We start from the raw sequence: 57,671 nt of genomic DNA on the forward strand, positions 1-57,671 counted from the left end.
ACCAGTTTTCCTGGGGATAATAGCGCTATGGAACCACCTGATCCCATCCCGAACTCAGAAGTGAAACGTAGCAGCGCCGATGGTAGTGTGGGAGATCCCATGTGAGAGTAGGTCAACCCCAGGGCTTCATTAAGAGCTCCTAGCTAATTAGCTAGGAGCTTTTTCTTTGTCTGGATTTTTTTATTCTTAAGAAAGCTCCTGGAGCTGCGGGAGCCAACTACTTCATTCTTTTAGCCAGCGCATGCCCGCAGTTTGGGCATTTTCGATGTCTCTTGCCGGCACGCGATTATTGGAAGAATGCAGTAGTAAGATCCGGCAACTCATCCGCCTCTGTTTGTTTTAGTGTTTGAACTCATAAGAGGATTTATTGAGTAGTGGGAGTCGACTATCTCACTCTTATCATAACTACATGCCCGCCGGTCGGCATCTTTGATGTCCTCTGATGAGTGACTTGCTTTGTGTCGGTAGTAAAAAAACCTACATGGGAATGATCCGATGTAGGTTTTAAGTGGATGCGTTATAGTTGACGAATTTTATCTAGAGACTTTATCGTAAAACTTTGGCTTATTTTTCTAATGATCTTAACCATGCAATCTCTTCTTTCCAGATCGCTGGTTCTATGGTTTCTAAAATGAGTGGCATATTACGAAAGCGATCATCTTGCATAATGTAACGGAATGGTGTTTCACCAATTTCTCCTTGACCTAGGCTATGGTGCCGATCGACGCGGCTAGCAAAAGCCCCTTTTGAGTCATTGAGATGGAGCGCTTTTAGATAATCAAAGCCAATAATTTTATCAAATTGGGTGAAGGTCTCGTCACATCCCTCTTCTGTCCGCAATTCATAGCCTGCTGCAAAGGCATGACATGTATCGATGCAGACACCTACTCGGCTCTTATCTTCGATATCATCAATAATTTGTGCGATATGCTCAAAATCAAAACCTAAGTTTGTTCCTTGTCCTGCCGTATTCTCAATTACAGCTGTAACCCCCGTTGTTTGATCGAGGATGATATTGATCGACTCGGCGATAGTGGCTAAACACTCCTTCTCACTCATTTTATTAAGATGACTTCCAGGATGAAAGTTAATGAGCTCGATACCTAATTGTTCGCAACGTTGAAATTCATCAAGAAGTGCTCTGCGTGATTTCTCAAGTTGTTCCGGATCATGATGACCTGGATTGATAAGGTAACTTGCATGGGGAAGAATATGTTTAGGAGAGTACTTGTAGACCTCCAAAAAGCGCTTGTAGTTGTCGATATCCCCTTGTTTAAGTGGGGGACCTTCCCATCGGCGATTGTTTTTGGTAAAAAGGGCAAACGCATTTGCACCAATTTCATGAGCGTTTTTGACGCTATTTTGAACACCTCCGGCAGCACTGACATGTGCTCCAATATAATATGTCATATTCAATCCTCTTCTAAAAAATCCTCCCTATTGTACGAGAAAATGGGGAGAAAAGGGCTGCTTGTCCGATTTAATTCCTCAATCTTGAGGATAATCTGCAGCATGATAGCAAAGTATAAGCTCAACCTCTTGAGTAGCCTCTTCTACTATCTCGTTTTGAATGGTAAATCCATGATGAAGATAGAATTGAACAGCTCGCTGATTTTGGCTATAAACTTTCGTCTCTAAATGACCCCATTGTGATGCAAATCGTTCTTTAGCATCTTCTAGTAAGCGGGTTCCAATACCGTGATGTTGCATTTCTGGTTTTACAAAGAGTGCTGCTAACTGTTGTTGATAAATTGCATAAAACCCTACAATCTCTCGCTCAATAACTGCCATGTAGGTATCCGCTGCCGGAAGATAGATATTGCAGATATCTGCGGCTTTAGAGCGCCAGTAGGACTCTGAAATAAAGGGGTGTGCTTCAATAGAGCTCTCTAACCAAATTTGAATGAGAGAGTGAAAATCTTCTGGGCGACTGAGCGGGCGAATAAGTAACGCTTCATGATCGATATTAGCGCTTGTTGTAGTCTCTTTTGATGGAATCTGTTTAGGCATCTTTTTCTCTTACGATATTTTGTTGAAAAAAAAGCACCTCTTTCGAAGTGCTTATATAAGAGTCGAGTAAAGTCGAACGAATTCTATTTTACTCGGAAGATGACTCCTTTACTAGAGAGTTCTTATTGTTATGATTTTTTATTAAAATCAGGGTGGTTTACTTGACGATACTGTTGAATTGCTTCAGCAATACCTTCTCCGCCCACTTGTGAACGAACATATTGTGTACTGAAAACTGCTCTTTCTGCTTTTGCCTCTGCAGAATTATCATTAATCGATACGATCATTGTGACAATAAAGGCAATTGGAATAGAGAAGAGTGCAGGGTTGTTGTAAGGAATAATGCCATCGCCATTTCCTAAGACTTTACCCCAAACTTCAGGACCTAAGATAATGATGATCACCGCTGATGCTAAACCTGCAGCACCCCCGATAACAGCTCCACGCGTTGAAAGTTTCTTCCAATACATAGAGAGGAATAGGAGTGGGAAGTTAGCTGAAGCCCCGATAGAGAATGCAAGACCTACAACGAAGGCAACGTTTTGATTCTCAAAGAGGATCCCTAAGAGGATTGCAATGATTCCTAACGCGATCGTAGTATAGCGGGAAATTTTTAACTCAGTCTTCATTACAGGTTTACCCTTCATGATGACATTTGCATAGATATCATGGCTAATTGCTGATGCGCCCGATAAGGTCAATCCCGCGACAACTGCAACTAAGGTCGCAAAGGTAACAGCAGACATAAATCCTAAGAAGAGGTTACCACCTACCGCATGTGAAAGATGGATTGCCGCCATGTTGTTTCCACCAATTAAGGAGTCACCGCTCATATACTCAGGAACACCCATAACATAGACGATTGCACCAAAGCCGATGATAAACATTAAAAGATAGAAGTAACCAATAAAGGTTGTCGCATAGAGAACAGATTTACGAGCCTCTTTTGCATCTTTAACGGTGAAGAAGCGCATTAAGATATGAGGAAGCCCTGCGGTACCAAACATAAGACCGATCCCTAATGAGATAGCATCAATAGGATTAGGGAATTGAAGACCTGGTTTCATAATATCAATACCATTTGGACTCTTTTCAACCGCATGTTTAAAGAGTGTTCCAAGGTCAAATCCAGACCAGTAGAGAACAACAACAGACATAACAGTTGCACCAAAGAGAATCAATACCGCTTTGATCATCTGTACCCAAGTGGTTGCAAGCATTCCTCCAAAGAGAACATACATCACCATTAAGACACCAACGATCATTACCGCAAAACCGTAGCTTAAACCAAAGAGTAACTCAATTAACTTACCGGCACCCACCATCTGCGCAATGAGATAGAGGAGAACGATTGCCATTGTTGAGAAAGCTGCAAGAATACGGATAGGACGCTGTTTAAGGCGATATGCCGTAACGTCAGCAAAGGTAAAGCGACCTAGGTTACGGAATCTCTCTGCCATAAGGAAGAGAATCACCGGCCAGCCGATAAAGAATCCAAAGGAGTAGATCAAACCATCATATCCTGAGGTAAATACCATTGCCGAGATTCCAAGGAAAGATGCTGATGAGAGGTAATCCCCGGCGATTGCTAATCCATTTTGGAATCCCGAGAGTCCACCCCCTGCGGTGTAGAAGTCAGAGGCAGACTTTGTCTTGTTCGCAGCCCAGAAGGTGATCCAGAGCGTTGCAATAACAAAGACAAAGAACATAATGATAGCAGTCCAGTTCTTCTCACCTGCCTGCTGTGCAAATGCACTCGTTAGAAGCGGCGATAAGAGAATCGCGCTTGCGGTTAATGATCTATTTAAGCGTTTCATCTGCCGCCTCCTTAATTAAGTTTTCAGTCATCGGGTCATAGACTTTATTAGTACGGCTGATATAGAGCGCCGTTAAAATAGTTGTCCAGATAATAAGGAAGAAACCTGCTGGAATCCCCCAAGTTGTTACCGAATCTTTAGAGATCGGCATACCAACTAGGTTTGGCGCAAATGCTACCGCTAACATCAATAGGATATAGAGTCCTAAAGTGAGTGCGAGCAGCGTTAAGCTAAAGGTCTGCTTTCTTCTGACAACGTCATAGAATTTAGGATTTTTGCTAATCGCGATTGTCATTGCATCATAATCGCGCTGCGTATTCTCCTGATTTGAATTGGACATAATATCCTCCTCGTATTTTAGATAGTGATGGTATTAAAAAAGTTACTGCAAACTGAAATCGAAATAAAACTGAAATAAAACTGAAATAAAACCGAAATAAAAATGAAAAACTGAATTAAAAATAAAAGATTAAACAGGTAATAAAAATGGTGAGATCTTCGATCGATCTTCTTAAAGTTGTGCTCCACCTTTATCCATCTGTTTTTGCTATCTGATTTATCAATGGATTGATTTATCTAAGATAGCGATTCGTAATATTGAGTGTTTGTTCTAATAGCGTTCTAATGATGTTCTAAGTATTGATCAAACTTCAATTGCATATTGATCAACGTTGTTAATCCTTTATCTCTCTATTTTTTTAATATCTCAATCTTAATCTCTGCTTTTATCAGTACTCCATGATCCATTAAGGGTGAGTCTTAGATCACTGATCTAATCTCTGCCATTAATTATCTGAAATCTGTAAAGGAACAATTTGGGTTTACTACGTTTTAGAGGAGTGTCTCCTCTTTGTAATCGTTTCAAGCCATAACTCTTCTGCTTTACTCTTCAACAAGGACTATTAGTGACTATTGATAACTACTAGTACATTTTGAGTAAAGCGGTGGCTTTTTACATTCTTGCTAACGTCTCTTATTTTGCCTCAAGCGCCTATGTAGGGAGTGAGGGGGAGATGCCAATATCACTCTTACGCCATTCGATATGGTCTCCTTTCTAGATAGCAAGTTGATATGTAAGTATTTCGATTACTTGAAGAGAGTAATATTGAGAGTTAGCAGAGCGGTGGGAGAATCGTTTATCGACCCCCCTCACCCCTTGCTAATCACCTATATACTGCCTCCTACTTGTGCGACTCCGTCCTTTTTGGATCTCTATGCGCACATTTGTTCTCCTAGAGTGGATAGCTTAAAACTATCACAGCTCTTTTTTTATAGCAACTCAGAAATAAAAATCGGGCGTTAACTTCTCAACTAGAGAGAAACTAACGCCCGATTAAATATTATTTAAGTTATTGATTCTAAATTATTTCTATTTTTATTCCTCTATTGAGGAATGTTTTGTACTATTTTAGATAACTCTTGAGAATCGATTATCATTTTTACGTAGATAAGCATCAAAAACCATACCGATATTACGAATTAAGAGTCGACCAGCATCTTGAACATAGTAGCGATCATTCTCGATAATAATGAGCCCATCATCCTGCATGGCATTGAGTTCAGGAAGATCATCTTTGAAGTATTCTCGTGCATCAATACCTAAATCTTCACTCACTTTATCGAGATCCAATTTAAGGTTACACATAATCTCTGTAATTACATGGCGGCGAATCAGATCATCTTGCGTCAGTTTTACTCCACGCATAATGGGAAGCTCACCACGATCGATCATCGCTTCATATTGCGGCATAATTTTGGCATTTTGCGCATAGATATCGCCAATTTGAGAGATCGAAGAGATTCCCATTCCAACAAGATCACAATCTGAATGGGTACTGTAACCTTGGAAGTTACGGTAGAGTAATCCCTCTTTTTGGGCAATGGCTAATTGATCGGTCGGTTTGGCAAAGTGATCCATACCGATATAGACATATCCTGCATCCGTTAAGCGCTCAATCACCTGTTTTAAGATGAGTAATTTCTCTTGAGGGGAGGGCATATCTTCAGGATTCATCTGCTTTTGTGTTTTAAAGAGATGGGGCATATGTGCGTAGTTGAAGACAGAGAGTCGATCGGGTGAAAGTTCAATCACCTCTTCGAGTGTCCGATTGAAACTATCGACCGTTTGGAAAGGTAATCCATAGATGAGATCGAGAGAGATTGAATTAAAACCTGACTCGCGTGCGGCGGTTAATGTTTCGATTGTGATCTCTTTCGGTTGAATACGGTTGACGGCGACCTGAACCTTCTCATCAAAGTCTTGTACGCCCATACTTAAGCGATTAAAACCGATAGAGCGCAAGAAGCGAACGGTATCCGCATCGGCTTCACGTGGGTCGACCTCTATGGAGATCTCCGCTTCATCATCAGAGAGGAGATTAAACTCTTCTCTGGTCTTCTCCATCAGTGAACGCATCTCATCGTGAGAGAGGAATGTCGGTGTACCACCGCCCCAATGGAGTTGTTTTACCGGTGCTCGATTATTAAAGAGCTCTCCTTGCATCTCCATCTCCTTAAAGAGACGATCGAGATAGGGTTGTGATCGCTTACGATTATTGGTGATAATCTTATTACATCCACAGTAGAAACAGATGGTTGCACAAAAGGGGATATGGAAGTAGAGAGAGAGCGGATTTTTTCTAGCATTAGATTCAGCTGCCGCCTGTTGATACTCTTTGTTCCCAAATGCTTCGGTAAATTGAACCGCAGTAGGGTAAGAGGTGTAGCGAGGACCCGCTTTATCGTATTTCGCGATGAGGGCTTCATTAAATATTTTATTTGTCATAATGCTCTATATTCTCTAATGATAAGCTTCTGCTCGAAGATCTATGAAGGGTGAAGATCTCATTAAAATAGCCTGATGATCTTGCTCACCCAGTATTTAGTGATGTTTTTATGGTTTTTAACTCATAATTTCAATTTCATTATAACGTAAAGGAGCGGATGATGATGCTTTTCTCCTGTTTTCTTAAGCGAAATGATCTAATTAGCGGTATACTTTTATTAGGGAGTCTCTCCCAGTATCAATCTGTTTTTTATGGTCATAAGAGGAGTCATTAAGATGCGCCGTACCAAAATTGTAGCTACATTAGGTCCTGCAACGGATAAACCTGGAGTTCTTGAGGGAATTATTAAAGCAGGGGTTAACATTGTTCGTCTCAACTTCTCTCATGGCGAGCATGAAGAACATAAGGCACGTGCCGAAGCGGTACGAGAAATCGCTGATAAATTAGGTGTTCGTGTGGGGATCTTATCGGATCTTCAAGGGCCTAAAATTCGTATTGAGAATTTTGTTGAAGGGAAGGTTGAGCTCGAAGAGGGGCAGGTCTTTGTACTCGATACCCAATTAGATGAGGATGCCGGCAATCATGAGCGTGTTGGTATCGCTTATAAAGAGTTGGTTAATGATGTGAAGATTGGCGATACGCTTCTGTTAGATGATGGCAATATTATTGTAGATGTAACAGGCGTTACAGAGACAGAGATTCAGACTAAAGTAGTTGTTGCCGGACCGCTTTCAAATCGAAAAGGGGTTAATTTAAAAGGGGGCGGCCTCTCTGCGGCAGCATTAACTGAGAAAGATAAAGAAGATCTCATCTGTGCCGCAGGTTTTAATACAGATTTTATCGCTGTCTCTTTCCCTAAAACTGCCGCTGATATCATAGAGGCGCGTGAGCTATTAAAAGCAGCGAACTCTAAAGCCGGTATTGTTGCAAAGATTGAGCGAACAGAAGCATTAGAGAATATTGATGAGATCATTGAAGCCTCTGATGCCATTATGATTGCGCGTGGAGATCTTGGTGTTGAGATCGGAGATGCGAAACTCGTTGGGGTTCAGAAACGTTTTATTAAACGTGCGCGTCAGCTTGATAAGGCAGTGATTACAGCAACACAGATGATGGAATCGATGATTGAACATCAATCGCCGACGCGAGCAGAAGTCATGGACGTTGCCAACTCCGTGCTTGATGGAACAGATGCCGTTATGCTCTCTGCAGAAACAGCTGTTGGGAAATATCCCGTTAGAACCGTTCGGGCGATGTCAGAGATCTGTCGAGGCGCAGAGAGTGAAGTGGAGTATGCACAAGGTTTGCAAGGGGGGTACTCTTTAAGAGAGGAACCTTTCAAATTTGAGCGCACTGATGAGGCGATTGCCATGTCTTCCATCGTTTTAGCGAATCACTTTGATATTAAAGCAGTTGCTTGTTTAACAGAGACAGGAACAACAGCGCTCTTGATGAGTCGCATTACGACGGATCTACCGATCTATGGTATTACCCGTAATCAAGATACCTGTGGACGTTTGACAATTTGCCGTGGTGTAACCCCAATTTTCTATGATTTTAAACCTTCTCCCGATGATGAGATTCAACGTCAAGTGGTGAGCGTCTTAAAAGCAGAAAATGCGGTGGAATCAGGGGATCGTATCTTAGTCACCTTCGGTTCTTTCAATTTCCAACAAGGTGGTACAAACTGTCTTCGTATTGTGACGATTGATTAATTAGCGGTCAAAAAAGGAGTGAGAATGAAAAATAGGTTGCGAAGTCATAACTTTTCATTATAATATTCATTCTTACCTATGGAGGCGTGGCCGAGTGGTTGAAGGCACCGGTCTTGAAAACCGGCAACGGGTTAAACCGTTCGTGAGTTCGAATCCCACCGCCTCCGCCATATTAGAAACCCTTAGCATTTGCTAAGGGTTTTTTTCTATCTTTAAAATAGAAAGAGAGAAATGACGATTGAACCTCGGTTAAAGACAAATTAAACATCAATTAAACGTTTCAATTAAATAGTAACTAAAGATCGATAAAATAATCGAGCATAAATGGATGCTTGGTCACACTTATGCCCACCGAGAAGACTTAACCTCTTTTGTTAAAATCCAAAAGCTTTGAACATCTCATTGGCATTCTGTTCTTGGATATTGTTGATCTCTTCCATCTGCCGAATCATCCCCAATGCCGCACCGACAGGTCCACCGACATTAAAGCCGACACTGCTCGATGTAGAACGTATTTTGCTGGTGCTTTTGGTTTGAGAGCTACTGCTACAACTACTTTTGCGCGTTTTGCTGACGCCATTGGTATGAAAGTCATGAGATTCATTTTCAACACAGCTTCCTTGAGTGTCAGTATTGCTACTACCGGAAGTACTGCTCGATTTTGTGGTATGAACCTCTCCATAATTTCCTGTAGGCATCATAATTGCCGGCGTATCAAAGATTGCAACTGTCCGATCTTCTGTAGGGAATGAGACTTCCGTGGAAGGCATCGGTGCTCCAGAGATAACATAAGGATAAGGTTGTTGAGGATAGGTGCCACATGCACTTAAGATTAAAGAGAAGGTGGTCGTTAAGGTGAGATAAGTTAGAGCACTTTTTTTCATTATTTAATTACTGTATCGAAATGGCTGTATAAAATTACCGCGTTAAATTTTAAATCTAAATATTGCAAAAGATCCAACGAACGCGGAGCATTGAATGTTGAATATCTGTTGTGCCATCCATAATATCTTTGCATAGCGACAAATCACGAGATCAGATCATCGAGTGAAATTTACCAAATGATAATCACTATCGACTTATAACGTTTCACATCTATGGAATGAGGGGCTATTTTACTGCCAAATTTATCTATTTCGCATTAAAAAATTAATAAGTTACGAAAAAACAGATACTAATCAATAACTTACTGCTATTGATTTTTTTTATTAATAAAAATAGTGCTCAAGATGGAAGAAAAAGGATCGGTTTTTTATCACATTTTCTCCTTTTAAGTTAATTCCTATGCCAAAATCCGCAACTTTTACTGCTTTTTTTATCAAGCGTAAAAGGGCGAAATCTTAGACTCTAGATCGACATGTCTATTTGAAATATTGGGCATGAGGAGAGTAGAAATAACAAAAATAACAATAAATAAGGTAAGGAGTGAGGAATGGCAAAGAAGAAAGCATCAAAGGAGTTGAAGCTAGCTGTTGCGGCATCAACGGTAGGATCGGTAGCGGAGTGGTATGAGTTTTTTCTCTATGGTACGGCATCCGCATTAGTCTTTGGACAAGTATTTTTTAAACAGACAGGGAATGCGATTGATGGAATATTAGCTGCATTTGCCCTCTATGCAGTCGGCTTTTTAGCTCGACCACTTGGAGGCATTGTATTTGGACACTTTGGGGACAAGTATGGGCGGAAAAAGCTCCTGCAAATTAGTCTGATCATGGTGGGGATTACCACCTTTTTGATGGGGACAATCCCAGGGTTTGATAGCATTGGCTATTGGGCGCCGGTATTACTTGTTTCTCTTCGTTTAATTCAAGGTTTTGCTTTTGGTGGTGAGTGGGGCGGTGCCGTGATTTTAGTCTCTGAGCATAGTCCGCCGGATCGAAGAGGTTTCTGGGCAAGTTGGCCTCAAGCAGGCGTTCCTTTAGGAAATCTTGTGGCGACCATTATTCTTCTACTCTTATCTACATTATTAACCCAAGAGCAATTTTTAGATTGGGGTTGGCGCGTTGCCTTCTGGTTCTCCGCTGTTGTGGTCTTGATCGGTTTATGGATTCGTAAAAGTGTTGATGATGCCCCGGTATTTAAAGAGGCTCAGCGACAGCAAGCCTTAAAGGCAGAGAAGCAACTCGGTATTGTCGAGGTATTGAAATATCATAAAAAAGCGATTGCAGCCGGTATTGGAACTCGTTTTGTTGAGAATATTCTCTATTACATGGTGGTAACTTTCTCGATCAGTTATCTTAAGTTAGTCGTCCATAAAGATACAACAGAGATCTTGGTGATGATGTTTGGTGCGCATCTTATTCATGTCTTTTTTATCCCGCTGATGGGGCATTTAAGCGATGTTTATGGGCGAAAACCCATTTTTATGATCGGTGCCATTTTAACGGCAACTTGGGGATTCTTCGCATTCCCAATGATGGATACCGGGCATGATGGCATTATTATGTTAGCGATTATTATCGGACTCTTCTTCCAATCGATGACCTACTCTCCATACTCCGCTTTAATGACCGAGTTATTCCCAACCCATGTGCGTTATACAGCACTCTCGCTCTGCTATCAGATTGCACCAATATTAGCAGGCTCATGGGCGCCACTTATCTCATTAGCGTTACTAGATCACTTTAATAGTTCAGTTCCAATCTCAATCTATCTTGTCTGTGCGAGTTTGATCTCTATTGTTTCAATCTCGTTAATTAAGGAGACAAAAGGACGCTCGCTCAGTTTTGATGATAAGTAGAAAGGAGATGATCTAATAATATGGATACTTTTTAGAATATTGATAATAAATACTAATGGGGATTGTTTTATCCCCATTTTTTTTAGATGAAAATGATTACAAAATCGATCGCTGCTTTATCGGTTTTGATAATATCGGTTTCATTTTTAATCTTCTCGCCGGCATCTTGTTGTACGGTCTGCCGCAGACTTGAGAGCTGTGCTATGGTCTCTTTATAATTTTGGCACAATATTTCTCTTGTTCTTTTCTCTCAATTATTATTTATCTTGAAAACAATCCTATGATAATGACTCCTAAACAAAGAGATAGTCGGCTAAGTCACAATTTTATCGGGATGAGCCTTTCAGGAAACTTACTAAAAGTTTAAGATTTATTTTTTATGTACCATATTTTTGTATAGACTCGTGCTCTCGAACTTCTGATTGTATAATTAGCGGTGTTATGAGAGGGTACGGGTCTTTTTTACGTCTTAAATTCTTTAATCTAAAAAAGATAATGTTCACAATATTAGGTGGAGAAGATTGAGGGAATGATCTCTTTTAGCCATGGTATTTTGCGCTACTCTATTTATTTTATTTCAAATATATAACAGATCATTCAAAAGATACTTATCTAAGATACCTACCTAAATATAGGGTGCCTGTTTTATATTAAAAAGAGTGAAAGGGAAATTATGATTTTAGAAATGTTACAAGCAAAGATACATAGGGCAACGGTTACGCAAGCAGAGCTAAACTATGTAGGCAGTATTACAATCGATGAAGCGCTCTTAGAAGCTTCAGGAATCAGGGAGTACCAAAAGGTTCAGATTGTGGATATCGATAATGGTCAGCGATTTGAGACCTACACCATTGCCGGGCCGAGAGATAGCGGTGTGATCTGCTTAAATGGCGCCGCTGCTCGCTGTGTTGCGGTGGGGGATAAGGTCATTATTATGGCTTATTCCGGCTATAGTGAAGAAGAGCTAAAAGAGCATAAGCCGCAAGTGGTCTTTGTAGATGAAAATAATAGAGTCCATAAAATGTCCCAATATGAGAAGCATGGGCGCTTAGAGGAGATGGATATATAGGCTCTGATGCTATCGCTATAAGAAGATCGATCTTGGGAAAAAAGAGCTGCCCTTTGGCAACTCTTACCATCTTACGTTATCTTCACTCGCCATTTGCCGGTGAGGAGTTGTTGCATCAATGCTATTTTCTCAGCTTTGAGGTATTCGAGACTCTCTTGGAGTAACTCAATTTCCTGATCCGCAGTGGAGAGAAGTTCGGCGATTTTCTCTTGTTCGGCAAGAGGGGGGATCCTAAAGATTGTCAATTTTTATTTTGCATTAATAGCTTTACTGCAATTAAAGAGGCGAGTGCACAATACTTTTTATTTTTTTATGAGATTTCGTTCTTGATCTGTTCTTGATCTTATATAGGCAACTAAAAACCTCACTCAACCTTACTTACGTTATGGGGCTCTTTATAACCTAAGCCACTTTTTTGAAAAATAGTTGCAGAGTTTAAAGTTTTCATTATAATAGCACTCTTACATAAATGGAGGTGTGGCCGAGTGGTTGAAGGCACCGGTCTTGAAAACCGGCAACGGGTTAAACCGTTCGTGAGTTCGAATCCCACCACCTCCGCCAGATATGTCAAAAAACCCTTGTTTAACTCTTTGAGTTCCAAGGGTTTTTTGTTGTCTTGTGAAATTGAGTGAAGAGTCTATCTCTCTGATTAATGGTATGCTTTGAGCCATTTGTCTTTGATTCTGCTATGATCTAACAATTAAATTCCCAAATTATTGGATCGTATACTACGTCAGGACAAAGCGAAATCGACGCTTTCTTCTGAGAGATCAAGCCGCAAATCGAATAGCAAAGACGGAAATTCGTCACCTATCAACAGCTGAAAAAGTGATGCAACAGCTCTTTGAAACACATTTAACACTGCTTATCGGCTTCATATTGGTGAAATCAAAATTTTCCTTAAAGCAATTTCGTTTCGATACTCTAGCTTTTGACAATGAGAAGCGAGCTTTTGTTGTGATTGAGTATAAGCGGGATAAAAATCAGAGTGTTTCTTATCTAATGTAGTTTGGAGAGCATTAGATAAACCTAAGAATATTTTCCGTGATATTAGTTATATCGGACATTATGGAAATATGGAAATGGAGATTATGAGATGATCAATTTACATAGTGATCAATTAGAATACTTTTTAAGTGTGATTAAGCAAAAGCTTTAAGGAGGAAAAAGAGAAGATGTTCACAGCTATTAAAAAGATGATGACTAAAACAGCACCAAAGCAGGCACCAATACAGCTCTCTTTGCCGAGTTTATTAGAAATAACAGATTATGTGAATAATAGTGCTAAAGCCCATAAGTTGATGAAAATTATTCATACCATTGATGATTGCAATGCCAATGATTTCAATTATGTAATATCGGAATTGTTGCAAAAAATGGGTTATAGCACGCAAATTATCGATGGTAAAAATGATAAAGGTGTCGATATTATTGGTTTTGTTGGAAATCAAAGAGAAATAGCTGTTCAATGTAAGGCTTGGAATCCTAAAAGAAATACAGAACAGGTTAGCAAAGAGTGCGTTCAAAGTTTTAAAGGGGCAACAATGAACGAATACCAATATGCGCTCTTTTTTACAACACATTATTTTACAATGCCAGCTCTAGAAGTAGCGGATGATTTTTTAATTTTAATCGACCGCAAAAAACTATTTATACTTTTAGCAAAATATTTTCCAGAAGCCTTTGCAAATAGTTACTATCAATACTCTATCGCCGAGTTAAATTCCTGCAAGGCTTGTCATAATGGGAAATTATTAAAGCTCTATTCGAGGAATAGTAGGATCTATTATTGGTGTGAAAACTGTGGAAATGTTGATTTTAATTTTCAACCAAAATCATGAGATTGCATGAGATAACTATTACTAATGGTTAACCGCCTAAAAAAGGAGAGATGGCATTAATAGAGGAATATTTTTAACGCTATTGATCTTTAGAAAGTGAGGGGGCAAAGGATCTATTATTCCATCTCATTTCTTTATTATTAAATTTAAGGCATATTCATATTTATGACGGTATGTTCCCCAAATATTGTTGTATTAATCGATGCAGATAATACATCTCACACCTTGATGGGTGCTATTTTAGAAGAGGTTGCCAAATATGGGACATCTTACGTTAAGCAAGTCTATGGTGATTGGAGCTCTCCGGCACTTAAAAGTTGGAAAGAGAAATGTTTAAGTTATGGATTAGTGGCCGTTCAGCAGTTTGCTTATACCCGTAATAGAAATGCGACAGATATCGCGATGGTGATCGATGCTATGGATCTATTACATAGTCAGCAATTTGATATATTTTGTATTGTTTCGAGCGATAGTGATTTTACTGGCCTAGTTTCTCGTATTCGTAAAAATGGTATTCAAGTCTATGGGATTGGTAAACAGTCAGCGCCAGAAGCATTTCGTAGATCGTGTGATAAATATATATTTATTGATAATTTGCTGATTGGAGATGAAGCATCAACTAAGTGTGTTGTGAGCCCCGTAGATAGTGAAAATAATTCTGTTCAGACAGGTCAAAAAGAGGTCTGGGATCAAATCTCTCTTAGGTCAGATTTATCATTATTGAAGTTGATTCGCAATGCTATTAAAGAACATGATCAAGATACGGGATGGGTCTCCTTAGGCGTTGTAGGAGCTTATATTAATAAAATTGATCCTGAATTTGATGCCCGAAACTATGGTTATTCCAAATTATCAGAATTGATTGAAGCGATATTTCTATTTAGACTGGATCGACAAAAAAATATACTCCATATTGCTTGTAAATTACCTAAAAGTGAACTTAAAGAAGTGCGAGAAGTTATCAAAAAATATAGTCATGATGGAAAAGATGGGGAGTTGTTGGATAAAAACCTAATAGGTCAAGCATTTAAAGATAGAGGATTTCATTATAAAGAGGCATTTGGTTGTGGGTCTTTAACCTCTTTTTTGAAAAAAATAGCAAGTTGGTAATAATGTTATTTTTTGATAGGGTTGCTATGCCTTTTCGTTTTGGCTAAAAGGCACTTGTGCTATTTCATTGTTGAATTTTTAGATAGATAAAATAAGATATTTAATTTTGAAATTTTAGTTAATCAATTTTTAATTTATTTAAAGCATACTTGTAAAAATATAATGACGGTATTAATTGTTTTAGGTGTAATTTTAGGAATCTTGCTCTTTATGGGGGCGATCTATCTCTTTAATCAACATTGTGAAGATGAGTTTGGTTATCAATTTCTCACCTTAGGAGCGACGGGTTTCTTGGGAATAGGTGCTGCCATATTTTATGGCGGATTGAAGTGGTATCAATCCTCATTGACCGGGACGGGAAGTGAGTTTTTAGGATTAGAGGTTAATCGGGAGACCTTGAATGGTCTTGTGGTGATGGGGATCGGCCTGCTTATGTATCTCTTGACAGCTGCGGTTAACTATAAGGAGACCGATTGGCTCTATGGTACGATCGGCACGGCGTTGCAATTTACCTTATTGCCGTTATTCGCCTATTTAGGGATCTATCTGATGATCCTCTATTTTTTTATTATGATTAGTCTTGGGTTAATCACTAATATGTTTAGTAGTAGCTAGCTATTTTTAATCAGTTTGAAATAAGGATGTGCCTTCTCTCTATTTTTTAAGGTCTATTCGCTCTGTAGATCTTGCATAGTTTATCATTTCGTATCGTAATTTATTTTTTATGAACCTGATGATAGCTCAACGAAAGTAAATATGATTCCTGATAGTAAAGAAGAATTAAGTACTCTTTCAATGTTCGGAATTTCCCAACAGTTCAGATGGAAGGATCGAAGTAGATTACAAAGAGTATTATCTATTTTGATCTTTCAAAATCTCAAACAACTCGCGCTTAGCAATCTCCCTATTGAGTTGATCAGTGGGAAGATAATGTTTCAGCTCCCCTTTTTTCATAATGCCGATATGGGTGGCGAGTGCGAGGGCTTCGCTAATATCGTGGGTGACGTGGAGGATGATCGGCGCATATCGCTGATGGATCATCTTCAGTACATCGCGCATTTCGTGGCGCGTTACATAATCGAGTGCGCTAGTCGGTTCATCGAGCAGTAAAATATTGGGTTCGGCGATTAAGGCTCTTGCAAGGGCGACTCGCTGCTTTTCACCACCACTTAAGGTTTCTACGCCATGATTTTTAAGATAAGTGATCCCTAAGAGCGTTAAGATCTCATCGATCAATTTTGCACTCTCTTCTGGTGATTTGCCCCGCATTTTGAGAGGGAAGGCGATATTCTCCCACACTGAGAGATGGGCGAATAGTTCATAGTGTTGATAGACAAAGCCGATATTGCGCTTCTCCGGCGGCAATTGATCGATCCGTTGTTGCTTGAAGATGATCTCCCCGGTCGCTTGTGGATAACGGCCGGCGATCGATTCTAATAAGAGTGTCTTTCCTGAGCCTGAGCGCCCTAGGAGAATACAGTAATCCCCCTTTTTTAGCGTCAGGGAGATATCGTGAAGCGCAAATTGAAAGAGCGCGAGATGAAGATGATTAATGGTGAACATATTTCGATTTTAGAAGATACTCAAAGATAGTAGAGCAGAGGAGCGAGATAATCATCAATATCAGAGCAATCGCAAGCGCAAGATCGAGATCGCCGGTGGAGATATTGAGCATAATAGAGGTAGGGAGAATCTCTGTCTTAAGGCGTGTAGAACCGGCAACCATCATGACCGCTCCAAACTCCCCTAATGCCCGCGACCAGGTCAGCACAATGACTGAGAGAAGGGTCGGTTTTAAAAGAGGTAGCGTGACATAGCGAAAACATTGCCATCTTGATGCACCTAAGGTTCTTGCGACAAATAGCTGCTTCTCATTTAAATTTGCTAAACCTAAAACAATAAGACGAATGGCAAAGGGAAGATTAACAAAAACTTGCGCTAAAATAATCCCCTCTTTAGTGAAGATAAAGGAGAGATTAAACCACTCATCGAGCCAGGTTCCGATCCCCATAAAACCGAAGAAAAGCAAAAGCGCAACGCCAGAGACAATATGGGGCAGTGCTAAGGGGAGGTAGAGAATCGGCATTAAGAAGTGCCGCAGTGAGGAGCGGGAGAGAAAATAGGCCACAGGTCCGGCAAGTAGCAGGCAGATCAAAGTTGAGGTGATCGATGTCATCAGACTCATCTTGATAGCAAATTGCACTTCGCGCGATTTTAAGGCCGTAGGCAATTGAATAAAACCCTCTTTAACGAGCATAAAGAGTGGTGCTGCGATAAAGAGGGTGATCAGTGCGACGATGAGATAGAAAATTAGCTGCCGCACAATGGTGATCCTATCGATCTCATCATGATTTTTTCCATAATCTCAATCTTTCTAGTTTGATTGGTCGATTAGCGTAATGGGGATTAGTTTTGGGTCGATCCGGGTTGATCCGCTTCTGATGTAATCTCAACAGTGATCTCTTCCACTGGTGCGAAACCATATTTAGCAAAGATCGCTTTTCCTTCATTAGAAGCGGCAAGATCCATAAAAGCTTTTGCTAATTGTGGCTGTTTGCTCGATGTGACTACCGCGCCGGTCACGATCTGATCGATATTTTTGGCAGGATCGATTGCGATCACTTCAACATTATCATTCATAAAGACGGCATCAACGGTCGCAATTGTGGCATCAGCATTTCCAAGTGCCATCTGCATGACCATCTCATTGATTGTATTTGCAGTTGAGACGACATTTTCATTGATCTTCTCGAGCTGATTTTTCTGAAGGATATTTTGCGCGGTCTTTCCGATCGCATTGGCTTTTGCATCTCCTAAAATAATCTTCATCCCTGGCTTCGCGAGATCTTCTAAAACCTCAATCCCTTTCGGGTTTCCTTTAAGTACCACAATCGCCGGAGTGTGATGTGAAATCGCGTAAGCATCGCCCACTAAACCTTTTTTATGGGCCACAAGATAGGTTGCATCAGATCCCACAATAAATGCATCGCCTTTGCGCGTTGTCTCTAATTGTGCAAGAAGCTGCCCAGAGCCGGCAAAGTTAAATTCAACCGTGGCATCATGCTCCTTTTCAAAGAGTGTCGCAATCTCCTCCATCGGCTTTTTTAAACCCGCGCCAGAGTAGACAAAGATTGACTCAGCGGCAAAAGCGGTAACGCTTAGAAGCGAGAGGAGTGTAACGGTTAGTGCTCTCTTTAATAAATTCATCTTAGTTCCCTTTCTATAATAGGTCGTGTGCATAGATGATGGATCAATCCTTGATCTAAACCCTTGACCTAAAGCCTTGATCTAAAATATCTAGCACAGTTAAATGTTAAAAATTCCCCCGTTATTATAGAAAGAGGCTAATAGAAGCACTATTAGCCTAAAGAGGTAGAGCGCGAAAAATTCGCATCTTGAGAGGAACTTTGAGCGCTCTTCTTATCTTTGAACTATGGGATTAAGAGTCTATTTCTCAAAGCTGTTTGTGTTTCCGGCGTGATGGCTAAGCCTTCGAGAAGATAGTTATCGATGGAGCCATATTGGTTCTCTGCTTCAGAAAAAGCCATCAAGAGCCAATCATCCTGCACACCTAAAAAGGGAGAGAAAGCAATTGCCGCGGCAACACCCTTTTCAGTCGCCATTTTGTTGAAGCTCTGTGTGATTGAGTGGCGAGAATACTCATTAGAAGCAAGGAAATCTGCCACGATCTCCTCTTGAGAAACGCCGGCAATATATTGCAATAGGGCAGAGACCCAGCCCGTTCGATCTTTACCGCCGGAGCAGTGGAAGAGTTGATTCCCTTCATTTTGCGCAATTTCCGTGAGAAGCGTACCGATCTGTGCGCGTGTGATAGGATCATTAACAAAGTTAAGGTAGATCTCTTCTGCACCGGCAATTGTGATCTCTGGCTTTTGGGTAAAGCCTACACGGACAGGCTCAATATCGTCCCAACCTAAGAGATTGATATTGTGCCACTTCGCGCCGGGGATCTCACTATCGGGATGGAGCGCTATCTCGCCGGGAGTGCGAAGATCGTAGATATGGGTGATATTGAGAGCGGCTAATTTTTCTGCCTCTTCCGGGGAGAGAAGAAGGGCATTTGCGCGATAGAGTCGCCCCTGTTGTAACTTTTCGCCACGATCATTTTGGTAAGCTTGTTGATTGCCGGCAACATCACGAAAATTATCCACCTTTTGAAAATGGATAGCGCTTGAATGAACATTTGAATGGGAATCTTGTTTCTGCATTATCTCCTCCCTTGGGGTTGTGCTATTTTCTGCCGCTTGAAGAGAGAGTGGGATACTTAATGCTGTCTGAAGTAGCAGGAGTGTTAACCATTGATGGCGTCGGATTTGTCTCTCGCTGTGAGTTTTCATTTGTTTCTCCTTATTTGAAGTTTGGGATGCGCAAATTATAGGGAGAGTAGATGACAACTTCTTAACAGCAGCGGGAAAATTTGTGATAAAAACTATTTTCGCTAATAATTTAAGCATCTATTTAAGCATAACTTTTTCTTTTCTTCAGGAGCGAGATGGTATCCTTGAGGCAGATTAAAGAGCGTTAGATCAAATTTTCTGATCGATTTTTTTAAAGAGTATGAAGGAGTTATATGATTGAATTGATCAAAGTGGTCTCAATTGGGGTGATGATGCTACTGCCATTGGCCAATCCTTTAACGGCGATAGCGATGTATCTCGGCTTATCGAGCCGCATGTCCATTGAAGAGCGAAAAAAGACCGCCTCTCAGAGTGCTTTCTATACACTCGCGATACTCTTGACGACATGGTATCTCGGCCACTTTATTATGGGGGTTTTTGGAATCTCTATTCCTGGGCTACAGATTGCCGGCGGGATGATTGTAGCCTTTATCGGTTTTATGATGCTCTTTCCTCCATCGAAGCAGGCGCCTGAAGAGGTGGAATCGGCGGGTAAGAGTAGTAGTATCAGTTTTGTTCCCTTAGCGATGCCGGCAACGGCAGGCCCCGGAACCATTGCATTGGTGATTAGTACCGGCTCAACCTTTCATACCAGTAGCCATATCTCTGAATTTGTCTATCTTGCGGCGCCACCTATTGTTGCACTCTTGATTGCTGCACTTCTCTGGATAGGGCTTCGTAGCGCTGCCACTATTATGCGAGTGTTAGGCGCGAAGGGGATTGAAGCGATCTCAAGGTTGATGGGTTTTCTCCTTGTCTGTATGGGCGTTCAATTTATTATTAATGGCGTATTGGCGATTATCCATCAGTATCAAGGATAGAGCGGAAAAGCAGATCGTAGGATCAAATTGCAGGATTAGAATCAAGAAAACCTAAGAAGAGACGATTCGGACGTCTCTTTTTTTACGCTTCCTTTTCAGCCTCTCTTTCAGCTTTCCCTTCAGCTCTCTTTTAATGTTTTATTAAGCTTCGATTTTTATACTAAGCCTCTACTTCAGAGGAGGCTTATTCCATTATGATTATCAGAGATGTAACATCCGCTTTACGGGGAACTGATGGCGGGCAAGTGCCGGTACAAGAGGCACACCTACCGAAGCAGGGCGTTCCCCTCTTTGTCGGTATTCTATTTGCGGCCTTGATCTCAGTCTTAACCCAAAATATTGTCTTTTGGCGCGGCGTGAGTGAGAGCTTGATTCTCGATTCCGCTTGGAGCGGATTTTTTCTCTTCTCCCTCTTTCTGACCTTATGGTGCCTTACAACGATTCTCTACTCGCTCCTCTTATGGGGGCGCTTACGGTTGCCACTGCTCTTTCTGATCTTTCTCTTCTCAACGCTCTTTAATTACTACTCCTACTACTATCAGATCTATATGGATCGCGATATGTTGATCAATATTATTGAGACCAATAGTGGCGAGGTGGTAAATCTGATTAGCCTGAAACTCTTCATCTGGCTACTTGTTGGCGCAGGCCTCCCTTTTTTAGTGGTTTGGAAGTTACCGATACGTCGGACAAAGGTGGGAAGCTCTCTTCTTCAACGAATACTCTTAATTGGGCTCGCACTGCTACTGCTATTAGGTAGTGCAGCGCTCTTTTATAAGGATTATGCCTCCTATTTTCGCAATAATAGACCACTTTTAAAGCTAACAATGCCCTTTAGCTATATCTCAAGTGGACTCTCTTATACTCGGAAGGTCTATGCTGATAATCTCCCTTTTCAGAAGATTGGGGAAGATGCTTCTCTTGCGAGACATCCAGATTCAGAGCAGGGCAAGCGCCTCTTTATTTTGGTGGTCGGTGAGACAGCACGGAGTAAAAACTTCTCCCTCAATGGTTATCAGAAGGAGACCAATCCGCTTCTCTCTCAAGAGCCCAATTTGGTGAGCTTTAAAGATGTCTCCGCTTGTGGGACCGCTACCGCGATCTCTGTTCCTTGTATGTTCTCCCGTTTAACAAGGGAAAATTTTGATAAAGTGCGCGCGAGTAAGGAGGAGAATCTTCTCGATATCTTACAACGAGCGGGCTATCAATTACTCTGGCGAGAGAATGATAATGGCTGTAAAGGCGTTTGTGATCGCATTCCGACTCAATATGTTGAGGAGTATCTCGATCTGCCAAAATCGGTGACCGGTTTCTATTATGACCAATATCTTTTAACGGGATTGGAGGATTATATCGCCGCGCAAAGTGATCATGATGAGAATTTGGTGATTGTTCTGCATATGAATGGCAGTCACGGGCCAACTTACTATCAGCGTTATCCAGAGCAGTTTCGACAATTTACCCCGAGTTGCGATACCAATAAGATAGAGACCTGTGATCAAGTTGCCTTAGAGAATGTCTATGATAATACGATCCTCTATACAGATTATGTTTTAGCGGAGACTATTGCCCTTTTGAAGCGTTTTTCCGGCGAATATGAGACGGCGATGCTCTATCTTTCGGATCATGGTGAATCTTTAGGGGAGAATCGATTCTATCTCCATGGCGCGCCCTATGCGATTGCCCCGATGGAGCAGAAGCAGGTGCCAATGATCTTTTGGGCCGACTCCAACTTTTACCAAAAACAACAATTATCCCAAGCATGCTTGCAGCAGATGGCAGAAGAGGCGGCATTGTCACAAGATAATCTCTTCCACTCCCTTCTTGGCTTGCTCTCGGTAGAGACGGCAGTTTATGATGAATCGATGAATCTCTTTAAAGGATGCCAAATATTATGAAGCTATTAATTGTCGAGGATGATCCACTCTTAAAACAAGGGTTAGAGCGCGCCTTACTTAAGGAGGATTATGTGGTCGATAGTGCAGAAACGCTCAAGGAGGCAAGAGCCTTTTTAGCGGTTGAAGAGAGTCACTATAGCGCTATTTTGCTCGATTTGGGGCTTCCTGATGGAGATGGATTAACACTTCTTTCAGATCTTCGTCAGCGGGAGAATCAGCTTCCCATTCTCATTATCACAGCGCGAGATACGGTCGATGATCGGGTGATCGGTCTAGATGCTGGTGCGGATGATTATCTTCTAAAACCCTTTGCCTTAGCAGAGCTCTATGCGCGTCTCCGGGCGATTATTCGACGCCATTGTGGGGTTGCTAATAATCAGTTGGAGATTGCCGATTTTCAGCTCGATCTGACGCAGAAAGAGATCCGTTTAAAAGGGGATATTCTCGATCTGACGGTTCGCGAATATCTGATTCTCTCCCGTCTTCTTTTAAAGTATGGCCAGGTTGTTGCGCGAGAATTTCTGCAACAGGATCTCTACTCTTGGCAGGATCAATTAGGTTCAAACACATTAGAGGTCTATATCCATCGATTGCGACAGAAGGTGGGGAGGGAGCGCATAGAGACGGTGCGCGGTTTTGGTTATCAATTGATCGATGAGACTCGAGGATAGTATGGGGATCAAGCGCAGATTATTTTTGGCATTAACGGGGATCATCTTAATTTCAGGGTTAACAATTATCGCATTGGTGGCTTATGAAGTAGGGGAGCAGATTGAGATCTTAACCGATCATGGTTTAAGTGATGCGGAGAAGGTTGATGCGATGCGGCATGAAGCTAAAGAGATCTTAATCGCGCTGACGCTCTTTATTATTCTGATTTTGATCGGTGCGCTCTTATCGATTCGTTATGTAACGCAGCGGTTACTCATTCCATTTGAAAGGTTGAGTGAGGAGCTCTCGCAGCGAAGCTCTCTTAATTTAACACCGATTGAGTTACCAACGCCATCGACAGAGATGGCGATGATGGTATTGAAGGTGAATCAGCTTTTGCAAAATATCGGGCAGCGGATTGAGTATGAGAAGGCTTTTTCTGCCGATGTTGCTCATGAGTTACGAACGCCCCTTGCCGGCATGCGGCTAACATTAGAGTTGATGGAAGAGCAACCTGAGACGCAGCTTTTGATCAATCGTATCGATGATCTTCTAATTACGATCGAGCGTCTGCTCCAATTCTCTCGAGCAAGTTATCAGCTTCGTCTAGAAAATGTTGCAGAATTTGATCTGATTCAGACGGTGATCGAGCCTCTATTAGCGGAGTATCAACCTCACTTTCCTCATCCTCTAAAGGTGAGTGTGCCGGCGAGATTAATGATGCGAGGTGATGCGAGTCTGATCTATCTTCTTTTAAAGAATCTGCTCGATAATATTCGCTTCTATGCCGCCGATGGGGAGTATAGTGAGATCATCGCTCGCGCAGAGAATGGCGATATTCTTTTGGAGGTAAAAGATCGCGGACCGGGGATTCCTCGAGAGGAGAAAGAGCGGCTCAAGGCGCGTTTTCATCGAGCAGATCGATCACGGCAAGGTTTTGGCTTAGGACTTCATATTGTAGAGAAGATAGTTTTAGCTCATCATGGTGAGATCCGCTTTTTAGAGCGAGATGATCACTTATCAGGTTTACAGATTCGTATCCTCTTTCCACAATAGGCGGTGGGGATCGCTATGAATTTGTGGATCTGTTTATTCGTTGAGAAAAAAAGCTGAACTGTTGCCGGATCTTACGATCGCGCTCTTCCAGCGATTGTGTGCCGGCAAAGGGCGATCTTTACGATATCGTTTTGGAGTTGAGAGCACCCATCTGCGGGCATGCAGTGGTAAAAAGAGTGCAATAATCGGTTCCCGCAGCTCCATGAGTCATCTTATTTGTTGAGATTAACAGAGGCTGAACGATTGCCGGATCTTACGATCGCGCTCTTCCATCGATTGCATGCCGGCAAAGGGCGATCTTTACGACATCGTTTTGGAGTTGAGAGCACCCATCTGCGGGCAGGCAGTGGTAAAAAGAGTGCAATAGTGGGTTCCCGCGGCTCCATGAGTCATCTTATTTGTTGAGATTAACAGAGGCTGAACGATTGCCGGATCTTACGATCGCGCTCTTCCAGCGATTGTGTGCCGGCAAAGGGCGATCTTTACGACATCGTTTTGGAGTTGAGAGCACCCATCTGCGGGCATGCAGTGGTAAAAAGAGTGCAATAGTGGGTTCCCGCGGCTCTACTGACTCTCTTACTCTTTAAACTCCTCTTTTGAGATAAAAAAAGCCTAGTCATAAGACTAGGCCAAAGTAAGTAGGTATTTAAAGGAGGAATAAAATACCGTAACTCTAATATGGGGATGATTATTCCTTTTCAAAGAGCGGTGTTGAAAGATATTTTTCACCACTATCAGGAAGAATCACTACAATTTTTTTATCCTCATTTCCCGGACGAAGGGCAACTGAGAGCGCCGCTTTCATTGCAGCACTTGCAGAGATTCCAATTAATAGACCTTCTGTCGCTGCGACCTCTTTAGCAAGTTCAAATGCGCCACTATCGGAGATGGTAATAACTTCATCATAGATCGCTGTATCGAGCGTATCAGGGATAAATCCGGCACCAATTCCTTGGATTTTATGGGGACCTGCTTCTCCTTTTGAAAGAACAGGTGAAGACTCTGGCTCTACCGCAATGATTTGAATATTAGGATTTTGCTTTTTAAGATAGCGACCTAAACCGGTAATGGTGCCTCCGGTGCCGATGCCGGCGATTACAATATCAACCGTGCCATCAGTATCTTCCCAAATCTCAGGGCCGGTAGTCTCTTCATGAACTTTTGGGTTTGCCGGGTTAACAAATTGCCCTAAAATAACGCCCCCTTCAATCTCTTTTGTAAGCTCATCAGCCTTAGCAATCGCTCCTTTCATCCCTTTAACACCCTCGGTGAGCACTAACTCGGCACCATATGCCTTAAGCAGATTGCGGCGCTCGATACTCATTGTTTCCGGCATTGTTAAGATGATACGATACCCCTTTGCCGCAGCAACAGAAGCAAGCCCGATTCCGGTATTACCACTTGTCGGTTCAATAATGACCGCACCCGGTTTTAAGATGCCCGCTTTTTCAGCCGTGTCGATCATCGCATATGCGATACGATCCTTAACGCTTCCAGCAGGATTGAGATACTCTAATTTCCCAATGATCGGCGTTTTTAAACCTTTCGATTTTGAAAAACGGTTAAATGCTAAAAGTGGGGTATGGCCGATAAGATCAGTTAAACTTTCATAAATTTTTGTCATCTTCTCTTCTCCTTGAGACAATCAATGGTTGCTTATAAGGTGCTTGTAGATGCAGATCGCGCTTATAAAAGAAAACTGCTATTGACGAATGATAAGCATACCATTATTATATGTTTACTCTATATCCTGTAGAGTATCAGGATCTGGAAATAGTTGTCAATTAATATTGTATTGAGGAGTTTCTATGAAGTTATCTGCAAAATCGCGTTATGCTTTAGCATCGCTTGTGAAGATGGCACTCGTCCATGAGTCTCAGCCTGTCACAACAGTTTTAGAAATTGCTGAAGATTTAGAGATTTCCAAAATCTATCTTGAGCGAATCTTCTCAGAGCTCCGTCGCGGTGAGGTTGTCGGTTCGATTAAAGGTGCGCAGGGTGGATATTACCTAATGCGCCCACCGAAAGAGATCACACTTTACGATATTTTAAATAGTGTTGAGCCAGCGCTCTTTACAGAGAATGATTCAACGGTTGAAGCAACGGCGCACAATATTGAACGCGCCCTTATTGAACAGGTTTATCGCCCGATGAGTGATGGATTGATGAAGATTTTAACCAATATTAAGTTATCCGATATCGCCTTAGAAGCACAGGAGGAAGAGGGTAACTATATGTATTATCTCTAACCTCGGTATCGAAAATGCCAATCTGCGGGCATGCAGTGGTGACAAGAGTGCAATAGTAGACTCTCGCAGCTTACAAACCTTCTTAGAGGTTATTCATAAAAAATGCGCCCTGTAAGGCGCATTTCTCTTTTTATGATTTTTAAAATCGACTAACCAATAATCGCATGTGGATAGAAGCGAGAGAGATCCTGAGTGATACGAGAGTGATCTTCTCGAATGTTGAGTCCACAAGCACTATCGCCCACAACCCAACTGCCGACAACAACATGATTACCATCAAAAACAGGGAGTGGTTCATAGGCTTGAATAATTGAGCCTTCAATACCGTAAGGGCCATCAGCACTCTCTAATACTTGACCTTCTGTAATGATCTCCACATTTGCCCCTTCTCGAGAGAAGAGCGGTTTTTTAACGTAGCTACTTAAGGTTTTAGCCTTGGGGTCATCGGCAAAATAGGTCGGAAGCAGGTATTGATGATCGGGGAACATCTCCCACAATAGTGGTAGGAGAGCCTTGTTAGAGAGAATCGCTTTCCAACCTGGCTCAAGCCAGAGCGTTTTGTTCATATCGAGATAACTCGCAAAATCCTCGCCTAACATAAACTCCCAAGGATAGAGTTTGAAGATCGCTCTAATCGGATCATCCTCTAAATCGGTATATTCCAGTTCACTATTAATTCCGATCTCTTCAATATAGAGAAATTGGGTCGCTAATCCCGCTTCTTGCGCACAATCTTCAAGGTACTCCACAGTGCCTCGATCCTCTTCAGAATCTTGACAGCAACTAAAGTGAAGAAGTTCAACCTGATGATAAGCGCGAAGTTCAGAAAATCGCGAGATCAATTGCTCCTGAATACTATTGAATTGATCCGCTACCATAGGGAGGTTCTTCGCTTCGATCTGATCTTCTAACCAGAGCCATTGGAAGAAAGCGCTCTCATAGAGTGAGGTCGGCGTATCGGCATTATATTCTAAAAGCTTAAGACGCCCAGCGCCATCGTAAGCAAAATCGAAGCGGCCATAGAGTGACGGCGCATTCTGTTCCCAAGAGTCACGAATAAAGCGCCAACTTTGTGGTGGAATCTGAAATCTTTCTAGTAATTTCTCACTTTTAACGACTCGCTCCACCGCTTTGAGCGCCATCTGATGAAGCTCTTCTGTCGCCGATTCGATCAGCTCAATCTCTTTAAGCCCAAATTGGTAGTAGAAATCTTCACACCAATAGCGTTCGCCATACATGGTGTGGAAATTGAAACCAAACTCTTCAGCCTGCTGTTGCCAATGGGGGCGTTCAGTAATGGGAATGCGTTTCATCGCTTAGCCACCTACGCTACGGCGGGTATTTGTTCCCGATGCTGATTTTGCCGGCGCCATATTCTGTTTGGAGACCATCTGTCCAAAGCCACCTCGGCGTAGGGTCTGTCCTGCTTTTCCAGGTCTTAAATCGGTAGGATTGACTTTAAACTTTGTTCCGGGTTTTACGTTGCCAAAATTTTTACCGCTTGAATCGAAGAATTGCCCTTTATTAGGACCTGCTTGAGGGGAGTAGAGCGGCTTATGGGCATTAAATCCACCCATCATCTTACCAAAGAGGAAACCAGCCATTAATGGCATCCAGAAGCTACCGCTCGATTGAGCGCTATTTTGTTCCTGATTTAAAGGTGCAGCTTGGCAGCCGGCTTCGCCAAACTCAGCGATACAATCTTCTCTTGTTGCAAAGCGGGGAGCGGTATCGATCGCTTCCTGTTGCGCTTGGGCGAAAGTTGTTTCACAAAGTGCTTTCGCATCAGGATTGTAACGCACACACTCTTCGACGTTTCGATACATGGAGACCTCCTCCTGTTGCGCTGTATTATCATTACAAGCGGCGAGGAAGAGCGCAGAGGCGATAATTACTGCAAGGGGTTTGAGGCGAAGTGATCGCTTTTTACGAAATCGATCAAGATTAACAGTTGTAGTACGTTTACGCATTTTTGCTCCTAAAATCTGGTTATTGAGATCACTCAATCAATGGATACGAATTCAATTTCAGTATCTATTTCAATATCGACTATTTCAATCTCTATTTGAATATCGTTTCTATTTTACCCAATTTTATGGGGAATAACTCGATATATAGTGATTTTTAATAATATTGGGAGTTAAAGAAGGATATCTTCTATCACTCACTATTTCGTCAACTATTTCGCCAACTATTTTATTAGAAGAAAAAAGGGGCTGAACGCTGCCGGACTTTACCATCGCGTTCTTCCAGAGATTAGGCGCCGGCAGATAGTGATCTTCCCATCACCGGCAAATATCCTTACTTTAAGGATCGATATCGACCTGGTATCACCGATGCCTGCTGACAAGTATGGATCAGAGAAAAGAATGAAATAGTCGGTTCTTACCGTTCGATAAATCTTTTTAGGAACTGATTATTAAAACAAAAAAAAAGCTGATGAGTTGCTGGGAATTACCTCTGCATGCTTCCACAAATCTCATGCCGGCAAGAGGCAATCTCAACTATTTTCTTAAAAGAAAAAGGATGTTGAGGAGTGTTACACTAAGAACTTGAGCGAATCCCCAAATGAGCGTAAGGAGTTACAGCGATGCCTCAAGGTGAAAAATTTAATATCTATAGTCATTTAATCGGAACCCTATTAGCGCTAGGTGGCATGTCATTTATTATTGTCTATGCAAGTCTCTACAATGATGCATGGAAAATTGTGAGTGTCTCGATCTATGGCGCGGCATTAGTTTTACTCTATCTTACTTCAACGATCTACCATCTTCTTCAGCCGGGGCCAAGAAAGGAGCTCTTTCAGGTCTTAGATCATTGTGCGATCTATCTCTTAATTGCGGCAAGTTATACCCCTTATACATTGGTGACATTAGGGGGCGGTTGGGGCTGGTCTCTTTTTGGTGTTTCATGGGGATTAGCGGCGATAGGGATTATTCAGGAGATCTTGATTGGTCGCCGGACGCAGGTCTTTTCTTTGACGATCTATCTTGTGATGGGTTGGTTAATAGTGATTGCGGCAAAACCGCTTTCGCTCGCGCTCTCATCAGAAGGGCTTTTCTGGCTAATTGCCGGCGGGGTTGTTTATACCCTTGGGGTGATCTTCTTTCTGTTAGATGAAAAGGTGAAGCATGCTCATGGCATTTGGCACCTTTTTGTGATCGGCGGAAGTGCCTGTCAGTACTTTAGTATCCTCTTCTATGTTGAGTAGTCGAAGTCATCAATCTACGGGCATGCAGTGGTGAAAAGAGTGCAATCGTTGGCTCCCGCGACTCGAGGAGTTTTCTTATTCATTGAGATAATTGGAGCTGATGAGTTGCCGGATATCACCGTTGCGCTCTTCCACAAATTGCGCGCCGGCAAGTGGCAATCTTAACAATATCGTTTTGGAGTTGAGAGCCCCATCTGCGGGCATGCAGTGGTGAAAAGAGTGCAATCGTTGGCTCCCGCGGATCGAGGAGTTTTCTTGATTCATTGAGATAATGGAAGCTGAATGATTGCCGGATCTTACTGCCGCATACTTTCATAGATTGCGTGCTGGCAAGTGGTGATCTCAATTGCTAGTAATGATCGATACTTTTATGATCATCAGCAGGCGATGGGTCTCCACCGCTTCGCTGATTGATCTATTTTATATGCGCTTAAATCATGTTGTCCTATTGATTAGAATCTTCTTCCCACGCTAAGGGCAGGTTATAGCCGGGGAATCGCTCTTGACTATATGCTTTAAAACCATTGGAGTTGATAATCTCTACAATCTCTGTGGCCCAAGGCGCGTTGAGGTTCTTCTCGTGGACGACGACCCAGTTAACAAAGTATTTACTCGGCTCAATGGTGAGCGCTTCGGTAAAGTGAATGCCGGCATCGAGAGCAAAGTTACCATTGATAATGGCATAGTCGAGATCATCTCGCGCACGAGTCATCTGTGCTGCTTCAATCTCCTTAATCTCTAATTGATAGGGGTTTTTCGTGATATCACGCTTTTCAATACGGAAAGGATCGGCAATATCATCGCGCAATTCAATCCAGCCTAAATTTTCTAAGATCCAGAGCCCCCGAGAAAAGTTGGTCACATTAGAGGGAATCCCCACGGAAGATCCCACCTCAATTTCATCGAGCGAGCGCTTCTTCCCAGCGTAGAGACCATAAGGTGCGGTAGGAACCTGAACGAGAGGAGCAAGATGACCATTACGAACACGATTAAACTCCTCCATATAGGGTTGATGCTGGAAGATATTGAGGTGAAGCGCTCCCTCTTCGACACTCACATTAGGGATAATAATATCGGTAATCTCTGTTAGCTCTACTTGATAGCCCGATTTCTGTAATTCAGGAGCAAGATACTCACGAACGATATCGCCAAAGTCGCCGGGAGAGGTTCCGATTTTGATTCGATTCTCCCCCGCTTGTGCCGTTGAGGCATCATCAGAACAGGCGGTAAGAAGAAGTGGGGTTGCTAAAAGTAGTAGCTGCGCGCCACGCTTAAGAGTCTGCCAGAAAGAGGGTTTTAATCCTCTCTTCAGAGGGGAAGTGGTGAGAGTGAGGGTATCTATATTTAATTTCATCTTATTCTCCTAGTTCGGAGCCGAGAAGGTGTTCGCTTAGCTGTTGTGCCCGCAAGCTTCTCCAAATCGGCATTTTTTGTAATGAGTGAGTCTCTATTAGTGAGTTTCTCTTAGTTAATATCTATTTTTTATTAAGCGCTGATAGTGCTTATAAAGAGGGGTATTAATATCACTATCACTATCAGCGATCTCTTCTTTCTCTATTGCTCGCTATTCATCGATAGAGATATCGGCATAGAAGCGCGCGGCAACATCAGGGTGGGAGCGTAAGCGTCCCTTTAAGAAATTTTTCCCAATCTGAGTAAAGAGCGGATTTTTAGGATCTTGAGTAATCGCAAAACGTTTTCCTTGCAATGCTTCTGGCAATGTTAAAAGGGGAACAGTGGCATCGAGCTGTGAGGTTAAAAAGTAGGCGAGAGAGTAGCGATCTTGCCCAACAGGGGAGGGCAGTACGCGATGGAGGGTCGCTTTAAGATATCCCTGAGAGGCGATCTCGAGGAGCTCACCAATATTGACAACAAAGGTCCCTTCGATCGGCTCAGCTAAGACCCATTCATCATCTTTCAATACCTCTAATCCCGCTTGATCTTCCTGCTGAACAAAGGTGATATAGCCAGAATCTTTGTGGGGGCCGACACCTTGTTCACCTCCTATGCCAGGATAGTGGATCGCTTTGGAGAGAACAGAGGGTTTATGGGCATAAGTGGGCGCAAAGATCGCTTCGTCCTGACCTAACGCGAGGGCAAAAGCGGAGATCATCGATTTTGCTAATTCTGTCTGCCGCTCTTGAAGTTCAATAAAGGTAGGGCGTAACCCCGGAAGAGAAGCGGGCCATTGATTAGGCCCTTGGAGCCGTAACCAGGGTTGATCCTCAGGGATCTTATCGAGTGGAATTGCTTCATACTCCGGCATAAAGTCAAATTGCTCACGACTATCGGGCTTTTCGCGAGTAATCTCATCATGAATGTTGGTATAACCCCGAAAATGGGGGGAGTTTGACATATGAATCGCTAACTTCTCCTCTAAGGGGAGGGCGAAGAATTCTTTGGCGAGTCGCTGTGCTCTTTCAATCAATTCTTGTGGGATATTGTGATTTTTAAGATAGAAGAAGCCGATCTCATGAGCGGCATAGCGAAGCGATTCTAAAAAAGCTCCTCTCTCCTGCCCACCTGCAAGAAATTGGTGGTAATCGAGAATAGGAAGTTGAGGATTCTCTAATGACATAAATTTTCTCCTTGTGATTATCAGGTTTTTAGCATGACGCTATTGCGGTAAATAGCGCGAGCGATCTGTGATTCCATCGGTAGATGGTTCTGTTTTGATCTGATTTGCCTGCGTGCTACAAGGTTTCTTACAAGGTTTCTATTTAAGGATCTCTATTTTAGGAGAATCACTCTTAAGAGGAACGCTTTAGCTGGTTATGCCCGCAAGCTGTTATCAAATCGGCATTGCATATATGTATAGACTGTATTGAATCAAATTGCAAATAAAGTGCAAATAAATTGCAAATAATATTGTCATTAATTGTCACACTCGTTTGTGAGCAGTATAGTGTTTTGATCCTGTTTTATCGGTTTTACCCGCTTGCTTTCAATCGTTTTAGTTGCATTGTTCACTATATGATTGAGGATGGTTGTGTGTGGTTGTGGAATTCCTGTTAGATTATTTTTGAGGTTAAATTTTTAGTATGACAACGATTACCAATATCGAAGATCTTCGCGTGCTTGCAAAGAGACGTGTTCCCAAAATGTTTTATGACTATGTCGATTCAGGCTCGTGGACAGAATCGACCTATCGTGCAAATGAATCTGACTTTCAGAAGATTAAGTTAGTGCAGAAAGTTGCGCGTAATATGGAGAATCGCCGATTAGAGCGCAATCTTCTTGGGATTTCGATGTCGATGCCACTGTCGATTGCACCGACGGGGCTTGTGGGCATGGTTCATCCTGATGGTGAGATTCTTGCCGCAAGAGCTGCTGCTCGATTTGGTATTCGCTACACATTGTCGACAATGAGTATCGCCTCCTTAGAAGATATCAAAAATGAGGTGGGTGAACCTTTCTGGTTTCAACTCTATGTGATGCGTGATCGTGACTTTATGCAGCGCCTTATCGATCGTGCAAAACGAGCAGGGTGTGATGCCTTAGTGATTACCCTCGATCTGCAGATGATTGGGCAACGCCATAAGGATCTTAAAAATGGTCTCTCTGTTCCACCTAAACCGACTCTTCGAAACTGGTTAAACCTCCTAACTAAACAGCGCTGGTGCTGGAATATGTTGAAGACGAAACGACGTCAATTTGGCAATATTGTTGGCCATGTTGAAGGAATTGATGATCCCAGTTCGCTCGCCTCCTGGACCAATCAGCAATTTGATCCTACCCTCAATTGGGATGATATCGCCTGGATCAAAGAGATGTGGGGCGGCAAAATTATTCTCAAAGGTATCTTAGATGCAGAAGATGCCAAGCTCGCTCATCAAGTGGGCGCCGATGCGATTGTTGTGAGTAATCACGGTGGCCGCCAATTAGATGGTGCGCTCTCCTCCATTGCTGTTCTTCCGTCGATTGTTGAAGCGCTTGCCGGCACTTCTACCGAGATTATTCTCGATAGCGGTATTCGTTCAGGGCAAGACCTTCTTAAAGCGGTTGCATTAGGGGCGAATGCTGGCATGATCGGTCGTGCTTATCTCTATGGTTTAGGTGCTATGGGAGAAGAAGGGGTCACAAAAGCATTGGAGTTGATCCGTAATGAATTTGAGACCAGTATGGCCTTCTGCGGTGAAACCGATGTAGATCATGTCGGTCGCCATATTTTGGTTCCTTCCACGATTCCAGATCCTTTTCGTTAAATTTCTGTAGTCTCTCTTTTAATGTTTCACATGAAACCCAATCGGTCAGGAGTCGTAAATCGTCTCAATCTGGTAAAGCGCAACTAACAAGAGCGCTTAAGATTACGCTACCCCGATTGCCGGATCGGGGCGTAATCCCAAGGTGTGGCAGATGGCATAGGTCAGCTCTGAGCGATTGAGGGTATAGAAGTGGAAGTCTTGAATCCCCTCTTTACGGAGAAATCTCACCATATCGATGGCGATACTCGCACCCACAAGGCTTCGTGTTGTGGGGTCACTCTCTAAGCCTTCATAACGTTTATGGAGCCAAGAGGGGATTTTGACATTTAAAGGACCGGCAAACTTGATCAATGATTCATAGTTAGAGACAGGGAGAATACCGGGAACGATCTCAGCTTCAATTCCTACGGCAACGCAACGATCTCTAAAGCGGAGAAAGGCATCGATATCGAAGAAGAATTGGGTAATCGCTAAATTCGCTCCGGCATCGATTTTACGCTTAAGATGGAGAAGATCAGCCTGTGCATTTTTTGCTTCGGGTGAATTTCAGGATAGGCGGCTACCGAGATATCAAAGTCGTGACGTTTTTTGAGTAGTTTGACTAGACTATCAGCATAGATACCTGGGTTTTCTGTACCCTTAGGGAGATCTCCGCGCAGTGCCAAAATATGGCGAATGCCAAGATCCCAATAGTTATCGGCGATCTGATTGAGCTCCTCTTCCGATGTATCGACGCAGGTGAGATGGGGAACGGCGGTGAGATCCGTTTTATGGACAATATCTTCAATCACTCGGTGGGTACGATCCCGTGTTGACGCATTCGCACCATAGGTGACGGAGACAAATTGGGGTTTTAAGACCTTAAGCCGTTCGATGGAGTTCCAAAGAGTGGTGACCATCTGTTCGCTATTGGGGGGAAAGAACTCAAAGGAGACATTGACATCATTCTGAAGTTCAAAAAGGCTCTGGTTTAATAGCTCAACATATTGCGCACTCATTTTTTTATCCTCTGTCGATTAGTGGTTATTGGGGGGTGATTCGGTGACTGAATGGTCTTTCCATTTTCGAACTGGCATAAAAAAAGCCAGCACTCTTTCTCATCAAGTGTTGGCATTACGCAAACTTATCTTTCGATCCTATCCATAGATAGGTCGAAGGAATTGGCACCTTAATTTTCATCAGGTTGCCGGGCATCACAGGGCCTTTCCCTCCGCCACTCTTGATAAGATCTTGGTATTGAAGATGGTTTCTTCTATTACCGTGTTCTCATCACTATAGAGGAATTGATCGATAAAAAGCAAATTTAAAAGTAAGTTTCCAATAAGTTTCTAATAAATTTTTAACAAGATCTTAATATTTTCTTAATTTTATGGTGGAAACCTGGCGTTTTATATCCCTCTTTATCTCTCTTTATCCCTCTTTTTTCACTATTTTAAGTTTTTGTTTTGCTATTTGTAAATTTTGAGTGATATAGTAAAAGTGTAGTTCTTATTAAGAGAGATGGAGGGAATTGGCCCAATGAAGTCTCAGCACCAATCTTTTTGTGCTAAGTCCAACAGATCGATGAGTCTGGCAGATAAGAAGCATTAATCAGTTAATGATGCTCTTCTTGTACCCAGGAAGAGCTTTTTTTATACCAGAAGTCTCAGGACAACAAAGGGAGTCACTATGATGAAAAAAGGTCTATTAACCGTAGCACTTTCCGCTCTTTTTTTAGCAGGATGTCAGACAGCAGGGAGCTCTATTGAGTTAGAAGAGGTTGTGGCAACACCGCAGTTAGAGGCAGCCATCAAAAAATTCACGAATGAGGCTGCGCCGAGCTATGCTGTCGCTTATGCTGATCTTAACCAAGATGGCATCGATGATGGTTTAGTCCTTCTTGAGGGGGAAGAGTGGTGTGGAACAGGAGGCTGTACACTGCTTGTCTTTGAAGGTTTAGCGGATGGACGTTACAAATTAGCATCAAAATCGACCGTTGCGAATGCCCCGATTTATGTCTTAGAAGCACGTTCAAATGGTTGGTCTGATCTCTCCGTTTATAGTAAAGGAAAAGGGCAGGTCGTGATGAAGTGGGGCGGATCAAATTATCCTGCTAACCCATCATTACAGCCCACATTAATTATCGATAGTAAGGCTGTGAAGCCCGTTATCTCTGGAAAGATCGATATTCCTGATTAATGTGTGATCGCTATCTATCCGTAGATTCTATCCGCTATAGCGCTTGATCTGTTGCGCTATAGCAGTTGATCTCGTATAGGCTTATCTTAATAGAGAAGTGCTAATGGCAGATTCGGTCTGCGGTTAGCGCTTTTTTATGGCCGATTCTATGATGGTCGATTCTATTTTCTCCTCCTTCCTCTCTATCAGAACGACTATCAGAATGATTATTAGACCGACTCAAGATGGCGATTAGAGCGGCGTTTTTTTAAGTGCGCTACAAGTTAAGATCGCCTCAAGAGTTAGCATTGTGAACTCAATCTCTATGAAAGAGGGGGTTGAGGAATTTATTGCGCATGCAAAATTGGCCAAAAAATATGGCGCAGCTATTGTTGTGATGGCATTTGATGAAGATGGGCAGGCGGATAACTTAGCGCGCCGGATTGAGATCTGTTCAAAAGCGTATGACATTTTAGTCAATGAGATTCATTTCCCGGCAGAAGATATTATCTTCGACCCCAACGTCTTTGCCATTGCTACCGGTATCTCTGAGCATAATCGTTACGGGTTAGATTTCCTTGAAGCAACAGAATGGATCCGGAAGAATTTACCCTATGTCCATATCTCTGGCGGAATCTCGAATGTCTCCTTCTCCTTTAGGGGAAACAATTTAGTCCGAGAGGCGATTCATGCTGTCTTTCTCTACCATGCGATTGCTCGCGGTTTATCGATGGGTATTGTTAATGCAGGGCAACTTGCGATCTATGAAGATATTCCGCAAGAGCTACGTGATGGGATTGAAGATGTTCTCTTCGACAGAGATCCGGGCGCAAGTGAGCGTCTTTTAGAGCTTGCACAGAAGTATCAAGGGGAGGGGGCTGCGCGAAAAGAGGAGAATCTTGAATGGCGTGAGTTGCCGGTCGGTGAGCGTTTAACCTATGCATTAGTCAATGGTGTTGATAGCTATATCGAAGAGGATACTGAGCTTGCACGACAAAGCTTTTCTCGGCCTATAGAGGTGATTGAAGGCCCCTTAATGATCGGTATGAATGTGGTGGGAGATCTCTTTGGTGAAGGAAAGATGTTTCTGCCACAGGTGGTGAAATCAGCGCGGGTGATGAAGCGTGCGGTAGCTTACTTAATTCCCTTTATTGAGGAAGAGAAGAAAAAGTTTGGCGATATGAGTCAGTCAAATGGCAAAATCTTGATGGCAACGGTCAAAGGGGATGTTCACGATATTGGGAAGAATATTGTCGGCGTTGTGTTGCAGTGTAATAACTTTGAGGTGATCGATATGGGGGTGATGGTTCCAACCCCGGCGATTATTGAGAAAGCACTTGAAGAGCAGGTGGATGTGATTGGACTCTCCGGTTTAATTACGCCTTCGCTTGAGGAGATGGTGGGTTTTGCTAAAGAGATGGAGCGGCGCGGCTTAGATATTCCCATCATGATTGGTGGGGCAACAACTTCGCTAGCGCATACGGCAGTTCGGATTGCACCACAATATAGCCATACCGTTGTTCATGTGCGTGATGCTTCCCGCTCTGTTGGAGTTGCGCAATCTCTCATTAGTCCAGAATTGCGTGAGCCATTTATGCAGGAGGTGAAGGAAGATTATGAAAAGCGCCGGATTGCCTATCTCGAGCGGCAGCGCGATATTAAGCTGATTCCCTTTAAAGCTGCGGTCGATAATAAGATGCAGCTCTCCTTCGATGCCATTGTTAAGCCGGCGAAGTTGGGAATTTATCAATTTGAAGTTCCATTAGAAGATCTTGTAGAGACGATCGATTGGACCCCCTTTTTCGCTTCCTGGCAATTGCGTGGGAAGTTCCCAAAATTATTAGAAGATGAAATTATTGGGGAAGAAGCGACAAAAGTCTATCAAGACGCAGAGAAGATGTTGGCAAAAATTCTCGAGGAGAAGTGGCTAACAGCGAAAGCTGTTGTCGGACTATTTCCTGCAAAAAATGCAGGTGAAAGTACAGTTTTATTTACAGATGATACTCGTACAGAAGAACTTGCACGTTTGCATCATCTGCGTCAACAGACAGAGCGACCCAATGAGATGCCGAATCGCTCTCTTGCTGATTTTATCGGTGAAGAGGATTATATCGGCGCATTTGCCTGTACGGCAGGTATCGGCATTGAACCCTATATTGAGGCATTTGAAGCTGATCATGATGATTACAGTGCGATTATGCTCAAAGCGCTTGCCGATCGTTTCGCAGAGAGTTTAGCGGAATATCTCCATAAATTGGTGCGGAAAGAGTATTGGGGCTATGCAAAGGAGGAAGCGCTAGATAATGAGGCATTGATTCGTGAGGAGTATCGCGGTATTCGTCCGGCGCCTGGTTACCCAGCTTGTCCTGAACATACGGAGAAAGCGACCTTATGGGAACTTCTCAGCCCCGATCAGCGGATCGGCCTAGAGATCACCGATAGTTTTGCGATGTATCCACAAGCGGCAGTGTCCGGCTGGTACTTTGCTCATCCTGAAGCGCACTATTTTGGTGTGGGTAAAATTGGTCGAGATCAGGTTGAAGATTATGCCAAACGAAAAGGTTGGGATCTGAAAGAGGCAGAAAAGTGGCTCGCCCCCAATTTGGGGTATGAGCCGGAAGAATAAAAGAAGTTTTATTTTTTTTGTTTGATGTATTGGATGAGCAGAGTTGTTGTTTCTTTTCTTTCAAAAGTCTTACGATCTAGAACATAGTCTATATTATGTGTTTTTAGGCACTCTTTAATTATGTTAAGACACTGCATAATTAAAGAGTTGCATTTTTCCTCATCAAGTAATTTTTTTTCAATTTTTTTACTAGCTTCTTCAGAGTGTCTATCAATTTTTTTATAGATTAAATTATGGTCACATAACAGATATTTTAAAAGCATCATTAAATGCCAGCGTGCTCTTCTTGCTTTTTTACCTTCTTCATTTGTTCTTATGAATCTATCAACTCTGTACCAAGCAAGTCCACTGACATAATAGGTATTTAGAAAAGCGAGATGATTATCTTGGAATAATGAACCTCGCGTACTTCTTTCAACCTTGCCGTATTGCCCTGAAACCTCATCTGGCAAATCTAAGAACATAGCAGAAGTTGATTTGATTTGGAGAGGAATAGTTATAATCTTTGTTTTCTGAACATTATCATCTCTAAATTGCTCGGTTCTCCTTTCATAGAATAGATCAAAATTATTAGATTTTTTCTTGGTTTCATAATATTGCTCAATGGCTTTTTGTATAGAACTTAGGGCCGCTAATTGTTCAGGTTTTAATGTAGTTTGACTATTAGTAGCTTTGATTATTGAAGACTTTGTTTCTTCATCTTCAGTCGCGATGAATCGAATAGGTAAATAAATATCTTCAGAATTATTATGGATATCATTTAATACTTCAAAAATCACATTACTTGTTTGGCAACCATTAACTATTTGATAGTTTTTTAAACTTAGCTCTTCCGAACTGAGGTTAATTTCGTCTGCAATTACAGTAATTCCATTGTTTAACATGCCAAATAGGTATGCTCTATCTCCTGTGATTTGTTCTTTCATCGTAGCATTCACCTCGATTTTTTCATCGGATCCTAGGTAATAACGAATATTATCATCAAAAATATGTCTTCTTAATACCTTGTTTCCATCGATATCTTCGGTCAGAATTTTAATAAACTCAGTTAATTGAATTAATCCATAGTAACCATTTTTTACTTTATTGCTTTGGTCTTTTGGATAAGCTAGTGGTGTTTTAGCCATTTTGATGACTACTTCTAATTCAGTATTCAGTTTAGAATTTAAAGTCATAATTTCTTGTATTCCTATAAAATTTATTTTTTTTATAGGTTCAAATAAATTTAAATCATTAATATCTTGTATGGATTGTCCTATTGTATGAGAAAGGTGAGGATCTTTAAGGTCTATGTTGTTGGCAGATAAGGTAATATAAAAGGTATTAAGTTTGGGTTGACCTTTAAATCTTGTTGCTTTGCTGAATATAAATTTTGCAATTTCCCAAAACTCTTGAAGTTCAAGTATGTTACATTTCACCGAAGAAAAATCAAAAAAGCGACGAATGGATGATAGGAAGTCAGTAATACTGTGCCGATCAAATTTAGGGGATGTTTTTGATTGTATGAAATAAAAGCTGACATCAAATTTTTTTACTTCATCTAATATATATTCGACATCTGAGATGCTCGTTATTAATTTATCAGCTACAAAGATTGCTATACCATCAATCCCAATAGCAGAACCTGTTTCCATGTCTAGATAAGAAGCATTTGGATCGTTACAATAGACAGACAATACTAAGTTATTTATGTAGTCTTCAAAGACTTTATGAGCATCTATTTCTCCATTTGATTCGATTTCATATTGCTTACTGAATTCTTCGACATAAGAGTTTATTATAGGATGCGAAATTGTTTTTTTGTTTGACATTTTTAGTTTCCTATGTAAGTCAATTATATTGAATAATGTAGAATATTGTTAACGATATACGGTTTCAATTAAATTTATGCGTATGCTAAAGCATCATTACTGATATAGCTAGTTTTTGGTTTATTCATAATATGAGTTACTAAGCCTCTGAAGCACTTTAATTTCGTGAAAATGCTTTTTATGATGTGTTGGTTTACATGATTAATTTTTATACTATTATTTATTTCTATTATGGATACTTATATAAATTTCATTTTTCAATAAATTGATTTTAAGGTCTTTTAAGATATATCCTCGATTGCCTTGTGAGTTTTCACAGGTATCTATAATCAAATGAGTTTTACTACTATTTTCATCGGCTTTTTAGCAGTTAGAATTTTTCGTTTCAGCTTTACTTTGGAATATAAACTATCTTAATTTACAACTTGATTCATCATTTAATATCTTTAAAAACAATATTATGTATTTCAAAGTAGTTTGGTAATATTGTTATGGATAGCCAGTTGTTAGAAGATATAAGATTCTGGTGAAAACATTTCTTAAATTAGGTTTGTAATAGATATTTCTAGAAAAATAGGTTTTAGTTTCAACCAAAACTTGTCATTAAGTAATGTTTGAAGCATAAGAATAGAGCGTTAGCATTTTTTTGGCGATTATATTTTATCATTCTCTATTTTTTTACTTCAAATGTTCAACAGCCCCTAATATTTCCTCCTCAACTTTTTTGATCTAAGATCGCAAATTTTGTCTAAATATTGCGCAGAGAATTCAGCAACCCTTTTAATACCATCATTAAAAGTGATGTAGTTAGGCATAAATAGGAGTTTTTCTCATTTATTCATCACAAAAAATGATCAATAGGGGGAGAAGGTATAGCGTTAGCTCTATTTGAGGCATTGAAAAGGAGCATTCTTGCACCTTAAAGGGAGGAGGCTTATACAGCAATGAGATTTTATATCTAATTAATATTTTTAATGAGATGCCCTAATTATAGAGAAAATATTAATTACAAATAGAAATCGAGCCTCGCTATCCTATTTTCAGATTAAGATTTTCAAGTTTTTAAACTTTATTGAATCTTATTGAATAATATCAGAGGCTTTTTTAGGGTTTGCGACTGATATTTCCAACAGATAGGTATTTGAATGAACTTCCCTAATGAGGAGCGATACCTTAGAAGCAATTCGTGGGTTCATTATCAGATATCTACCTAATAAGGAGATTTATGACAAACACGAAAAAACACCAACCGATGGAGTTGAGTGATATTACGATCGTTAAGAACGATCAATTTACCAAGGCAATTACCGCCGCTGCGCTCGGTAATGCCATTGAATGGTTTGATTTTGGGGTCTACGGCTTCTTAGCCTATGTGCTCGGAAAGGTCTTCTTTCCAGATGCTTCCCCTGGCGTACAGCTAGTGGCATCATTAGCCACCTTCTCCGTTCCCTTCTTAGTTCGCCCTATTGGTGGTGTATTCTTCGGGGTTTTAGGGGATAAATTTGGGCGAAAGAAGATTCTTGCTATCACCATTATCATTATGTCGGTGAGTACCTTTGCCATCGGTCTGATCCCCTCCTATGCCACTATTGGTATCTGGGCACCGATTCTGCTCTTAATTGCTAAATTAGCGCAAGGCTTCTCCGTAGGTGGCGAATATACGGGCGCGGCGATCTTTGTTGCGGAGTATGCTCCCGATAGTCGCCGTGGATTTTTAAGTAGCTGGCTCGATTTTGGTTCAATCTCGGGATTTGTTCTAGGTGCCGGTGTTGTCGTCTTGATCACAACGTTATTAGGAGATGCCCGTTTTGAGGAGTGGGGTTGGAGAATTCCCTTCTTTATTGCCGGACCTTTAGGAATTTTAGGCATGTATCTGCGCCATGCACTCGATGAGACGCCTACCTACTTAAAGCATAGTGAGAGTATTGAAGCGAAGCCGGTAGAGAAAGAATCTCTCTTAACCGTACTTCGTAATAATACAAAGAGTATTCTATTGAGTGTGGGGATCGTTATTTTAACTAACGTGACCTACTATATGTTGCTCACCTATATGCCGAGTTATCTCTCATTTAGTTTAGGCTATAGTGCGGACCATGGCGTCTTAATCATTATTGCTATTATGATCGGGATTCTCTTTGTCCAACCTATTGTTGGTCTATTGAGTGACCGTTTTGGTCGAAAAGTCTTTATTAAAATCGGTAGTGTCGGAATGTTGATTGGGGCGATTCCCGCCTTTTATCTTATCAATACCGGTAATGTGGGATTAATCTTTTTAGGTTTAGTCTTCCTAGCATTAATGTTGAGCTGTTTTACTGGGGTGATGGCCTCTATTTTACCGGCGATTTTCCCTACGAAGGTTCGCTATAGCGCGATGGCAACGGCGTTTAATATCTCTGTTTTAGTAGCAGGATTTACACCCACCCTAACGGCTTGGTTGATTGAGTTAACGAATAATCTCTATGTGCCGGCATTTTATCTAATGGTAACGGCCTTAGTGGGGATTATTCTCACGTTCAATATGAAAGAGACAGCAAATCGACCATTACGAGGTGAGACACCAATTGCATCGGATCGTAGCGAAGCTAGAGAGATTCTCCAAGCCCATTATGATCGCATTGAGAGTCGTATCGAGAGTATTGATGAAGAGATTGAGCGACTGCAGAAGCGTCGAGAGCGTCTTATCGATCAACATCCGGAGATCGATGGATAGATTCATACTTTCTGATGCTTTGATGTGGGGAGACTCCATCAAATAGAACCTCAATAAAAGTCCAATAAAAACCCCAAAGTTGAAGCATGATCACTTCTTCTTTGGGGTTTTTTATGTTCATTTTATAGAACTACACTTCTTGATTCATTGATTCATTGATTCATTGATTCATTGATTCATTGATTCATTGATTTATTAAGAAGTGTGAGTTCATAAGTATCTATAGCTTTGCTTCTCTTCTAACGATTAGCGCCATTTACAGAGGATCAACCCACTGTCGCTGCCGCTTCTACTAATAGATCACTTAGGAACCAGTAGGCGAAGCCGAAATAGATCACAACGCCGAGGAAATCCATAATGGAGGTGAGCATCGGGGAGCTGAGAGTTGCCGGGTCAACATTGAAGCGTTTAGCGATAAAGGGCAACATAATGCCGAAAAGGCCACCCATAAAGGTCACGGTGATCATGGAGAAGCCTACAACCATGAGAACATTGATACTAATCTCGCTCTTAAAGAAGAAGGCAAGAACCACTTCAACCAGCGCGACCATCAGCCCGAGAGCAAGGGCGACAGGGATCTCTTTTTTTAGAATAAACCAAAGATCTTTCCATTTGAGATGAATATCACCAAGCGCCATGGATCGAATTACTAAGGTGGCTGATTGGCTTCCGGTATTTCCGCCCATATCCACAATCGGTGCCAAGAAGGCGGCTAAAATAATTACCTCAGAGAGAATCTCCTCTTGCCGGGCAACAAAAGTACTGGTGAAGACACCAAAGATGGTAAGAATCACAAGCCAGAAGCCTCGGACGCGAAACATTCGCCAAAATCCAGAGTATTGATAATCGAGCTCAGGGCCGCTCATTGCCACGTTACCCCCAAGCTTTGCAAAGGAGCCGGCCGCCGTTTCGCGTAATTTTTCCATCGCATCTTCAATGGTGACAATCCCGATCAGATGACCATTATTATCGGTAACAGGAAGTGCTGGGAGGTCATAACGTTCAATTAGAGCGATCGCTACTTGGCTATTTTCTGATGCTTTAGCTTGAATAACATCGGTATCCATAATATCGCGAATAAGATCGCTATCTTTAGAGAGGAGGATATCTTGTAATGAGACAACGCCGATCAGATGGCGATACTCATCGGTAATATAGATTTGGGAAAGCGCTTCTTTAGTTTGTGCATCTTGGCGAACTTTATGCCAAATATCGGAGACCGTTCCATCTGCGGTAACGCTAACATAGTCGGCCGAAGCGATCGAACCGATACTCTCTTCCGGATAGGAGGAGAGCGTAATAATCGCTTCTCGTTCCTCTTTTGAGAGTGTTGGCATCAAGATATCGCGTTGCTCTTTACTCAGTGTGAGATAGAGCGTTACCTGCTCATCGGAGAGGAGGCGATTAAGGAGCGATTGGAGGGTTTCGATATTGAGATGGGGAATGATTTTAACCTTCTCTTCCTCTTCAAAGTGAGGGTAGAGTTCGGCTAATTTTTCCGCCGGTAATTTTTCAATCAGCGGAATAATCAATTCGGTCGGGAAGAGCTCTAAGGCATCGGCCATATCGATCGGCTGACTGGTATCGACCAATGCTTCAAAGGCTTGATGATCATTATCTTCAATAATCGGTTGTAAGATTTGATACAGATTGTTGCTTTCGTAAGTCACCATAAATAATCACTTCCTTGGAATGGGGTGAATAACATTGCTTAGAGCTAACGCGCGAAATCTATCGTTTGATGTCGATTCTCTGATTCTCAATAGAGGCGATCGGGAGGTGTAGAATGGTTACTCCCGCTAAGTTATCAAACTTTCCCCTATTTTATCATTGATTTGACTCTTTTTAGGATTTTCTCCAATCGGGACTTTGACTGGTCTTTTTATTCAATCATGAGAGTGTCTAGGTAAGAGGGTTTATGGAGCTGCGGGAACCGACTATTTCGTTCTTATTACATTTGCATGCCCGCAGATTGGCATCAATGATGCCGAGAATTATAGCGTTATAGTAGCGATACTTGCCGGCATGAGATTTTAGGAAGCATGCAGAAGTAATCTCCGGCACTTGATCAGCTTTTATTGATTTCAATAGATAAGAAAATCTGCGGAGCACGCGGGAACCGACTATTTCGTTCTTATTACATTTGCATGCCCGCAGGTTGGCATCAATGATGCCGAGATGAATGCTATTTAAGTAACAACAATGGCTAGTGATTGAAGATCATATTTGCCGGCGCGTAATCTATAGAGGTGCGCGATAGTAAGATCCGGCAATCGTTCAGCTCTTTTTATCTCAATGAATAAGATAATCAGTGAAGCCAAGGGAACCGACTATTTCGTTCTTATTACATTTGCATGCCCGCAGATTGGCATCAATGATGCCGAGAATTATAGCGTTATAGTAGCGATATTTGCCGGCATGAGATTTTAGGAAGCATGCAGAGGTAATCTCTGGCAACTCAATAATCTCTTTTGTGCTGATAGATTTATATCAATTTCGGTGATTGGATCATATTTGCCGGCGCGTAATCTATGAAGATGCGCGATAGTGAGATCCGGCAATCGTTCAGCTCTTTTTATTTCAATGAATAAGATAATCAGTGGAGTCACGGGAACTGACTAATTTGCTCTTATTGCATTCACATGCCCGCCGGTAAGAAAGCACAAAAAAGGAGGGAATTCCCTCCTTTTCATGCATAGTTGATACTTTGTGGTTAATTTTGGCGCTTAACCGAAGACTTTAAAGCGTGCGGCTGTATCGATATAGGCTTTAGGATCTGCTTCTGTTTCGATAGAGCCAAAAGGCATCTGTGCTTTTAGCGCCCATTTTGCAGGAAGATCCCATTCTGCCTTCACTGCTGCTTCAATCAGCTCATTATAGTGCTGTAAAGAGGCACCGATATTGACTTCTGCCAGAGCAAGCCAAACCGCATATGCCGTAATTCCATGCGCCTGTTCAGACCATTTAGGGAAATTAGCAGCATAAGCTGAGAACTGCTCTTGAAGATCTTCAACAACTTGTTGATCTTCAAAGTAGAGAATCGTTCCTGCACCGGCAGCAAAGCTCTTAATTTTAGCCTCTGTAGCGGCAAAGTTATCAGCAGGAACGATCGCTCTTAATGCCTCTAACGTGATGTCCCATAACTTTTGATGCGCATGATCATGTAGTAATACAACGCGAGAACTTTGGGAGTTAAAAGCAGAAGGCGTATCTTTCGTCACACGTTCAACTAATTGATTAATCTCCTCTTTTGTTTGAGGAAGATTGTTGCCAAGGTGATAGATTGTCCGACGTTTTTCAACAAGTGAGGTAAAGTTTTGCATAAGTTAATTCCTTTTATTGATCGATTGTGATCTGTTTTTGTTATCTTTTTAGCTCAATGATCGCGCTTTTTAGACCATCCTTAACTCTATTGCTCAATAGACTTTGCATTTGAGGCACAATGTTAAAGATCATTTATAAAGCACTTCTCTTAAGCTTCATCACTATCATAGAAGCTAATCCCCCTTTTGACTACAGAGGAGAAGAAAATCTTTAATGCCTAGCAGGCACAAATAGAGTGATGATAATGTAAAATGGAAGTTATAGTTAGTTAGTCAGTCATGGGCAGATGCATTACGCACTGTGATGATGAAGATCGATTGATTCAAGATAGCGCTCGGGAGAGATGATGACCTTACTTCATAATATGGATTTTAATGATCTGCAGATCTTCTGTAAGGCGGCTGAGAGCCGTAACTTTACAGATGCATCTATCGCCATTGGTGTAACGCCTTCTGCTGTGAGTAAAGCGATCTCTCGCTTGGAGCAGAAACTCAACATTAAACTGTTTCAGCGTTCTACCCGCTCGATGCGTTTAACAGAGGAGGGAAAGAGCTACTACCTTGTCTGTAAAGAGGCGATTGAGAATATCCGTGATATTGAACGGCAGATCAGTAGTAGCGGAGAGCTTCACGGTATCTTACGGATCAGTATGCCTGATAGCTATGGGATTAAGAAATTTCTGCCGGCGATGACCCCTTTCTTAGATGCACACCATGAGAGTATTCAGTTAGAGGTCTCTTTGAGTAACTCTTATGTCAATTTTACAAAAGATGAATTTGATCTTGCCATCCGGATTGGCGACCTTAAAGGGGATCGTTTGGTGGCAAAGGAGCTACATCGTGCGCAACTTAAATTAGTTGCCTCTCCCGAGTATCTTGCGCGCTATGGTCAACCTCAATCATTGGAAGATCTGCATCAAGCAGAGACAATCGCACTACGCTTTCCCCATACCGGGCAATTGTTACCGTGGGAGTTTGGCTTCGATTCAACCCCATTTCATTTTACTCCGGCCATGGTGCATTCAAACTCCTTAGGCGCATTTGAGACGGTTCTCAATGGTTTTGGGATTATGCAATTTTTCGATTATGCCGTCGACCGTGAGATCGCATCGGGGCGGATTGTAGAACTCTTTCCGGAACATCGACCTCAGCCTAAAGCGGTTCATCTTGTCTATCCCGAAAGTCGTTACCTGCCGGCAACTGTTCGCTCATTGATTCAATATCTCGATGCGCGATTAAATAGTACTTCGATCTAGGAGATTTTCTAACGAAGAATCCTCGACAATTATTGAGGGAGGATCTATAATTTTAACTCTTAATGACTACAATTGTAGCCATTGAAATGAAAAGAATATAGAAAAAGAATTAAAAGAGAATCAAGAGAGAATGGCTTTAGAAAGGCAGGGAATGTTAAAAGAGAAGATGACGATTGAGATTACCCCTTCTGAATGGGAAGTGATGCGTGTTCTATGGGCCAATGGAGTTGTCGGTAGCCGGGAGGTGACCCGGATTTTAACGAAAAAGAGATCATGGAAACCGACGACGATTAAGACGCTCTTGGCACGTTTAGTGGCAAAAGGAGCTGTCACCACAGAGCAGGTGGGAAATCGTTATCGTTATCGACCTAATATTGAAGAGGAGGAGGCTTGGGATAGTGCGGCCGCAACCCTCTTTAGTTTTGTTTGCGCTCGAGATCGGGCGGAGAAGATTGCGCGTCTATTGATGGCCTCCCCGTTAGAGCGAGCAGATATTACGCGGTTGAGAGAAGCTCTAGAAGTGGCGGAAGCGCAGGCGATTGAGCAGATCGATTGTGACTGTTTTGAGGGGCAATGTACCTGTCATTTAAAAGTAGTTCAGCACTGTTGTGCATCTATTGAGAGTGAAGAGAGAGGGGAGCAGTAATGAGAAAGAGAGAGGAAGAGCGAGTACTCAACGATCGATCTGAGCATGCTTTTTTACGCTTGGCAATTACCGGCATGACTTGTGCGAACTGCTCTGGGCGGATTGAGCGGGTCTTAGGGCGAAAGGCGGGCATCTACCGTGCTAATGTGAACTTAGCAAGTAAGCGGGGACTTTTTGAATATGATCCGACTCAAATCACGCCGGAAGCGATTATCGCTCATATTGAGAAGACAGGATTTGGGGCAATACTCGATGATAAAGCACATCAAGCGGTCTTGCAGAGTGCTGAAGCGAAGGCGACAGAGAAGATGCGTTGGGAGCTGATCATTAGCGCGATCTTAAGTGCGCCGATGCTCCTTGGGATGATAGCGATGATGCTCGGCAGCGAGGCGAGTTGGGTTCACTTTGTCCATCTTCCTTGGGTGCAGCTTCTCTTAACCACGCCGATTCAATTGGGTATTGGTGCGCGGTTTTATCGTGCCGGTTGGGCATCATTACGGGCAAAAGCACCAAGCATGGATCTTCTTGTCGCGATGGGGACAACTTCAGCTTATCTCTACAGTTTCTACAATGGCTTTTTAGGGGGCGATCCAACCCATCTCTATTTTGAAAGTAGTGCGGTAATTATTACTCTGATTCTATTGGGGAAATATTTTGAAGAGCGGGCAAAAAATCGAACAGGCGAAGCGATTCGTTCATTAATGTCGCTACAGGCACAAACGGCGCTACGAATCGATCCCTCACAAACGGGACAATACTATATTGAAGTTCCCATCGATGCCGTTGTTGAAGGGGATCTTCTTCTAGTACATCCCGGTAAGAGTATTCCTGTTGATGGCGTTGTAATCTCGGGGCATTCAACAGTAGATGAGAGCATGTTAACCGGTGAGAGTCTGCCGGTTGATAAGGGTGAAGAGGATCTACTCTATAGCGGGACACTCAATCAGAGTGGTGCGCTGGTGATGAAGGCATTAAAGCGGGAAGAGGAGAGTACTCTCTCGAAAATTATTGCTTTAGTGAATGAGGCACAGGGTAGTAAAGCGCCGATTCAGCAATTGGCTGATCAAATCTCGGCAATCTTTGTGCCGGCGGTGATTCTAATTGCATTGGTCACGCTCTTGATCAGCCGTATCGTATTAGGTGAGTGGGGCGACGCGATTATGCATAGTGTGGCCGTTTTAGTAATCGCTTGTCCTTGTGCATTAGGCTTAGCGACACCTACGGCGATTATGGTGGGGACAGGCGTTGGAGCTCGGCAGGGGATCTTAATTAAAAATGGCGAGGCTTTGGAGCGGGTTGCGAAGTGTCGTACGATCGTTTTAGATAAGACGGGGACTATTACAGCAGGAACACCGGAGGTGAAACATTTTGCTCTCAATCCGGATGTTTTCGATCCCAATTTAGGAGCAAGTACAGATGCAGGAGAGAAGATATTAAAGATCTTAGTTGCTTTAGAATCCCACTCTGAGCATCCTTTAGCAAAGGCGATAGTCAGCTATGGTGATCAAGAGGTAACGCGGCAGCAAGAAGCGGGGCAATCAGCGGCAGGCAGCAATAGCGATTCGCTTCCAATTGTTGAGAATTTTCAAGCTTTAGTGGGGGCAGGGTTAACCGGCATTATTGAAGGAGATACCTATTTTGTCGGTTCTCCTCGATTAATGGCTGCGCGGAATATCGATTTGACTCCTTTAGCACCGCTTATTGAGCAACATGAATCGCAAGGTGAAACGGTGGTCTTGATGAGCCGAGAGGATCAACTGATGGCGCTGGTTGCGATTGCTGATCCTGTTAAAGAGAGTTCTGCCGGGGCTATTGCTCACTTAAAAGCGCGTGGAATTAAGGTCTTGATGTTAACTGGAGATAATCAGCGCACTGCCGAGAAGATTGCTTGCGAGGTGGGATTAAATTGTGATGAGATTCGCGCAGAGCTAAAACCGGAGGATAAGGCTGCAATAATCTCAGAGTTACAGCAATCGGGAGAGCGTGTGGCGATGGTGGGTGATGGAATGAATGATGCCCCTGCACTTGCGCTTGCTGATATCGGCATTGCGATGGGAACAGGGACAGATATAGCGATGGAATCGAGTGATGTGACCATTATGAATGGTGATTTGAGTTCATTGCCTAAGATGATTACCCTTTCAGAAGGGACGATGCGGAAGATTCGTCAAAATCTCTTTTGGGCCTTTATCTATAATGTGATCGGAATCCCCTTTGCCGCACTCGGTTTTTTAAGTCCTATTTTAGCCGGTGGCGCGATGGCATTTAGCTCTGTCAGCGTTCTATTAAATTCACTTAGCCTCAATCGTCTTAACTTGGATCGTTTTCGCGCTCACACTCCTAAAAAATTGAAAGATTAGTGAGTAATAGTTTTGGAGTGTATAAACGCATAATCCCACAACTGACTCATTGTTATTGTTGAAGAGATAGAGCAATAAGAAGGTTAGTGGAGCTGTGGGAGAGAACGAGCTCATTCTTATAACAAGCGTATGCCCGCAGATTGGCATCGATGATGTCTATTTGCCGGCACGTGATTGATGAAAGAGCGCGATGGTGAGATCCGGCAACTCATCAGCTTTTATCGGTTTCAACAGATAAGAGAATTTGTGGGGTCGAGGGGCCGACTATTTTGCGCTTATAACAAGCGTATGCCCGCAGATTGGCATCGATGATGCCTATTTGCCGGCACGTGATTGATGAAAGAGCGTGATGGTGAGATCCGGCAACTGATCAGCCTCTCTTATCTCAATGGTTAATCACCATTTAGGGGATGTTGCTGAATATGGAAGATTATATCTGCCGGCACATAGTTTTGGAGTATATAAACGTATAATCCCGCAACTCAACAGCCTCTGTTATGTAATTCAACAGATTGGAAGGCTGTGCTGCGTTGCGGGAAATTCGCGATGCTCTATTTATGCAAATGAGAAAGCGAAGATAAGAAGAATCAATGCCGGAATCACAAACTTGATGTGATAGAAGAGTATCGGCGCAATTTTCTGATTAATCGTTCCTCCATTGGTCAACTCTTTGAGTGCAATATCACGCTTTAAGACAAAGCCGATAAAGATTGCCGAGAGAAGACTGGTGGTGATAAAGAGAATATTCGCACTGATATAGTCAAAGGCATCAAAGATATTCATTCCAAAGATACGAACATTGCTCCAGCTACTCTCTGCCAAAATACTTGGAATATTCCCGAAGATAAAGATCGTTCCAAGTGTAATGAAGGTTGCCATAGCGCGCTGCATCTTAAACTTCTCGATTAGTGTTGTAATGGTCACTTCATAGATTGTTAATGAGGTGGTCAATGCCGCTAATAGTAGAAGTAGGAAGAAGAGTGTGGCAAAGAAGCCGCCGAGAGGAATCGTTGAGAAGACTGCCGGAAGCGCTTGGAAGACAAGTGATGGACCGGAGGTCGGCTCAATGCCAGCAGAAAAGAGTGCCGGGAAGATAATAAAGCCGATAGCAAGTGGAATGAGCGTATTGATAATTCCTGCACTAATACTAATGCCGACAAGATTCTCTTTCTTATTGAGATAGGAGGAGAGCGTCACCATGACACCAAAACCGATACTTAGCGCAAAGAAGACCTGTCCTAATGCGAGCAGAATTACTTGTGAATTGATCTTACTAAAGTCAGGAATAATATAGAATTTCACCCCTTCTAGTGCGCCAGGAAGGAAGAGCGCTCTTACCATTAATGCTAAAACAAGAATGAGGAAGACCGGCATTACCCAACGAATCACGCGCTCAATACCATCGATAACACCTTTAACTAAGATGTAGTAGTTTACAGCGACAAAGATAAAGGTGTAGAGCGTCATCTTCCAGGGGCTATTTGTTGAGGTCTCAAAGAAGTTTTTCGCCTCCTCTGCACTTAAGGGTGTGGAGAGGTCGATCTCCCCAAGAGAAATACCGCCGATATAGCTCATGACCCAGCCACCAAGCACCATGTAGTAGGCGAGGATGCCAAATGCGCCTAAAATCGCAATAATTCCCACGCCTTTCCATAATTTTGAGATGGGGCGATCTAAACCTTTTCCACTGAAGGAGTCAACCACGTTGGTATGGAGTCGACGCCCAATAAGGTGTTCAGCGACCAACATTGGGACACCAAGGATCAACATTGCGATAAAGAAGACAAAGAGATAAGCTCCTCCCCCATTTTCACCAACAAGATAAGGGAAGCGCCAAGTAGCACCAAAGCCGATCGTCGCACCTGCGACGGTAGAGATATAGATTAGTTTATTGCTCCAATTTTCGCGAGCCATAACTCCTCCTAAAGAAATTTATTAGTTTTATACGATAGGCATCATTATTAACATAGATTCTCTTTTGATGTGAGATTGATTAGTAACCATCTGTTTTATCAGTGAGACATTTTAGGGAGAATGATGCGAGCTGAATAGCATTTTTATGGGGATCATCCATATAGAATAGCGCCAATAAAAAAGAGCAGACCGATATATATGATCTGCTCTTTTGTTGATATTTAAATGATATTTAAATGATATCAAAACAATATCAAAACGATATCAATATCAATATGATTAATATGACTCTTTTAAGCAACTTTCCGAAGGGATCTTGCGTGTTGAAAGAGGCGCTTACTTCTCGTCGAGAAGCATGGTGCCTTTTTCAGCGAGGTTGATATGCCATGAGAATGCTTCATCAAGAAGATGTGGAGTATTACCGCCACGTTTTGCTTTAGCATCTTCAAAGTATTTACGTGCTTGCGCTTTATATTTCGGATGCATACAGTTTTCAATAATCTTCTCTGCTGCATCTGTTGGGCAAAGACCACGAATATCCGCATAACCTTGCTCGGTTACGATCACATCAACTTCATGGTTAGTGTGGTCAACGTGAGTTACAAATGGAACGATCGTTGAGATATTGCCATCTTTCGCTGTCGATTGTGTAACGAAGATAGTAATACGTGCGTTACGAGCAAAGTCTGCTGAACCGCCGATACCATTCATAACATGAGTACCACTAACGTGTGTTGAGTTAACGTTACCGTAGATATCTACCTCTAACGCCGTGTTGAAGGCGATAACGCCGAGACGACGAATCACCTCAGGATGGTTTGTGATCTCTTGCGGGCGGAAAAGGATCTTATCTTTATATTTTTCAAGATCTGATGCTAAGTTATCAACACGTTTTTTCGAGAGTGAAAATGCTGTTGCTACCGCAAAATCAACAACGCCTGCATCGATTAGATCAAAGATACCATCTTGTAATACTTCAGAAGCAACGACTAAGTTTTTGAAGCGATCAGATTTCGCCATACCACTTAAGACCGCATTTGCAACAGAACCGACGCCTGATTGCAGGGGTGCAAGGTTAGGACCTAAACGACCCTCTTCCACCTCGTTTGCTAAGAACTCTAATAAGTTATCGGCAATTGCTTGAGTCTCTTCGTTTGGTTCAAAGAGTGGTGAAGGGATGTCAGGACGATCAGAGAGAATCACACCGCGAACTTTTGCCGGATCTACCTTAATTCCGATAGAACCGATACGCTTGCTAAGATCATCATAGACAGGAATCGCTTCACGATTATCACCTTGATCTTTTGGAAGATAGATATCATGAATTCCTTCATAGCTATCGGGTGTGCTTGTATTGAGTTCAATGATCACGTGATCTGCTTTCTCAACAAAGATGGGTGAGTTACCCACAGATCCTGTAGGGATAATTAATCCATCTTCGGTAATTGCCGCAGCTTCAATAACCGCATAATCAACTTTTCCGAGATTGCCTTGACGAATTGTCTCTGCAGTGTGTGAGAGATGTTGGTCAATATACTTCATCTCGCCACTATTGATCTTTTTACGCATAACCGGATTGGCTTGATAAGGGAGGCGAAGATTGATGATATCCGCTTCTGCCATCGCTTGGTCAGCATCAGGACCTAATGATGCACCGGTAAAGATATTGACTTTAAACTTCTCTTTTTTCCCTCTCTCTGAGAGCGCTTTAGGGAAGACTTTAGGCTCACCAAATAGGGTAAAGCCACTCATGCCGATGGTCATGCCATCTTCGATCCAAGAAGCGGCTTCTTCTGCTGAGACGATCTTGTCGAGAAACGCCTCATGGCGAATTTTTTTGCTTAAATCTGTACTCATAGTTGTGATCCTCTTTAATTATATTTATCTTTTTTCTTAAAGTGCTTGTCATTACTAGAAGATCCCTCTATGTTGAAGGGTATTTATCCTCTTGGTAACGTTATTTTCGTTCCCACTAATATAGACAGATAACTCTCAATAGTTCAAGTGATAAAGTTGCCTTGCATCAAGGAGGCGATGATCAAATATTGCAGTAGATAGCCGTAGTGTGTGAGGAAATAGTCAAGATTTAATATTTTGATAAATGGCAGATTTTATCTTTATAGCAGGTTGATTTTGCTAAATATATATCTATAATTGCGCCCTTATCTTGTTAATATAGGTTGTTTCGATCTTATTTCTATTTTGATTTATAGTATACTCCTCGTTTTTATATGTTTTGTAAGATATCTATCCTATTTTATATTCGGTTTTAGGAACGTTGAGTACTCTAAAAGAGTTCAATTGAGCTCTTTTAGAGCGAAGATGGAGCAATTATCGGGAGATAATAGAGATATTTTGGGCAAAAGCCATAATATTCATTGCATATTTTGAGTGATATATTAAATTAAATAGCATAAAAAATATGATATTAAGCTATTGAGTTATTGAGAATTCTTTTGGGATTTTTATTTTAAGATGTTGTCGACATGCACTATTAAATAGACAATTTTTTCAATTGTCGATTAAAATCTATCAATGCATTTTAGGTGTGCATTTTAAGGGGTCTTATCTCATTGATTGAAATAGGGAGCTACAGTGGCTATAAAAGGTATTTTTTTAAGATAAATCTTTTTAAGGTAAATCTTTCAAAACAGATCTTTTAAGGCAGATGTAGATCGATATTTTAAATCTCATCAACATTAATCAGTAGGCATCTATTTAATATCAACCGATTATTCAGTTGGTGAGCTTTTATTGACTCTTAAAATTTATACGTAATTGATACGCAATTGATACTCTTTTAACAGAGAGCCTTTTTAACAATCTTACCTTTTTAATCAAAATGGATTTAATAAAAATGGCGACAGATTGAAGGAATATGCGTCGGAAGAGCATAAGTTAATATCAGTTAAAAGGGGCAAGAGGGCGAAAGTTTTAAAAGGGTGCCGGCTAAAGTATAGGTTGGAAAAATGGGTAAAGAGAGATTGAGAGAGATTAATTGAAAAGGGATTAAAAGGGGTTAAGAGAAATTAGCGAACCGGCAAGGTCAGAATAGATGGTGCTGAGGCAATATTTGAAAATAAACTATTTAAAATAAACTATTAAAAATAGCTATTTTCAAAGGTGCTTTAAGAAATGTCTAAGTAGATAGCATAACGCCCCGATCGGAGATTGAGTATCAGCCTTAATAACTAATTAGATAACTAATTAGATAACTAATTAGATAACTAATTAGAGCGCTCTAGAGGCGTTATGAGCGGCACAACAAAAGAGTTGATGGATTCAGATCTGCTTAGAATGTTCAGTCTAATGTTCAGTTTAAAGGCTGATAGAGATGTAAGTATTGATCGATCGCGATGTGATCGATAAAAAGAAGTTTTATAAGTGATTATTAAGAGAGAGAAAGTAGACAAAGTATGGCCAAATTTTATGTAACCTGTGCTCAAGGGTTAGCCCCCTATGTGAAGGAGGAGTTGATCGCATTGGGGATCGATGCAGTTGAAGCGGGAACCGGTGTTGAGTTTCAGGGAGAGATCAAAGATGCCTATCAGGCATGCTTATGGACTCGTTGTGGCTCTCGTCTCCTCTTAGAACTGAAGTCGGGTTATTTTCAGTCTCTCGATCAACTCCACAAAGAACTGACCCTTTTCCCTTGGTCAACCCATATGCGTGAGACCGATACCTTTGCCACAAAGGTGACCGCACGGCGCGCAGGAAATATTCATACCCACTTTGCAGCGCTTCGGGTTAAAGATGCGATTGTCGATTACTTTAATGATCTGATGGGCTGTCGCCCGAATGTAGATCTTGATGCGCCCGATCTTCGTTTCTATCTCCATATCTTTGAAAACCGTTATACCCTTTATCTCGATTTTAGTGGAGAGCCCCTTCATAAGCGAGGTTTTAGAAGTGAGCAGGGAGCAGCGCCGATTAAAGAGAATTTAGCAGCGGCGCTCCTCTATCGCTCTCAATGGCCGGCAAAAGCGGCGGAGGATCAAGATTTTATCGATCCTCTGTGTGGTGCAGGAACGATCCTGATCGAAGCGGCATTGATGGCAAGAGATATTGCTCCAGGACTCTATCGTTCTCACTTTGGTTTTATGGGCTGGCGCCTCTTTAAACCGGCGGAGTGGGAAGCGGTCCTACAAGAAGCAAAAGCGAGAGCTGCTGCCGGTAAAGCGCGATATAAAGGGCGATTGATTGGGGTTGAGCGTAGCTCAATGATGATCGGGATTACAAAAGCGAATGCGGATCGTGCCGGCGTTCTACCCAATATGGCTTTCAAGCAGATGAGCTTTCAGGAGTATCCTCGAGATCCCGCACTCAAAGCGGGTCTTATTGTCACCAATCCTCCTTATGGTGAACGTTTAGGAGAGAAGAGTCTCTTGATGGAGACCTATCGTGATTTGGGGGATTTCCTCCGCCAGTATGAAGGGTTTACCGCTGGTGTTATTACTTCTGATCCCGAGCTTGGGCGTGTCATGGGCATTAAAGCGGAGCGCATTAATAAATTTTGGAATGGTCCGCTCAATTGTGTCTATCTCCAATTTCAGATTGATGAGCATTACTTTGTCGATCGGGAAAAGGCGGATCACAATGAGCAGCGTCTTGAACGTGAAGCGCTCTTTGAAGAGGGGGGCGAATCCTTTTTTAATCGCTTAACAAAAAATTATCGTCATTTATCTCGTTGGGCGGAGCGGGAAGGAATTGAAGCTTATCGCCTCTATGATGCCGATATTCCCGAATTTAATGTTGCAATCGATCTCTATAAAGATCAGGTTGTTATTTATGAGTATGAAGCACCTTCGACAATCAAAAAAGAGGTTGCCGAATCACGCTTTATGAAGGTTGTTCAGATTACCCCTTTAGTACTCGATCATATCGCTGTTGATAAGATCCATATTAAGCGTCGTCAGGTTCAGAAAGGGCGACAGCAATATGAGCGTTATGGTGAAGAGGGGCATCTATTTGAGGTCCGAGAGAAAGAGGCGCGCCTTTTAGTCAATCTGACCGACTATTTAGATACAGGATTATTCTTAGATCACCGTGAGGTACGATTTAAGATTGGAAGAGAGGCGAAGCGGAAACGTTTCTTAAATCTTTTCTGCTATACCGCAAGTGCGACAGTTCATGCGGCAAATGGAGGCGCTTCGGAGACACTCTCCGTGGATCTTTCACGCACTTATTTGAGTTGGGCGGATAAAAACCTAGCATTAAATGGGCATTTTGCCGGACATGAATTGGTGCAAGCGGATGTGCTTGAGTGGTTGA

The 57,671-nt window shown here is 42.1% G+C and carries 44 protein-coding genes, 2 tRNA genes, 1 rRNA gene, 3 pseudogenes and 2 riboswitches (1 of these 52 running past the window's edge); of the genes and pseudogenes, 26 read left to right on the forward strand and 24 right to left on the reverse strand.

Annotated features, from left to right (window positions below):
• The first annotated feature begins 9 nt into the window (after positions 1–9).
• Positions 10–124, forward strand: a 5S ribosomal RNA gene (gene rrf, locus DC077_RS08075).
• A 440-nt stretch (positions 125–564) separates the two neighbouring features.
• Here rrf and nfo read toward each other — a convergent pair.
• From nfo to hemN, 5 genes are all read right to left on the reverse strand, one after another.
• Positions 565–1,410: a deoxyribonuclease IV gene (nfo, locus tag DC077_RS08080; RefSeq protein ID WP_109202049.1), complete on the reverse strand. Its 846-nt coding sequence runs from the start codon at positions 1,408–1,410 to the stop codon at positions 565–567.
• A 78-nt stretch (positions 1,411–1,488) separates the two neighbouring features.
• Positions 1,489–2,010, reverse strand: coding sequence for an N-acetyltransferase (locus DC077_RS08085; RefSeq protein WP_109202048.1), 522 nt, complete (start codon positions 2,008–2,010; stop codon positions 1,489–1,491).
• A 128-nt stretch (positions 2,011–2,138) separates the two neighbouring features.
• Positions 2,139–3,827 carry a cation acetate symporter gene (locus DC077_RS08090; protein WP_109217921.1) on the reverse strand — a complete coding sequence of 563 codons (1,689 nt, stop codon included), beginning with the start codon at positions 3,825–3,827 and terminating at the stop codon, positions 2,139–2,141.
• Positions 3,811–4,167 carry a DUF485 domain-containing protein gene (locus DC077_RS08095; RefSeq protein ID WP_094568363.1) on the reverse strand — a complete coding sequence of 119 codons (357 nt, stop codon included), beginning with the start codon at positions 4,165–4,167 and terminating at the stop codon, positions 3,811–3,813. Before DC077_RS08095 ends, DC077_RS08090 begins: the two co-directional genes overlap by 17 nt.
• Before the next feature lie 1,068 nt (positions 4,168–5,235).
• Positions 5,236–6,612, reverse strand: coding sequence for an oxygen-independent coproporphyrinogen III oxidase (gene hemN, locus DC077_RS08100; RefSeq protein WP_109217922.1), 1,377 nt, complete (start codon positions 6,610–6,612; stop codon positions 5,236–5,238).
• A gap of 276 nt (positions 6,613–6,888) precedes the next feature.
• Between hemN and pyk the strand changes: the two genes are divergently transcribed.
• Together pyk and DC077_RS08110 are read left to right on the forward strand one after the other, a co-directional pair.
• Positions 6,889–8,328: a pyruvate kinase gene (pyk, locus tag DC077_RS08105; protein WP_109217923.1), complete on the forward strand. Its 1,440-nt coding sequence runs from the start codon at positions 6,889–6,891 to the stop codon at positions 8,326–8,328.
• Positions 8,329–8,408: 80 nt separating this feature from the next.
• Positions 8,409–8,498 (forward strand) — tRNA-Ser (locus DC077_RS08110).
• Positions 8,499–8,702: 204 nt separating this feature from the next.
• Here the strand turns inward: DC077_RS08110 and DC077_RS08115 are convergent.
• Positions 8,703–9,212 carry a hypothetical protein gene (locus DC077_RS08115; RefSeq protein WP_109217924.1) on the reverse strand — a complete coding sequence of 170 codons (510 nt, stop codon included), beginning with the start codon at positions 9,210–9,212 and terminating at the stop codon, positions 8,703–8,705.
• 548 nt (positions 9,213–9,760) lie between these two features.
• On the opposite strand from DC077_RS08115, the gene abaF reads away from it, so the two are divergent.
• Positions 9,761–11,068, forward strand: coding sequence for a fosfomycin efflux MFS transporter AbaF (abaF, locus tag DC077_RS08120; RefSeq protein WP_109202043.1), 1,308 nt, complete (start codon positions 9,761–9,763; stop codon positions 11,066–11,068).
• Between the two features lie 82 nt (positions 11,069–11,150).
• Here abaF and DC077_RS10875 read toward each other — a convergent pair whose 3' ends face one another.
• The gene (locus DC077_RS10875; protein WP_157953516.1) at positions 11,151–11,297 is read right to left on the reverse strand and encodes a hypothetical protein; all 147 of its coding nucleotides are present in this window, start codon (positions 11,295–11,297) and stop codon (positions 11,151–11,153) included.
• Positions 11,298–11,741: 444 nt separating this feature from the next.
• Between DC077_RS10875 and panD the strand changes: the two genes are divergently transcribed.
• On the forward strand, positions 11,742–12,137 hold the full coding sequence (panD, locus tag DC077_RS08125; protein WP_109202042.1) for an aspartate 1-decarboxylase: 396 nt from the start codon (positions 11,742–11,744) through the stop codon (positions 12,135–12,137).
• A 71-nt stretch (positions 12,138–12,208) separates the two neighbouring features.
• Here panD and DC077_RS11145 read toward each other — a convergent pair.
• Positions 12,209–12,367 (reverse strand): annotated as a pseudogene (locus DC077_RS11145) (restriction endonuclease subunit S); the annotation flags it as partial.
• A 241-nt stretch (positions 12,368–12,608) separates the two neighbouring features.
• On the opposite strand from DC077_RS11145, the gene DC077_RS08135 reads away from it, so the two are divergent.
• The 4 genes from DC077_RS08135 (at position 12,609) to DC077_RS08150 (ending at position 15,703) form a co-directional block, all read left to right on the forward strand.
• A tRNA-Ser gene (locus tag DC077_RS08135) sits at positions 12,609–12,698 on the forward strand.
• Between the two features lie 614 nt (positions 12,699–13,312).
• Positions 13,313–13,978 (forward strand): restriction endonuclease, encoded by a 666-nt coding sequence (locus DC077_RS08140; protein ID WP_239990275.1) that lies wholly within the window; start codon positions 13,313–13,315, stop codon positions 13,976–13,978.
• A 165-nt stretch (positions 13,979–14,143) separates the two neighbouring features.
• Positions 14,144–15,088, forward strand: a complete 945-nt coding sequence (locus DC077_RS08145) for an NYN domain-containing protein (protein WP_109202040.1) — start codon at positions 14,144–14,146, stop codon at positions 15,086–15,088.
• Between the two features lie 162 nt (positions 15,089–15,250).
• On the forward strand, positions 15,251–15,703 hold the full coding sequence (locus DC077_RS08150; RefSeq protein WP_109217926.1) for a hypothetical protein: 453 nt from the start codon (positions 15,251–15,253) through the stop codon (positions 15,701–15,703).
• A gap of 237 nt (positions 15,704–15,940) precedes the next feature.
• Here DC077_RS08150 and DC077_RS08155 read toward each other — a convergent pair whose 3' ends face one another.
• The 4 genes from DC077_RS08155 to DC077_RS08170 all read right to left on the reverse strand — a co-directional run bounded on the left by DC077_RS08155 (position 15,941) and on the right by DC077_RS08170 (position 19,446).
• Positions 15,941–16,651 (reverse strand): ABC transporter ATP-binding protein, encoded by a 711-nt coding sequence (locus DC077_RS08155; RefSeq protein ID WP_109217927.1) that lies wholly within the window; start codon positions 16,649–16,651, stop codon positions 15,941–15,943.
• Positions 16,638–17,411 (reverse strand): ABC transporter permease, encoded by a 774-nt coding sequence (locus DC077_RS08160; RefSeq protein WP_233146840.1) that lies wholly within the window; start codon positions 17,409–17,411, stop codon positions 16,638–16,640. The genes DC077_RS08155 and DC077_RS08160 overlap by 14 nt, the downstream gene beginning before the upstream one ends.
• A gap of 83 nt (positions 17,412–17,494) precedes the next feature.
• Positions 17,495–18,295 (reverse strand): molybdate ABC transporter substrate-binding protein, encoded by an 801-nt coding sequence (gene modA / locus DC077_RS08165; RefSeq protein ID WP_109202037.1) that lies wholly within the window; start codon positions 18,293–18,295, stop codon positions 17,495–17,497.
• 224 nt (positions 18,296–18,519) lie between these two features.
• On the reverse strand, positions 18,520–19,446 hold the full coding sequence (locus DC077_RS08170) for a tyrosine-protein phosphatase (protein ID WP_157953517.1): 927 nt from the start codon (positions 19,444–19,446) through the stop codon (positions 18,520–18,522).
• Between the two features lie 233 nt (positions 19,447–19,679).
• Here DC077_RS08170 and DC077_RS08175 point away from each other — a divergent pair, with 233 nt between their 5' ends.
• From DC077_RS08175 to DC077_RS10685, 7 genes are all read left to right on the forward strand, one after another.
• Complete coding sequence (locus DC077_RS08175) at positions 19,680–20,327, forward strand: MarC family NAAT transporter (protein WP_109217929.1); 648 nt, start codon at positions 19,680–19,682, stop codon at positions 20,325–20,327.
• 194 nt (positions 20,328–20,521) lie between these two features.
• Positions 20,522–22,225, forward strand: coding sequence for a phosphoethanolamine transferase (locus tag DC077_RS08180; protein WP_109217930.1), 1,704 nt, complete (start codon positions 20,522–20,524; stop codon positions 22,223–22,225).
• Entirely contained in the window at positions 22,222–22,896 is a 675-nt protein-coding gene (locus DC077_RS08185; RefSeq protein ID WP_109202033.1) for a response regulator, read from the forward strand. The genes DC077_RS08180 and DC077_RS08185 overlap by 4 nt, the downstream gene beginning before the upstream one ends.
• A gap of 1 nt (position 22,897) precedes the next feature.
• Positions 22,898–23,932, forward strand: a complete 1,035-nt coding sequence (locus DC077_RS08190) for an ATP-binding protein (RefSeq protein ID WP_162297644.1) — start codon at positions 22,898–22,900, stop codon at positions 23,930–23,932.
• Between the two features lie 40 nt (positions 23,933–23,972).
• A complete protein-coding gene (locus DC077_RS10675; RefSeq protein ID WP_133243545.1) occupies positions 23,973–24,155 on the forward strand; it encodes a hypothetical protein in 183 nt (60 codons plus the stop codon).
• Positions 24,149–24,337, forward strand: a complete 189-nt coding sequence (locus DC077_RS10680) for a hypothetical protein (RefSeq protein ID WP_133243432.1) — start codon at positions 24,149–24,151, stop codon at positions 24,335–24,337. Before DC077_RS10675 ends, DC077_RS10680 begins: the two co-directional genes overlap by 7 nt.
• Complete coding sequence (locus tag DC077_RS10685; RefSeq protein ID WP_133243433.1) at positions 24,331–24,519, forward strand: hypothetical protein; 189 nt, start codon at positions 24,331–24,333, stop codon at positions 24,517–24,519. The genes DC077_RS10680 and DC077_RS10685 overlap by 7 nt, the downstream gene beginning before the upstream one ends.
• A gap of 101 nt (positions 24,520–24,620) precedes the next feature.
• On the opposite strand, the gene cysK is transcribed toward DC077_RS10685, so the two are convergent.
• Entirely contained in the window at positions 24,621–25,556 is a 936-nt protein-coding gene (gene cysK, locus DC077_RS08195; RefSeq protein ID WP_109202031.1) for a cysteine synthase A, read from the reverse strand.
• A 184-nt stretch (positions 25,557–25,740) separates the two neighbouring features.
• Between cysK and DC077_RS08200 the strand changes: the two genes are divergently transcribed.
• On the forward strand, positions 25,741–26,181 hold the full coding sequence (locus DC077_RS08200; RefSeq protein WP_109202030.1) for an RrF2 family transcriptional regulator: 441 nt from the start codon (positions 25,741–25,743) through the stop codon (positions 26,179–26,181).
• Between the two features lie 149 nt (positions 26,182–26,330).
• Here DC077_RS08200 and DC077_RS08205 read toward each other — a convergent pair whose 3' ends face one another.
• Both DC077_RS08205 and DC077_RS08210 read right to left on the reverse strand, forming a co-directional pair.
• A complete protein-coding gene (locus DC077_RS08205; protein WP_109202029.1) occupies positions 26,331–27,494 on the reverse strand; it encodes a glutathionylspermidine synthase family protein in 1,164 nt (387 codons plus the stop codon).
• A gap of 3 nt (positions 27,495–27,497) precedes the next feature.
• The gene (locus DC077_RS08210) at positions 27,498–28,151 is read right to left on the reverse strand and encodes a DUF1190 domain-containing protein (RefSeq protein ID WP_109202028.1); all 654 of its coding nucleotides are present in this window, start codon (positions 28,149–28,151) and stop codon (positions 27,498–27,500) included.
• 620 nt (positions 28,152–28,771) lie between these two features.
• Here DC077_RS08210 and trhA point away from each other — a divergent pair.
• On the forward strand, positions 28,772–29,392 hold the full coding sequence (gene trhA, locus DC077_RS08215; RefSeq protein ID WP_109202027.1) for a PAQR family membrane homeostasis protein TrhA: 621 nt from the start codon (positions 28,772–28,774) through the stop codon (positions 29,390–29,392).
• A gap of 75 nt (positions 29,393–29,467) precedes the next feature.
• On the opposite strand, the gene DC077_RS10880 is transcribed toward trhA, so the two are convergent.
• The 3 genes from DC077_RS10880 to DC077_RS08225 all read right to left on the reverse strand — a co-directional run bounded on the left by DC077_RS10880 (position 29,468) and on the right by DC077_RS08225 (position 31,970).
• Positions 29,468–29,617, reverse strand: coding sequence for a hypothetical protein (locus DC077_RS10880; protein WP_157953518.1), 150 nt, complete (start codon positions 29,615–29,617; stop codon positions 29,468–29,470).
• 220 nt (positions 29,618–29,837) lie between these two features.
• On the reverse strand, positions 29,838–30,746 hold the full coding sequence (locus DC077_RS08220) for a MetQ/NlpA family ABC transporter substrate-binding protein (protein WP_109217931.1): 909 nt from the start codon (positions 30,744–30,746) through the stop codon (positions 29,838–29,840).
• 210 nt (positions 30,747–30,956) lie between these two features.
• Positions 30,957–31,970: an isopenicillin N synthase family dioxygenase gene (locus tag DC077_RS08225; RefSeq protein WP_109217932.1), complete on the reverse strand. Its 1,014-nt coding sequence runs from the start codon at positions 31,968–31,970 to the stop codon at positions 30,957–30,959.
• A gap of 463 nt (positions 31,971–32,433) precedes the next feature.
• On the opposite strand from DC077_RS08225, the gene DC077_RS08230 reads away from it, so the two are divergent.
• Positions 32,434–33,597 (forward strand): alpha-hydroxy acid oxidase, encoded by a 1,164-nt coding sequence (locus DC077_RS08230; protein WP_109202024.1) that lies wholly within the window; start codon positions 32,434–32,436, stop codon positions 33,595–33,597.
• A gap of 102 nt (positions 33,598–33,699) precedes the next feature.
• Here DC077_RS08230 and metF read toward each other — a convergent pair.
• Positions 33,700–34,595 (reverse strand): annotated as a pseudogene (gene metF, locus DC077_RS08235) (methylenetetrahydrofolate reductase).
• A 122-nt stretch (positions 34,596–34,717) separates the two neighbouring features.
• Positions 34,718–34,826: riboswitch (SAM riboswitch) on the reverse strand.
• Between the two features lie 256 nt (positions 34,827–35,082).
• A riboswitch (SAM riboswitch) is annotated at positions 35,083–35,180 on the forward strand.
• An 85-nt stretch (positions 35,181–35,265) separates the two neighbouring features.
• On the opposite strand from metF, the gene DC077_RS08240 reads away from it, so the two are divergent.
• Positions 35,266–35,775: a hypothetical protein gene (locus DC077_RS08240; RefSeq protein ID WP_109202023.1), complete on the forward strand. Its 510-nt coding sequence runs from the start codon at positions 35,266–35,268 to the stop codon at positions 35,773–35,775.
• A 286-nt stretch (positions 35,776–36,061) separates the two neighbouring features.
• Positions 36,062–38,380: pseudogene (locus DC077_RS08245) on the forward strand (vitamin B12 dependent-methionine synthase activation domain-containing protein); the annotation flags it as partial.
• A gap of 8 nt (positions 38,381–38,388) precedes the next feature.
• On the opposite strand, the gene DC077_RS08250 reads toward DC077_RS08245, so the two are convergent.
• Positions 38,389–40,191: an AIPR family protein gene (locus DC077_RS08250; RefSeq protein WP_109217933.1), complete on the reverse strand. Its 1,803-nt coding sequence runs from the start codon at positions 40,189–40,191 to the stop codon at positions 38,389–38,391.
• A 1,225-nt stretch (positions 40,192–41,416) separates the two neighbouring features.
• Between DC077_RS08250 and proP the strand changes: the two genes are divergently transcribed.
• Positions 41,417–42,901, forward strand: a complete 1,485-nt coding sequence (gene proP, locus DC077_RS08255; RefSeq protein ID WP_109202022.1) for a glycine betaine/L-proline transporter ProP — start codon at positions 41,417–41,419, stop codon at positions 42,899–42,901.
• A 266-nt stretch (positions 42,902–43,167) separates the two neighbouring features.
• Here the strand turns inward: proP and mgtE are convergent, their stop codons facing one another.
• Together mgtE and DC077_RS08265 are read right to left on the reverse strand one after the other, a co-directional pair.
• Positions 43,168–44,574 carry a magnesium transporter gene (mgtE, locus tag DC077_RS08260; RefSeq protein ID WP_109202021.1) on the reverse strand — a complete coding sequence of 469 codons (1,407 nt, stop codon included), beginning with the start codon at positions 44,572–44,574 and terminating at the stop codon, positions 43,168–43,170.
• A 1,053-nt stretch (positions 44,575–45,627) separates the two neighbouring features.
• The gene (locus DC077_RS08265; protein WP_109202020.1) at positions 45,628–46,224 is read right to left on the reverse strand and encodes a nitroreductase family protein; all 597 of its coding nucleotides are present in this window, start codon (positions 46,222–46,224) and stop codon (positions 45,628–45,630) included.
• Between the two features lie 344 nt (positions 46,225–46,568).
• On the opposite strand from DC077_RS08265, the gene DC077_RS08270 reads away from it, so the two are divergent.
• The 3 genes from DC077_RS08270 to DC077_RS08280 all read left to right on the forward strand — a co-directional run bounded on the left by DC077_RS08270 (position 46,569) and on the right by DC077_RS08280 (position 50,486).
• Positions 46,569–47,480, forward strand: a complete 912-nt coding sequence (locus DC077_RS08270) for a LysR family transcriptional regulator (RefSeq protein WP_109202019.1) — start codon at positions 46,569–46,571, stop codon at positions 47,478–47,480.
• Positions 47,481–47,610: 130 nt separating this feature from the next.
• Positions 47,611–48,126: a CopY/TcrY family copper transport repressor gene (locus DC077_RS08275; protein ID WP_109217934.1), complete on the forward strand. Its 516-nt coding sequence runs from the start codon at positions 47,611–47,613 to the stop codon at positions 48,124–48,126.
• Positions 48,126–50,486: a heavy metal translocating P-type ATPase gene (locus DC077_RS08280; protein WP_109217935.1), complete on the forward strand. Its 2,361-nt coding sequence runs from the start codon at positions 48,126–48,128 to the stop codon at positions 50,484–50,486. Before DC077_RS08275 ends, DC077_RS08280 begins: the two co-directional genes overlap by 1 nt.
• Positions 50,487–51,041: 555 nt before the next feature.
• Here the strand turns inward: DC077_RS08280 and DC077_RS08285 are convergent.
• Together DC077_RS08285 and DC077_RS08290 are read right to left on the reverse strand one after the other, a co-directional pair.
• A complete protein-coding gene (locus DC077_RS08285; protein ID WP_109217936.1) occupies positions 51,042–52,400 on the reverse strand; it encodes a sodium-dependent transporter in 1,359 nt (452 codons plus the stop codon).
• Between the two features lie 336 nt (positions 52,401–52,736).
• Complete coding sequence (locus DC077_RS08290; protein ID WP_109202015.1) at positions 52,737–54,257, reverse strand: succinate CoA transferase; 1,521 nt, start codon at positions 54,255–54,257, stop codon at positions 52,737–52,739.
• Positions 54,258–55,816: 1,559 nt separating this feature from the next.
• Between DC077_RS08290 and rlmKL the strand changes: the two genes are divergently transcribed.
• Positions 55,817–57,671, forward strand: partial view of a bifunctional 23S rRNA (guanine(2069)-N(7))-methyltransferase RlmK/23S rRNA (guanine(2445)-N(2))-methyltransferase RlmL gene (gene rlmKL / locus DC077_RS08295; protein ID WP_109217937.1) — the 5' portion only. The gene runs 335 nt beyond the window's last position; only the first 1,855 of its 2,190 coding nucleotides appear in the window; it begins with the start codon at positions 55,817–55,819; its stop codon lies beyond the right edge, outside the window.

The sequence above is a fragment of the Ignatzschineria cameli genome (genome assembly GCF_003121895.1).
Classification (GTDB): Bacteria; Pseudomonadota; Gammaproteobacteria; order Cardiobacteriales; family Wohlfahrtiimonadaceae; genus Ignatzschineria; species Ignatzschineria cameli.

Bases quoted from the DNA above. Each gene is read 5' to 3' on its own strand.
- nfo (WP_109202049.1), bottom strand. From the start codon at position 1,410: ATGACATATTATATTGGAGCACATGTCAGTGCTGCCGGAGGTGTTCAA.
- DC077_RS08085 (WP_109202048.1), bottom strand. From the start codon at position 2,010: ATGCCTAAACAGATTCCATCAAAAGAGACTACAACAAGCGCTAATATC.
- DC077_RS08090 (WP_109217921.1), bottom strand. From the start codon at position 3,827: ATGAAACGCTTAAATAGATCATTAACCGCAAGCGCGATTCTCTTATCG.
- DC077_RS08095 (WP_094568363.1), bottom strand. From the start codon at position 4,167: ATGTCCAATTCAAATCAGGAGAATACGCAGCGCGATTATGATGCAATG.
- hemN (WP_109217922.1), bottom strand. From the start codon at position 6,612: ATGACAAATAAAATATTTAATGAAGCCCTCATCGCGAAATACGATAAA.
- pyk (WP_109217923.1), top strand. From the start codon at position 6,889: ATGCGCCGTACCAAAATTGTAGCTACATTAGGTCCTGCAACGGATAAA.
- DC077_RS08115 (WP_109217924.1), bottom strand. From the start codon at position 9,212: ATGAAAAAAAGTGCTCTAACTTATCTCACCTTAACGACCACCTTCTCT.
- abaF (WP_109202043.1), top strand. From the start codon at position 9,761: ATGGCAAAGAAGAAAGCATCAAAGGAGTTGAAGCTAGCTGTTGCGGCA.
- panD (WP_109202042.1), top strand. From the start codon at position 11,742: ATGATTTTAGAAATGTTACAAGCAAAGATACATAGGGCAACGGTTACG.
- DC077_RS08140 (WP_239990275.1), top strand. From the start codon at position 13,313: ATGTTCACAGCTATTAAAAAGATGATGACTAAAACAGCACCAAAGCAG.
- DC077_RS08145 (WP_109202040.1), top strand. From the start codon at position 14,144: ATGACGGTATGTTCCCCAAATATTGTTGTATTAATCGATGCAGATAAT.
- DC077_RS08150 (WP_109217926.1), top strand. From the start codon at position 15,251: ATGACGGTATTAATTGTTTTAGGTGTAATTTTAGGAATCTTGCTCTTT.
- DC077_RS08155 (WP_109217927.1), bottom strand. From the start codon at position 16,651: ATGTTCACCATTAATCATCTTCATCTCGCGCTCTTTCAATTTGCGCTT.
- modA (WP_109202037.1), bottom strand. From the start codon at position 18,295: ATGAATTTATTAAAGAGAGCACTAACCGTTACACTCCTCTCGCTTCTA.
- DC077_RS08170 (WP_157953517.1), bottom strand. From the start codon at position 19,446: ATGAAAACTCACAGCGAGAGACAAATCCGACGCCATCAATGGTTAACA.
- DC077_RS08175 (WP_109217929.1), top strand. From the start codon at position 19,680: ATGATTGAATTGATCAAAGTGGTCTCAATTGGGGTGATGATGCTACTG.
- DC077_RS08180 (WP_109217930.1), top strand. From the start codon at position 20,522: ATGATTATCAGAGATGTAACATCCGCTTTACGGGGAACTGATGGCGGG.
- DC077_RS08185 (WP_109202033.1), top strand. From the start codon at position 22,222: ATGAAGCTATTAATTGTCGAGGATGATCCACTCTTAAAACAAGGGTTA.
- DC077_RS08190 (WP_162297644.1), top strand. From the start codon at position 22,898: ATGGGGATCAAGCGCAGATTATTTTTGGCATTAACGGGGATCATCTTA.
- cysK (WP_109202031.1), bottom strand. From the start codon at position 25,556: ATGACAAAAATTTATGAAAGTTTAACTGATCTTATCGGCCATACCCCA.
- DC077_RS08200 (WP_109202030.1), top strand. From the start codon at position 25,741: ATGAAGTTATCTGCAAAATCGCGTTATGCTTTAGCATCGCTTGTGAAG.
- DC077_RS08205 (WP_109202029.1), bottom strand. From the start codon at position 27,494: ATGAAACGCATTCCCATTACTGAACGCCCCCATTGGCAACAGCAGGCT.
- DC077_RS08210 (WP_109202028.1), bottom strand. From the start codon at position 28,151: ATGCGTAAACGTACTACAACTGTTAATCTTGATCGATTTCGTAAAAAG.
- trhA (WP_109202027.1), top strand. From the start codon at position 28,772: ATGCCTCAAGGTGAAAAATTTAATATCTATAGTCATTTAATCGGAACC.
- DC077_RS08220 (WP_109217931.1), bottom strand. From the start codon at position 30,746: ATGAAATTAAATATAGATACCCTCACTCTCACCACTTCCCCTCTGAAG.
- DC077_RS08225 (WP_109217932.1), bottom strand. From the start codon at position 31,970: ATGTCATTAGAGAATCCTCAACTTCCTATTCTCGATTACCACCAATTT.
- DC077_RS08230 (WP_109202024.1), top strand. From the start codon at position 32,434: ATGACAACGATTACCAATATCGAAGATCTTCGCGTGCTTGCAAAGAGA.
- DC077_RS08240 (WP_109202023.1), top strand. From the start codon at position 35,266: ATGATGAAAAAAGGTCTATTAACCGTAGCACTTTCCGCTCTTTTTTTA.
- DC077_RS08250 (WP_109217933.1), bottom strand. From the start codon at position 40,191: ATGTCAAACAAAAAAACAATTTCGCATCCTATAATAAACTCTTATGTC.
- proP (WP_109202022.1), top strand. From the start codon at position 41,417: ATGACAAACACGAAAAAACACCAACCGATGGAGTTGAGTGATATTACG.
- mgtE (WP_109202021.1), bottom strand. From the start codon at position 44,574: ATGGTGACTTACGAAAGCAACAATCTGTATCAAATCTTACAACCGATT.
- DC077_RS08265 (WP_109202020.1), bottom strand. From the start codon at position 46,224: ATGCAAAACTTTACCTCACTTGTTGAAAAACGTCGGACAATCTATCAC.
- DC077_RS08270 (WP_109202019.1), top strand. From the start codon at position 46,569: ATGATGACCTTACTTCATAATATGGATTTTAATGATCTGCAGATCTTC.
- DC077_RS08275 (WP_109217934.1), top strand. From the start codon at position 47,611: ATGGCTTTAGAAAGGCAGGGAATGTTAAAAGAGAAGATGACGATTGAG.
- DC077_RS08280 (WP_109217935.1), top strand. From the start codon at position 48,126: ATGAGAAAGAGAGAGGAAGAGCGAGTACTCAACGATCGATCTGAGCAT.
- DC077_RS08285 (WP_109217936.1), bottom strand. From the start codon at position 52,400: ATGGCTCGCGAAAATTGGAGCAATAAACTAATCTATATCTCTACCGTC.
- DC077_RS08290 (WP_109202015.1), bottom strand. From the start codon at position 54,257: ATGAGTACAGATTTAAGCAAAAAAATTCGCCATGAGGCGTTTCTCGAC.